The sequence below is a fragment of the Cognatiluteimonas profundi genome (genome assembly GCF_009792795.1).
GTDB classification, from domain to species: Bacteria; Pseudomonadota; Gammaproteobacteria; order Xanthomonadales; family Xanthomonadaceae; genus Cognatiluteimonas; species Cognatiluteimonas profundi.
This window is the reverse complement of the sequence record NZ_VKHQ01000005.1, coordinates 284,943-341,716: the sequence shown is the minus strand read 5'-3', so window position 1 is coordinate 341,716 and position 56,774 is coordinate 284,943. Positions and strand designations below refer to the sequence as shown.

Sequence of the window (56,774 nt, the reverse complement as noted above, 5' to 3'; positions counted from 1 at the left end):
GCTATGGCGACGCCGGATCGATGTACGAGGACTACCTGCCGGTGCAGGGCGCCGACCAGCACCCCAAGGGCTTCGGGCTGACCTTCATCGACCACCTCACGCACAACCTCTACTTCGGCAACATGCAGAAGTGGTCGGACTATTACGAGCGGCTGTTCAACTTCCGCGAGATCCGCTACTTCGACATCAAGGGCGCCAAGACCGGCCTGGTGTCCAAGGCGATGACCGCGCCCGACGGCGTCGTGCGCATTCCGCTCAACGAGAGCAACGACCCCAGGTCGCAGATCAACGAATACCTCGACGCCTACCAGGGCGAGGGCATCCAGCACATCGCCTGCTTCACCGACGACATCTACACGACGGTCGAGAAGATGCGCGAGGCGGGGGTCGAATTCCTCGACACGCCCGATGCCTACTTCGAGGTGATCGACGAGCGCGTGCCGAACCATGGCGAGGACGTCGCGCGGCTGACGCGCAACAGGATCCTGATCGACGCCGACCTGGAGACCAAGCAGCGCAAGCTGCTGCAGATCTTTACCACCAACGCGATTGGCCCGATCTTCTTCGAGATCATCCAGCGCAAGGGCAATGAAGGTTTCGGCGAAGGCAATTTCCAGGCGCTGTTCGAGAGCATCGAGCGCGACCAGATGAAGCGCGGCGTGCTGTAACGAACACCCGTCACCGGATTTCAATCACCTCACAGGCGGCGGGTTGAAACCCGCCCTACGGAACCGGAATGAAATCGAACGGATACCAGTCGGGGTTCGGCAACAGTCTCGCGACCGAAGCAGTCGCGGGCACGTTGCCGGTGGGCCGCAATTCACCGCAGCGCGTGGCGCATGGGCTGTATGCCGAGCAGTTGTCGGGCACCGCGTTCACGGCGCCACGCAGCGAGAACCGGCGGAGCTGGCTGTACCGCATCCGCCCGGCGGCGATGCACGGGACGTTCGCACCGTTCGCATCCAGTGGGGATTTCCACAGCGATTTCGGCGACGGCCCGGTGACGCCCGACCAGTTGCGCTGGAATCCGCTGCCGATGCCCGAATCCCCGGCCGACTTCATCGACGGCCTGCTGACCATGGCCGGCAACGGCTCGCCGGCCGCGCAGAGCGGTGTCGGCATCCATGTCTATGCCGCCAATCGCGACATGCAAGGACGCTTTTTCTACGATGCCGACGGCGAACTGCTGATCGTGCCGCAGCAGGGTCGCCTGCACATCGAGACGGAGCTCGGCGTGCTCGACATCGAGCCGCAGGAGATCGCCGTCATCCCGCGCGGCGTGCGTTTCCGCGTGGCCCTGCCTGAAGGCAGCGCGCGCGGTTATGTGTGCGAGAACTTCGGCGCCCTGCTGCGCCTGCCGGACCTTGGCCCGATCGGCAGCAATGGCCTGGCCAATCCCCGTGATTTCCTGTCGCCCAATGCCGCCTTCGAGGACAGCGAAGGCGACTTCGAGCTGATCGCCAAGTTCCAGGGCCACCTGTGGCGCGCCCATATCGGGCATTCGCCGCTCGACGTGGTCGCGTGGCATGGCAACTACGCACCGTACAAGTACGACCTGCGCCGCTTCAACACGATCGGCTCGATCAGCTTCGATCATCCGGATCCGTCGATCTTCCTGGTGCTGACCTCGCCGACCGATACGGTGGGCGTCGGCAACATGGATTTCGCGATCTTCCCGCCGCGCTGGCTGGTGGCGCAGGATACGTTCCGGCCGCCGTGGTTCCACCGCAACGTCGCCAGCGAGTTCATGGGGCTGATCCACGGCGTGTACGACGCCAAGGCCGAGGGCTTCGCGCCCGGCGGCGCCAGCCTGCACAACTGCATGACCGGGCACGGGCCCGATGCGGCGACCTTCGAGAAGGCCAGCAACGCCGACCTGTCCAGGCCCGACGTCATCGCCGACACCATGGCCTTCATGTTCGAGACGCGCGGCGTCATTCGCCCGACGCGACAGGCGCTCGATGCCACGCATCGGCAGCGCGACTATCAAGCGTGCTGGACCGGGCTGCAGAAGCACTTCCGCGCGCCCTGATCATTCGAGTTGCTGGCGCGTCGGCGCAGGCGCGGATGCGCGAGCGGCCGATGCTGCGGATGCCGCGGTTAAACTCCGGCAGGTCGCCCGCCCGAGCCCGACCCACATGATCGATGTCGTTCGCCGCTCCCTCCCGCTGCTGGCTGGCGGCGTTGCCGCCTGCATCCCGGGCGCAGCCCTTGCCGCCGTACCGCAGGTGAACCTCACCACGCATTGGGCCGGATACGCCGCGCTGGCGCTGTTCGCGTTGGCCTACGTCATGGTCGTGCTGGAGGAGTTCACCCACCTGCGCAAGTCGCAGCCGGTGATGCTGGCCGCGGGCGTGATCTGGGCGCTGCTGGCCGCCGTCACCGCGCGCCAGGGGATGCCGGAGCTGGCGCATGCCGCGGTGGGTGGCTACCTGCTGCAATACGCCGAGCTGTTGTTGTTCCTGCTCGCGGCGATGACCTACGTCAACGCGATGAGCGAGCGCAACGTCTTCGAGGCGCTGCGTTGCTGGCTGCTGCGACGCAACCTGGGATACCGCTCGCTGTTCTGGATCACGGGCGGAATCGCCTTCCTGCTGTCGCCGTTCCTGGACAACCTCACCACGGCGCTGGTGCTGTGCGCGGTGTTGCTGGCGGTTGGGGCGGGCAATGCGCGCTTCATTACCCTGGGCTGCATCAGCATCGTGGTCGCGGCCAATGCCGGTGGCGCCTTCAGTCCCTTCGGCGACATCACCACGCTGATGGTGTGGCAGCGCGGCGTCGTCGGTTTCTGGCAATTCTTCGCGTTGTTCCTGCCGGCGCTGGTGAACTGGCTGGTGCCGGCGCTGCTGATGCACTTCGCGGTGCCGCGCGGTGTTCCGCAGAACAGCGGCGACCACGTGCGGATGAAGCGCGGCGCTGGCGGGATCGTGGCCTTGTTCGCGGTGACCATCCTGCTGGCCGTCGCCTTCCACAGCTTCCTCGGGCTGCCGCCATTCCTTGGCATGATCACGGGACTGGCGCTGCTCAAGCTGTATGGCTGGCAGCTGGACCGCAGCAACCGGCAACTGGCGATCGTTGGCTTCGAGCCCGAAGGCACGCCGGGCGAGATCGATTCCTTCGACAGTTACGAGCAGGTCGCGCGCGCCGAATGGGACACGCTGCTGTTCTTCTTCGGCGTGATCATGTGCGTCGGCGCGCTCGGATTCTGTGGCTACCTGGCGCTGGCCTCGCAGCATTTCTACGGTGGACTGGGGCCGACCACCGCCAACATCCTCGTCGGACTGCTGTCCTCGGTGCTGGACAACATCCCGATGATGGTGGCCGTGCTGCAGATGAATCCCGACATGAGCACCGGCCAATGGCTGCTGGTCACCCTCACCGCGGGCGTCGGTGGCAGCCTGCTGTCGATCGGATCCGCCGCTGGCGTCGCGCTGATGGGACAGGCACGCGGCCAGTACACGTTCTTCGGGCACCTCAAGTGGACATGGGCCATTGCGCTGGGCTACGCGGCCAGCGTCGCCACGCACCTGTGGGTCAACGCGAGCCTGTTCCCGCCGCCAGGCTGACACGCTTGCAGGGGATCGCGGCGGGACGATTTGCCCGCGTCGCTACAATGCGGGCATGACCGACACCAGCGCCGTACCCGAGGTGGTGCGCAGGCTTCCCGACCGCGCGCTGCACGCATTGGTCGAATTCCTCCGGCTGGAGTCGTCCGGCGGCATCCTGCTGATCGCCGCCGCGATGCTGGCGCTGCTGTGCGCCAACTCGCCGCTGCAAAATTGGTACGACGGCTTCCGCTCGATGCCGGTGGCCGTGGTGATCGGCGACCTGCAGATCGCCAAGCCATTGCTGCTGTGGATCAACGACGGCCTGATGGCGGTGTTCTTCCTGCTCGTCGCGCTGGAACTCAAGCGCGAGATGTTGAGCGGGCAATTGTCCGATCGCGACCAGGTGCTGCTGCCGCTGCTGTGCGCGGCGGCCGGCGTTGCGGTGCCGGCGCTCATCTTCTGGGGCATCAACCACGGCGATGCGGCGGCGATGCGCGGATGGGCGATCCCGGCGGCCACCGACATCGCGTTCGCGCTGGGCATCCTGTCGCTGCTCGGCTCGCGGGTGCCGGTCGGGATGAAGCTGCTGCTGTCGACGATCGCCGTCGCCGACGACCTCGCGGCGATCGTCATCATCGCGTTCTTCTACAGCAGTGGGCTGTCGGGTGTCGCGCTGGCATGGGCCGGGGTCGCCATCGCGGCGATGGCCATGCTCAATCGCAGCGGCGTGCGTGCACTGACGCCCTACCTGTTGCTCGGCGTGGTGGTGTGGGTCTGCGTGCTCAAGTCCGGCGTGCACGCCACGCTGGCCGGTGTCGTCACCGGCCTGATGATCCCGCATCGATCGCGCGACGATGGCGCGGTCGATACCGCGTCGTCGCCACTGGCGACGCTCGAACATGCGCTGCATCCCTGGGTCGCCTACGCGATCCTGCCGATGTTCGCGTTCGCCAACGCCGGTCTCCAGCTCGGTGCGCTGACGCCCGACGACCTGTTGAAACCGGTGCCGCTGGGCGTCGCGCTTGGCCTGTTGCTGGGCAAGCCGATTGGCGTGATCGGCGCGGCGTTGCTGGCGCGGACAGCCGGACTGGCGCGACTCCCCGACGGCATGGATGCACGGTCCATGATCGGACTGGGCCTACTCTGCGGCATCGGTTTCACCATGAGCCTGTTCATCGGGTCGCTCGCCTTCGGCGATGCCCCCGAGCTGGCGCGCACCAGCGTGCTCGGCATCCTCTGCGCATCGTTGCTGGCAGCGGGGGGCGGGTATCTGTGGCTGCGCGTGGCCTTGCCGTCCGCGCCGGGCAGGGGCAACACCTGATGCGGCGCGCGCTGGTCTTTGGCGGCAGTGGGCAGATCGGCGCGTCGCTGCTGGCCCGCTTGCAGGCGGCGCAGTGGAGCGTGATTGGCGTATCCCGCAATTCGCAACCCGCGTCGGCCGGCGTGCAGTGGCTGCGCGGTGATCTGTCGAGCGTCGACGACCTGCCGGCTTGCGTCGACGCGATCTTCAGTTGCGGGCCACTGGATCACTTCGGCCGCTGGTATGCGGAATCGACACTGGACGCCGCGCGCGTGGTGGCATTCGGCTCGACCAGCGTCGACGTCAAGGCGTCGTCCGTTGATCCGGCCGAACGCGACCTGGCGCTGCGACTGGCCGAAGGCGAGCGCGCGGTGTTCGCCGCGGCGGCGATCCGCGGTGCAGGGGCGACCCTGTTGCGGCCGACCCTGGTGTATGGCGCTGGCCGCGACCAGACGCTGACGCGCATCGCGAACATCGCGCGTCGCTGGGGCCGGATGCTGTTGCCGCGCGATGCCTGCGGCCTGCGCCAGCCGGTGCATGTCGATGACCTGTCCGCCGCCGCGCTCGCGGCCTGCGATGCGGTCGCTACCCACGGCCAGGCCTACGCGCTTGCTGGCGGGGAGACGCTGCAATACCGCGAGATGGTCGCGCGCGTGCTGGCGGTGCTGCAGCCGCCCGCTGCATTGATCGAGATCCCGGCGCCGCTGTTCCATGCGGCAGCATGGTCGGCACGGATGCTGGGACGCACCGGGATGGGGGACGCGGTCGTTGCACGCCTGCGCAGCGACCTGGTGTTCGACGTCGCGCCTGCATCGCGCGCCTTCGGCTACGCACCGCGCGCCTTCCGGCCGACCGCGGACATGTTCAAGTCACCCTGAGCCGCGGAGCCGGGATCACAGCTCCTCCGCCAGCGGCATCGGCCGCGTGCGCGCCATCGCCCGCAGCGCGATCAGCAGCACGCCGCCCAGCACCATCGCGCCGCCGATCCACAATTGCGGGCCAGGCCGGTCACCCCACACGACGATGCCCAGCACGATCGCCAGCACAGGGGACAGCAACAGCCATGGCGTGACTTCGGCGACGGGATGCTTCTGCACCAGCACGTAATACAGGCCGTGTCCCAGCAGCGAAGCAAACAGCGCCGAATACGCGGCACCACCCCAGCCGATCCAGCTTGCCGCGCGCAGTGCCGCGAAACCGCCGGGCTCGAACACCGCGCTCAGCGCCAGCAGTGGCAGGATGGCGATGAGCGCGGTCCAGCCCTGCTGGCTGAGCATGCCCAGGCCTTTCAGCGGGCGCATGAGCACGGTGCCGATCGCCAGGAACAATGCCGCTACCAGCATCAGCAGCAACGATTGCGGGTGTTGCAGCACGAGCGGATCGAAGCCCAGCACGAGCACGCCGGCGAAACTCACCGCGATCGCCACCCCCGTGCGCCAGCCGAAGCGTTCGCCCAGCCACCACCAGGCCAGCAGCGCCGCCATCGGCACGTAGCTCTGCATGACGATCGCCGGCGACGACAGGTTGCCGGCCAGGTGCAGCGCCCAGAAGCTCAGGCCGAAATGCAGCACGCCATTGCACAGCGCCACCGCCAGCAGTCGCGGCCATTGTCCGCGCGGCGGCGGGCGGACGAAGGCGACCAGCGCCAGCCCCAGGATCGCCAGGCGCACGGCAGTGAACAGGAATGGCGGGATTTCGCGCAGCGCGAAAGCCGATGTCAGGAAGTTGCCGGCCCACACCACGCAGACGACCAGCACCAGGAACAGGTCGCGCCCGCGCAGGCCGGCGCGATCGCGCATCAGTACGACCAGCCGAACTTGCGATAGAGCTTCGCCAGCACCCACGCCGGGCCGATCAGCAGGTAGGTCAGGTCGGTGAGGAAACTCGGCTTGCGGCCTTCGATGTGGTGGCCGATGAACTGCGCGATCCAGGCGACGACGAAGACGATGGCGGCGGCGATCGCCAGTTGCTGGCTGCCGATCGCGGCCTGCAGTGCACGCATGGCCCACGCCAGCGCCACGAACACCAGCAGCATCCCGTAGCCGAGCTTGCGCGATGCGCGGTTGTAGAACATCCAGGCGGCGAACATCGCCAGTGCGCCCCACAGCCCCGGCCGGAACCAGGTGCCGACAACCGGGATGCACCACAGCAACGCGACCACGCTGGCGAGGATCGCCGGCACGGCGATGACATGGATGCGCTGGTTCACCGCATCCTGGTGGTCGCCGGAATACCTGGCGAACCAGCGATCGATCGGACGTTCCATGCAGTGGTCTCCTGTCGGGTCGGCGGCGGCCGGTTCTACGGCGTCAGTCGATGGAAATGCCGGCCAGCCGCTGCAATGCCTCGGCGTACTTGGCGCGCGTGCGCTCGATCACCTCAGAGGGCAGGTGCGGGCCGGGCGCGGTCTTGTCCCAGTCGAGCGTCTCCAGGTAGTCGCGCACGAACTGCTTGTCGAAGCTCGGCGGGCTGCTGCCGACCTGGTATTCGTCCGCCGGCCAGTAGCGCGAGGAGTCGGGCGTCAGCATTTCGTCCATGACGTACAACCGGCCGTCCGCATCGGTGCCGAACTCGAATTTGGTGTCGGCCAGCAGGATGCCGCGCTGCGCGGCGAAGTCGCTGGCGAATCGATACAGCCGCAATGTCGCATCGCGGACCTGCTCGGCGAGATCGGCGCCGACCGTGCGCACCATGGTGTCGAAATCGATGTTCTCGTCATGGTCGCCCACCGAGGCCTTGGTCGACGGGGTAAAGATCGGCTGCGGCAACTGCTCGGCCTGGCGCAGGCCGTCGGGCAGGGTGATGCCACTGACGCGGCCGGTGCGCTGGTAATCCTTCCAGCCGCTGCCGATGAGGTAGCCGCGTGCGATGGCTTCCACCGGCACCGGCTTGAGCTTGCGCGTGACCACCGCGCGGCGTGCATACGGCGCGGGATCGATTCCCGGCGGCAGGACGCTGGCGACGTCGATCCCGGTCAGGTGGTTGGGCACCAGGTGCGCGGTCTGCGCGAACCAGAAATTGCTGACCTGGCACAGCATCTCGCCCTTGCCCGGGATCGGGTCCGGCAGGACCACGTCGAATGCGCTGAGCCGGTCGGTGGCGACGATCAGCAGCAGTGGGCCGAATGCGTGCGCCGCGGCCGTGCTCGCCGGCAGGTCGAAGACGTCACGGACCTTGCCGCGGTGGCGCAGCACCAGGCCGGGGAGATCGGATTCAAGCAGGAAGGGTCGCAGGGAAGGGTTGGCCACGCGCGGTCCGGCAGTCGGTGCGAAAGGCCCGCTAGTGTAACGGCGCTTGCCCCGGGGCCTGTAAACTGATGCGGTGAACCGCGATGGCGTCCCGCAGCGCTGGTACGGAAAAGTGATCGGCCTGGTGGCGGGATTCCTGCTGCTGCGCGTCGATCCCTTGCTGGGTGCGCTGATCGGGTTGCTGCTGGGCCATGCAGTGGATGCGGGCTGGTTTGCCGGGCGCGGACATGCCAATCCGGAGCATGCCTACCGGGTGCTGGGCCTCACCGCCGATGCCAGCGACAGCGACATCGACCTGGCCCGGCGCCGGCTGATCGCGCAACACCATCCGGACAGGGCGGCCGACGAAGCGTCCCGCAAGGCGGCCGAGCGCAGGACGCGCGAGATCAACGCAGCCTATGCGCGGATCCGCAAGCTGCGCCGGTAAGCGGCATGTCTCCACCCGATCGTGCGTGACCGCTGCATCCGTCCCTCCCGCGACTTCCACCCACACACGAGCCGACCATGCAGCCGACCGTCATTGCGCCTTCGATCCTGTCCGCCGATTTCGCGCGCCTTGGCGACGAAGTCGACACCGTGCTGGCGTCGGGCGCCGACTGGGTGCACTTCGACGTGATGGACAACCATTACGTGCCCAACCTCACCATCGGCCCGCTGGTGTGCGAGGCGCTGCGCAAGCATGGCGTCACCGCACCGATCGACGTGCACCTGATGGTCGAGCCGGTGGACCGGCTCATCCCGGACTTCGCCAAGGCCGGTGCCACCGACATCAGCTTCCATCCCGAAGCCAGCCGGCACGTGCATCGCACGATCCAGTTGATCAAGGCGCAGGGCTGTCGCGCCGGGCTGGTGCTCAACCCGGCGACGTCGACCGACGTGCTCGAATGGGTCCTCGCCGACCTCGACATGGTGCTGGTGATGTCGGTCAACCCGGGCTTTGGCGGGCAATCGTTCATTCCCTCCGCGCTGGACAAGCTCAGGCGCGTGCGCGCGATGATCGATCGCTGCAATGCCGACCACGGCAAGTGCATCCGGCTGGAGATCGACGGCGGGGTCAAGCCGGACAACATCGCCGACATCGCGTCGGCAGGCGCCGACACGTTCGTCGCCGGCTCGGCGATCTTCGGGCATGCGGACTACCGCGCGGTCATCGCCGCGATGAAGGCAGCCGTGGCGTCCGTGCGCGCCTGAAAAAAAAGACCGGTGCCGGTTTCCCGGCCCCGGTCTGGGGTTGGAGGCGTCCCTGCCTCCGCGTTTCGTCCCTGCAATGGACCCTGATTATCCGGACACCGGGTGACAGCGACGTGACCCCGCCGTGGCCTTTTTCGTGCAGCAATGCGCAGTCCAGGTGAACTGGATAGAGTTGGTCCCGATGCGGCCCGCGCGCCTCGAGCCACGCTCTTCAACAAGCAAGGAACCGTGCGTGACCACTGCCGACGCCCAGCAATCGTTCCAGGCCTTCGCCGCCGCAGGCCACACCCGCATCCCGGTGGTGCGCGAGGTGCTGTCGGACCTGGACACGCCGCTGTCGGTGTACCTCAAGCTGGCGGACGGGCCGCATACCTACCTGTTCGAATCGGTGGAAGGCGGCGAACGGTTCGGCCGTTACTCGATCATCGGGCTGCCGGCGCGGCGCGTGTATGCGTTTGCCGGCCACACGCTGTACGTGACCGAGCATGGCGAACTGGTGGAGGCACGCGAGGTCGCCGATCCGTTCGCCGAGGTCGAGCGCCTGCGTGCCGAGCACTCGGTGCCACGGCTGGAGGGACTTCCCGGTTTCACCGGCGGACTGGTGGGCTGGTTCGGATTCGAATGCATCGGCTACATCGAGCCGCGCCTGGCGACGACCGCCAAGCCCGATGAGCTGGGCACGCCCGACATCCTGCTCATGCTCAGCGAGGAGCTGGCCGTCTTCGACAACCTGAAGGGCCGGCTGTACCTGATCGTGCATGCCGATCCGCGCGAACCGCAGGCGTGGGCGAAGGCGAATCGCCGCCTCGACGAACTGACGCATCGCCTGCGTCATGGCGGCGCCGGTTATCCGGAAACACTGGTGCCCGCGGCGCTGGACGAAAGTGATTTCGTCTCCGGCTTCACCCGCGATGGTTTCATCGCGGCGGTGCAGGCCTGCAAGGAATACATCGCCGCCGGCGACATCTTCCAGGTCGTGCTGTCGCAGCGGCTGAGCGTGCCCTTCCATGCGCGCCCGGTCGACGTGTATCGTGCATTGCGCGCGCTCAATCCCTCGCCCTACATGTACTTCCTCGATGTCGGCGACATGCAGGTGGTCGGTTCGTCGCCGGAGATCCTGGTGCGCCTGCAGGATGGCGTGGTCACCGTGCGGCCACTCGCCGGCACGCGTCCGCGTGGCGCCACGCCGGAGCAGGACGCAGCGCTGGAGGCCGAGCTGCTGGCCGATCCCAAGGAGCGCGCCGAGCACCTGATGCTGATCGACCTTGGCCGCAACGATGTCGGCAGGGTCAGCCAGCCGGGTACGGTCGCCGTCGGCGAGCAGTTCGCGATCGAGCGTTACAGCCACGTCATGCACATCGTCAGCGAGGTGACCGGGACCTTGCGCGAGGGGTTGAGCTATGCCGACGTGCTTCGCGCCACGTTCCCTGCCGGGACGGTCAGCGGCGCGCCCAAGATCCGCGCACTGGAAGTGATCGCCGAACTCGAACCCATCAAGCGCAACGTCTACGCCGGCAGCATCGGCTACATCGGCTGGCACGGCGATGCGGACACCGCGATCGCGATCCGCACGGCCGTCATCCAGGACGGCAGGCTGCACGTGCAGGCTGGCGCCGGCATCGTCCACGACTCCGACCCGGCCACCGAGTGGGAAGAGACGATGAACAAGGGCCGCGCGCTGTTCCGCGCGGTGGCCGAGGCCGCACGCGGGCTGTAGCGGCAAAGGCGAATTCCGCCTTGTCCATGGTCTTGCGATCGTCACTGTCGAGCTTGGCCACGCCGTGAGCAAGGCGCAGTGCGTGCAGGGGCGGGCATTACGAAGATTTCATGTGCCTGCCATCAGGCGGCATGCCGCGCCGGCGCATGGTGATCCCGGGTTGGGCGAGCCCCGCCCTTTTTAATTTCCCCTCGACCAAAGGACACATTCATGAAGATCACCTCGATCGCATTGGCGCTGGGCCTGGCTCTTGGCGCAAGCGCGGCCATGGCTGCCCCGCAGGCCACGCCTGCGACGCCGGCCACATCGGCGACTCCAGCTGCCGCGCCGGCCAAGGCAAAAACCGCCTCCACGCACCATAAGCGCCACCATCGCAAGCACAGGATCGCCAAGGCCAAGACCACGAAGAAGAACGACCACGACGCCGACGACATGAAGAAGCCGGCCACGGGCACCACCAAGAAGAGCTGAGCGACACAACACGTCCGCCTGTCGTTCCCCGGCAGGCAGTGCCCCGTCGGCGGCATGCCGGCGGGGTATTCTTTTTCAGGGCCCGTGGAAACCGGCATGCGCATCCTCCTGGTCGAAGACGACAACCACACCGCCAGCTTCGTCGCCAAGGGTCTGCGCGAGGACGGCCATGGCGTGGACTGCGCCGACAATGGCAAGGACGGCCTGTTCCTGGCGACCACCGAGTCGTATGACGCGATCGTGCTGGACCGGATGCTGCCGCAGCTGGACGGCATGACCGTGCTCAGGACCCTGCGGGGCGCCGGCAACCACACGCCCGTGCTGCTGCTGACGGCGCTGGGCGACATCGACCATCGCGTCGAAGGCCTGCGCGCGGGCGCCGACGACTACCTGGTCAAGCCTTTCGCGTACGCGGAACTGAGCGCGCGCCTGGACAGCCTCGTGCGTCGCGGCAGCAGTGGTGGCGCCGAACCCACGCGCCTGCGCGTCGATGACCTCGAGCTGGACCTGCTCAAGCGCGAAGCCATGCGTGGCGGCAAGACCATCGAGTTGCAGCCACGCGAGTTCCGCCTGCTCGAATACCTGATGCGCCAGGCCGGCCGCGTGGTGACGCGGACGATGCTGCTCGAAGGCGTCTGGGACTATCACTTCGACCCGCAGACCAACGTCATCGACGTGCACATCAGCCGCTTGCGGCAGAAGATCGACCAGGGCTTCCCGGTGCCCTTGCTGCACACCGTGCGCGGCGCCGGCTACCGCATGGGCTCATGAGCCGGCCGGCATTCGCGTGGGCGCGATCGAGCAGCGCGCGCCTTGCCGTGGCGGTCACGGCGTCGTTCCTGCTGGCGTTCGTGCTGCTGGGCGCGGGCGTCTACTTCGCCGTCTCCACCTTGCTGACCAACGATGCGCGCGAGGTCATCCGCGCCGATGCCGGCGGCTTGCTGCAGCTCTACCACGAGGGTGGGCGCAAGGATTTGCTGGATGAGGTGCGCGACCGCGCCGAGGCGCCCGACGATCCCGACGCCGAATACGCCATCGTCGCGCGCAACGGGCACATCGAGGCCGGCACGTTTTCGCGACTGCCGCGCGCGATCGCGCGCGAGCCGCGCTGGATCGAATTGCGCGACCGCAATCCGGACGACGGCAGTACCTCCCGCGTGGTGGCCTACCTGCAGCCACTGCGCGACGGTGAGGTGCTGGTCACCGGATTGCAGACCCGCAGCCAGGATCGCTTCCTCGCGCTGATGCTGCGGACGGCGCTGGTGGGCTTGTTCGTGGCGACCACGCTCGGCGGCCTGATCGGCTGGCTGACCGCGCGCTGGGTCGCCGGGCGCCTGCGCAGCCTCGATGAAACCGCCGCGCAGGTCGGCGCGGGCGAGCTGCGCCTGCGCGCGCGCCTGGACGGCAGCGATGACGCCTTCGACCGGCTGGCGCGCCGCTTCAACGGCATGCTCGATCGGATCGGCGAATTGCTCGATGGCGTGCGCCACGCCACCGACCACATCGCGCACGACCTGCGTACGCCGCTCACGCGGCTTCGCAACCGGCTGGACCGCATGCGACGGGAATGGACGCTGGCCGATCCGGCACAAGGCCGCATGCTGGATGCGGCGATCAACGAGACCGACCAGATCCTGCAATCCTTCGGCGCCTTGTTGCGGCTGGCGCGGATCGAGGCGCAGCCGCCACCCGACGCCTGCGAGGGCGTCGACCTGCGCCAGCTGGTCGGCGACGCCATCGAGCTCTACGCGCCGATCGCGGCGGAGCGACGGATCACCTTCGACTGCACGACGCCAGCCGCGCAGGTTCGCGGCGATGCCGACCAGTTGTTCCAGCTGCTGGTGAACCTGCTCGACAACGCGGTGAAGTTCGCGCCGGCGGGCAGCGTGGTCGAGGTCTGCGTGCGTCCGATCCCGCAGGCGGTCGAGCTCGACGTGGCCGATCGCGGCAGCGGCATCGACGAGTGCGACCGCGAACGCGTGTTCGACCGCTTCGCACGGCTCGAAGCCCATCGTGCGTCACCGGGAACGGGGCTCGGGCTGAGCCTTGCGCGTGCGATCGTCCTGCGCCACGAAGGCCGCATCGCGCTGCTGGACAATGGCCCCGGGCTTCGCGTGCGGGTGACGCTGCACGCGGCGTAACGGCCGGTTTGCCAGCAGGGTCGTGCGTCGATAGATTGGCGGTCCCCCATCGCGCCAGTTGCGCCGCGGAGCGGTTTTGCTCCTGATGATCGACAACTACGACAGCTTCACCTGGAACCTCGTGCAGTACCTGCAGACGCTGGGGGCGGAGGTCGAGGTGGTGCGCAATGATGCGCTGTCGGTGGCCCAGATCGAGGCGCTGGCTCCGGAGCGCATCGTCATTTCGCCGGGTCCGTGCACGCCCAACGAGGCAGGGGTATCGGTCGACGTGATCCGCCAACTGGGCGCGCGCGTGCCGATCCTGGGTGTCTGCCTGGGGCACCAGAGCCTGGGCCAGGCCTATGGCGGCGACGTGGTCCGCGCCAGGACGATCATGCATGGCAAGACCTCGCGCATCCGCCATGCCGGCAAGGGCGTCTTCGCCGGCCTTCCGGATGGCTACGAGGCGACCCGTTACCATTCGCTGGTGGTGTCGCAGGAGACGCTGCCCGCCTGCCTGGAAATGACGGCCTGGACCGAGGACGCCGACGGCGGGGTCGACGAAATCATGGGGCTGCGGCATCGCGAACACCCGGTGCAGGGCGTGCAGTTCCATCCGGAGTCCATCCTCACCGAGCACGGGCATGCCCTGCTGAAGAACTTCCTGGACGTGTAGCGCGGGCACCGGGTCGCCGCACGCGCGCAGCCAATCGACGGCGGGCCAGGGCCCGCCCTACGGAAACAACGAGACGATGCCGATCACGCCGCAACAAGCGCTTCAACGCACCATCGAGCACCGCGAGATCTTCCATGACGAGATGGTCGAGCTGATGCGGATGATCATGCGTGGCGAGGTGTCGCCGGTCATGACGGCGGCGCTGCTCACGGGCCTTCGCGTCAAGAAGGAGACCGTTGGCGAGATCGCCGGCGCCGCCACCGTGCTGCGCGAGTTCTCCATCCCGGTCGACGTGGCCGATCGCACGCACCTGGTCGATATCGTCGGCACCGGCGGCGATGGCGCCAATACGTTCAACGTCTCCACGGCGACGACGTTCGTGGTGGCCGCGGCGGGGGCGAAGGTCGCCAAGCACGGCAACCGTGGCGTGTCGTCGACCTCGGGCAGCGCCGACGTGCTCGAGGCGCTGGGCGCGGACATCACGCTGCAGCCCGAACAGGTCTCGCAGTGCATCCAGGCCACGGGCATCGGATTCATGTACGCGCCGCTGCACCACCCGGCGATGAAGGTCGTGGCGCCGGTGCGTGCGGAAATGGGCGTGCGCACGCTGTTCAACATCCTCGGTCCGCTGACCAACCCGGCGCGGGCACCGAACATCCTGATGGGCGTGTTCCATCCTGACCTGGTCGGCATCCAGGTGCGCGTGCTGCAGGAACTCGGCGCCACGCGGGCGCTGGTCGTCTGGGGCCGCGATGGCGTCGACGAGATTTCGCTGGGAGCCTCCACCCTGGTCGGCGAATTGCGCAACGGCGTGGTGAGCGAATACGAGATCCATCCGGAGGACTACGGGATCGCGATGGCGGCCAGCCGCAACCTGCGCGTCAACAACGTCGCTGAATCCAAGGCCATGTTGCTGTCCGCGCTGGACAACACGCCGGGCCTGCCGCGCGACATCGTCGTGCTGAATGCCGGCGCGGCGCTGTACGCGGCCGGGGTCGTCGAGTCGATCGATCGCGGGCTGGTGCGCGCGCGCGAAGCCATCTCGTCGGGCGCGGCCCTGGCCAAGCTGGAGGAATTCGTCGGCGTCAGCCGCATGCTCGGCGGACAGGTGGCGACGATATGAGCGCGAGCCTGAGTGGCGGCATGCCTTGAACGACATCCTGCGCACCATTCTCGCGCGCAAGGCCGTGGAAGTCGCCACGCGCAGCGCGCAACTGCCCTTGGCCGACGTCGCGGCCCGCGCTGTCGACATGGACGCGCCGCGGGGATTCGCGCGCGCGCTGCAACTGCGGCTCGATGCCGGCCAGCCCGCGGTGATCGCGGAAATCAAGCGCGCCAGTCCGTCGAAGGGACTGTTGCGCGCGGAGTTCGACCCGGCGGCAATCGCCCGCAGCTATGCCGATGCCGGCGCCGCCTGCCTGTCGGTGCTGACCGACGTGGATTTTTTCCAGGGTGCCGACGCCGACCTGCAGCAGGCGCGGGCAGCCTGTGCGCTGCCGGCCCTGCGCAAGGATTTCGTCATCGACGTCTACCAGGTCCATGAGGCCAGGATGCTGGGCGCCGACTGCGTCCTGCTTATCGTCGCGGCGCTCGACGACATGCAGCTGGCGCGACTGACGCAACTGGCGATGGACCTGGGCATGGATGTGCTGGTCGAGGTGCACGACATCGACGAGCTCGAGCGGGCATTGCAGGTTCCGGCGCCGCTGCTGGGCATCAACAATCGCAACCTGTCCACCTTCGAGGTGTCGCTGGACACGACGCTCGCATTGCGCAGCGCCGTCCCGGCCGATCGCATCCTGGTGACCGAAAGCGGCATCGCCACGCGCGCCGACGTCGGCAGGCTGCGGGAAGCGGGCGTCGGTGCATTCCTCGTCGGCGAGGCATTCATGCGCCGGGACGATCCGGGCGCGGCGTTGAAGGAGCTGTTTTTTTCATGATGAGCGGACAAGGACAGGACGCTGCGGCGGTACCACTCGTGGTCTTCGATTTCGACCACACGCTGTATGCAGGCGATTCGGGCGGCGACCTGGTGCAGTGGCTGATCCGCCGCAGCTGGCTGCGCATGCTGGCGACGATTCCGGCGTCGTTCGTCCTGCTGCCGATGCTGGCTGTCGTCCCCACGCGGCGGCGGGGGATCTCGGGCTACCTGTGGCTGGGGACTTTCGGCCTGCGCGACTACCGCGACATGAATGCGCTGATCCGCCGATATGTTTCCGCGCGCACCGACGACCTGCGCGCCGCGCTGCTGCCGCTTGCGATCAAGGTCCTCGAGCAACACCTGGCGGCTGGCGACCGCGTGGTCATCGCCACCGGCGCGCCGCCGGAACTGGCGCACGCGATCCTGGAATTCGTCGCCCACAGCGCGGTGCCCGTGGTGGGCAGCCACGAAGCACCCTTCCTCGGTGGCCTGATCACCGTCGAGCATTGCCATAACGAGAACAAGCTGCGCTGCCTGCAACGAAAGGGATACGGTGGGCCGATCGCCGTCGCCTATTCCGACAGCAGCGCCGACCTGCCGTTGCTCAAGGCTGCGCGGCGACCCGTCGTGGTGAATCCCAAGCGGTCGAGTGTCGCGATGTTCAGGCGTGAACTGCCGCCCGGGACACCCATGCTCAACTGGGGATGCGCCAATCGTGCGGGCGATCCGCCTGCACCGTCGAGCAGTCCTGCCCCCGTGCAATCGACGCCAACGCCTGAGTGATCGCGGTGGCCCGGCCGCGGGCAGCAGGGGCGGCGTCAGTCTCCCAGCCGCTTGAAGAAATGCAGCGAACCGTCGGCATAGCCGCAACGGTGGTAGAAGGCGTGCGCCTCGGTGCGGCCAGCGTTGCTGGTCACTTCGATCCGCGCTGCGCCGGCGCGGCGGGCAATGCCTTCGACTTCCCGCAGCAGGCGTCGTCCGATGCCCAGGCGGTTGCTCCCCGGCATGACCACCAGCGCGGTAATCCGCGCCTGGTCTTCGCCGCGGGTCAGGGAGTAACGCAGGTCCAGCGCCACGAGCCCGCAGGCGTGGCCGGACAGCTCGGCGATCAACAGGTGCTGGCGCGGGTCGCCGAGGACGTAGGCGATGCGATCGGCCGCTTCGTCGCGGCTGCAGGGATATCCGAGGGCCTCGAGCAGCGTCGCGACGTCGGATGCGTCACCGGTGGCGGCGGCGCGGATGGTGGCAACCTCGGCGGGCGCCTGGCCGCGACCCACTACCGTGTGCCGTAGAGCACGACCGTCTTGCCGCGGGCGTGCAGCACGCCGTCGATCTGCAGCTTCTTGAGCACGCGCCCGGCCATTTCCCGCGAGCAGCCGACCAGCCGGGCCAACTCCTGCCGGGAGACGCGCAACTGCGTCCCCTGCGGATGGCTCATCGCCTCCGGCTCGCGGGTGAGGTCGTGCAGGGTGCGGATGATGCGGTCGGTGACATCCAGGAAGGCAAGGCGACCGGCCTTGCGGCTGGTATCCAGGAGCCGCCGGGACAGCTGCGCACCGATCGCGTAGACGATCTTGGTGGCGTCGCCGGAGAGCGGGCCGTCGAACAGCTGGTACAGGCGCTCGTAACTGATCTCGCCCAGCTCGCACTGGGTCCGCGTCCGCAGGATGACTTCACGCCGGTCCGACTCGATGAACAGGCCCATTTCGCCGACAAACTCGCCGACGCCGAAATAGCCCAGCACCAGCTCCCGGTCGTCGTCCTCCTCGGTGATGATGCTGACCGAGCCGTTCACCACGTAATAAAGGGTGCCGGCTGGGTCCCCCGGGCGGAAGACATCCGTGCGCGGCGGGTAGCGGCGACGGTGGCAATAGCTCAGGAAGCGCTCCAGGGCGGCAGCATCCGGCGCCAGGGGGCTGGCGGGCCGGCGATGCACGTGGACCACCGCGGGGGCGAAATTCCTGGAAGCATTGACTGACATTTGGCAGGAAGAGTAGGCCGTTGTGGCGGCCCGGGCAATCCCGTTTTGGGATCGGGGTCACTGACCGCCGGCCATGGCGCCCCCCTGGCCTCGAATGCCGCATAATCCCGCGCTTCGCCTGCCGCTGGGATCCACCGCCTTGGTCAAGCCGTTGCCGCGCCTGAAACTGCAGGGATTCAACAACCTGACGAAAGCGCTTTCGTTCAACATCTACGACGTCTGCTACGCCGTCTCCGAAGAGCAGCGCCAGCGCTACATCGAATACATCGATGAGGCCTACAACGCCGACCGCCTGACGCAGATCCTCAGCGACGTGGCCGAGATCATCGGCGCGAACATCCTCAACATCGCGCGCCAGGACTACGAGCCGCAGGGCGCGTCGGTGACCATCCTGATCTCCGAACAACCGGTGATCGACAAGGCCGACGCGCGCGGCGTGATCCCGGAAGCCGTGGTCGCGCACATGGACAAGTCGCACATCACCGTCCACACCTATCCGGAAACGCACCCGCAGCACGGCATCGCCACGTTCCGCGCGGACATCGACGTCGCCACCTGCGGCGTCATTTCGCCGTTGAAGGCCTTGAACTACCTGATCGAGAGCCTCGAGTCCGACATCGTGGTGATGGATTACCGCGTGCGCGGCTTCACCCGCGACATCAAGGGCAAGAAGCACTACATCGACCACCGGATCAATTCGATCCAGGAATTCCTGGCCAAGAACATCCGCTCGCGCTACGAGATGTTCGACGTGAACGTCTACCAGGAAAACATCTTCCATACGAAGGCGCACCTGAAGGACTTCGATCTCGACAATTATCTGTTCGAGGAAAAGGCCAAGAACCTGTCGTTCAAGGACCGGATGAAGATCGAGGCGCTGCTCAAGCGCGAGATCGAAGAGCTCTTCCACGGGCGCAACCTGGTCGAGTGAGGCGCGATTACCCGTAGGGCGGGTTTCAACCCGCCGCCGTTATCCCGAATGCCGATGGCGGGTTAAAACCCGCCCTATATCCGGTAGGCGACCAGCTTCATCAGCTTCGAGGCGGCCGCCATCAGCGACGGCACCGGGAACGGCAGGTCGCGCGCCCCCTGCGCCAGCGCCTGCTCGGCATGCCGGGCCTCGTCGGCCTTCATCGTGGACACGATGGCGCGGCTGCGCGCGTCCGCCAGCGGCAGCGTCTGCAGGTGTTCATCCAGATGCGCTTCGACCTGGCGTTCGGTCTCCACGACGAAGCCCAGGTTCCAGCCGTCGCCACGCAGGCCGGCAATGGCGCCGATGGCGTAGCTGCCCGCGTACCACAGCGGATTGAGCAGGCTCGGGCGGCTGTCCAGTTCCCGCAGGCGCTGGCCGCACCACGCCAGGTGGTCGGTTTCCTCCTGGGCGGCCGCGAGCAGCTGGGCCCGCGTGCCGGGATCGCGGGCGACCGCGGCCTGGCCGACGTACAGGGCCTGGGCGCAGACTTCGCCGACATGGTTGATGCGCATCAGGCCGGCGGCATGCCGGCGCTCGTCGGGCTCGAGCACGATGTCGGCCTGGTCGAGGCCGGGATTCGCCCGCCGGGCGCGGGGCGCACCGAACAGGGTTCCGAGTGCGTTCTGGGCATCGATCAGCACGCGGTCGAGGGCGTTGAAGTGGCGGCTGCCTGGGCGGGGAATGGGGTTCATCGGCTGATTCTGGCACCTGTCATGTGGAAAGACGTCGAAGGCAGGGCCTCGCCGCCATGGCCCGGTCTCGTCTTCCCGACCTGCGTCGACTTGCGGCACCGCGGCCGGACCGCTATCATTCCGCCTCTTTTGTTCCGCCTGCTGTCTGGCGGCACGCACAACGCGCGGCGACATTCCGTCGATATCCGACGGTATTAGCCCGACAAGGTCCCGTAGATCCGCCATGAAGACTTTCACTGCCAAGAACGAAACCGTCCAGCGCGACTGGTACGTGGTCGATGCCGAGGGCAAGACCCTGGGTCGGCTCGCATCCGAGCTCGCCCGCCGCCTGCGCGGCAAGCACAAGCCGGTGTATACCCCGCACGTCGATACCGGCGACTACCTGGTGGTGGTCAACGCCGAGAAGATCGCGGTGACCGGCAACAAGCTGCAGGACAAGATGTATTACCGGTTCACCGGTTACGTCGGCAACCTGAAGTCCGAGAACCTGGCCCAGGCATTGCAGCGTCATCCCGAGCGCGTCATCGAGATCGCCGTCAAGGGCATGCTGCCGAAGAATCCGCTGGGCCGCGCGATGTATCGCAAGCTCAAGGTCTACGCCGGTCCGACTCACCCGCACGCTTCCCAGCAGCCTCAGCTGCTCGAGATCTAAGACATGGCAATCACGCAGAATTACGGCACTGGCCGCCGCAAGTCCTCCACCGCCCGCGTGTTCCTGCGCAAGGGCGACGGCAAGATCACCATCAATGATCGCTCGATCGAGGATTTCTTCGGCCGCGAAACCGCGCGCATGATCGTGCGCCAGCCGCTCGAGCTCACCAAGTCGACCGACAAGTTCGACGTCCTGGTCACGGTCGAGGGCGGTGGCAACACCGGCCAGGCCGGCGCCATCCGCCTGGGCATCTCGCGCGCGCTGGTCGAGTACGACGAGTCGCTGAAGGGTGAACTGCGCAAGGCTGGTTTCATGACGCGCGACGCACGTGAAGTCGAGCGCAAGAAGGTCGGCCTGCACAAGGCACGCCGCGCCACCCAGTTCTCGAAGCGCTAAGCCATTCGACCTAGAATTTCGATCCATAGCCCCGTAGCCAAGCGGTAAGGCACCTGACTCTGACTCAGGCATCGGTGGTTCGAATCCATCCGGGGCTGCCATACCAAAGCCACCGCAATATCGTGAAACCCGCACTCGTGCGGGTTTTTGCGTTCCGCGGACCGCTCCTGAAGAGGAAGCCATGGTCGCCAGCTTCACCGCCCCGCTGACGCCGCTGGATGCATTGCTGCCACGGATGCAGTCGCGCGGATATGCCGTGTTGTCGCCGGCCAGCGTCGCGACCCTGGTTGGTTGCGACCTGGCACAGCTGGATGCACTGCGACCGAGCTGGGATGGGCTGGCCCCTGATCTCTACCTGCGCGACGGCGGCCGCTACCGCAAACGCCGGCATTCCTGCTTCGTGCTCACCGACGATGGTCTTGTCCAGGCGCCGCATCGCGCGCATTGGCAATCCCAGGAATACAACGCCCTGCACGGCGGCATGCGTCGCTGGTTTGAGCCGATCACGCCCGACGTCATCGCCGAGCCGATCTGGCCGCGTCTGCTGGAGACGCTGGGACGCCTGTTCTGGCAGTTGCGCCCGACCCCGGCCTGGTATGTCGAGGCGCACCAGTTCCGTATCGACACCACCGACGGCATCGGTCGCCCGACGCCTGAGGGCGCGCATCGCGACGGGGTCGATTTCGTCGCCGTTTTCCTCGTCGACCGCACCGGCATCACCGGCGGCGAAACGCGCGTGTTCGAGGCAGGCGGACCCGACGGCCAGCGCTTCACCCTGGCCGAGCCATGGTCGCTGTTGCTGCTGGACGACGCGCGCGTCATCCATGAATCCACCCCGATCCAGCCGCTGCGCGATGGTGCGCATCGCGACACGCTGGTGCTGACCTACCGCGCGGGCGGTTTCCAGGGCGACTGACCCGGTCCAGCTCCACCATCGCGACGATGCGCGTGCGCGGGAACCGGAGGCGATGCGCGAATGCCGCGCGTTACAATCTGCGGCCGCATCCAAGGTCCTGGCGCATGAAACTCGGTTCCCTGAAGCAGGGCGGCCGCGATGGCACCCTCATCGTGGTCTCGCGCGATCTCCAGCATGCAGTGCAGGCGACCGGCATCGCGCCCACGCTGCAGCGCGCGCTGGATGACTGGTCGACCCTGGCACCGCGCCTCAACGCATTGTCCGAAGCCCTGAACGACGGTAGTGCCGACGGCGCCTTCGCGCTCGACATCGCCCAGCTGGCCGCGCCACTGCCGCGCGCCTACGAGTTCGTCGACGGCAGCGCCTACCTTCCGCACGTCGCGCGCGTCCGCCGTGCCCGCGGCGCCGAGGTGCCCGAGAGCTTCTACACCGACCCGCTCATGTACCAGGCAACGAGTGCGGGGTTCCTGGGACCTCGCGACCCGGTGCGCGTCACCGATGAAAGCTACGGGATCGACCTGGAAGCGGAAATCGTCGTCATCACCGACGACGTCCCCATGGCGGTGACTCCCGAACAGGCGGCGAGCCACATCCAGCTGATCGGCCTGGTCAACGACGTCTCGCTGCGCAACCTGATTCCGGGGGAACTGGCCAAGGGATTCGGGTTCCTGCAGTCCAAGCCGCGCTCGGCGCTGTCACCGGTGTTCGTCACGCCCGACGAACTGGGCGAGCTGTGGCGCGAAAACAAGCTCCATCGGCCGCTGGTGACGCACATCAACGGCGAGTGGTTCGGCGCGCCCGAGGCTGGGGTCGACATGCAATTCGATTTCGCCCAGCTGGTGGCGCATGCAGCGCGAACCCGGCCGCTGGCAGCCGGCACCATTGTCGGTTCGGGCACGATCGCCAACGAGGACACCAGCCTCGGTGCATCGTGCTTCGCGGAAAAGCGCGTCGTCGAGGCGTTGCAGCATGGCAAGCCGCAGACGCCCTTCATGCAGTTCGGCGACGTCGTGCGGATCGAGATGACGGACGCGTCCGGCAACAGCATTTTCGGTGCGATCGAACAGCGGATTGAGCGACAAGCGCCCGCGTGACGCCCGGCGTGCCGGTCTGCGCGACCGGCGGTATTCCCGGTCACCGCGCGCCGGGCTAAGGTGCACACGGGGCTGAATGCGTGGCACCGCCATGGGGAGCGGGGCAATGGAGGAATGTTGACCGATCGGCTTTGCCTGTTTTCATACTGGCGCTCCAGCGCGGCGTATCGCGTGCGGATCGGCTTGAACCTGAAGGGGCTCGCCTACGAAATCGCACCCGTGCACCTGCTGCGCGATGGCGGGGAACAGCACAGCGATGATTTCCGCGCGGCGAATCCGCAGCAACTGGTTCCGGTATTGCAGCATGGCTACCGCACGCTGCGGCAATCGCTGGCGATCCTGGAATACCTCGATGAAATGTGGCCCGAGCCCCCGTTGCTGCCGACGAGTGCGCGCGACCGCCAGCGCGTGCGTGCGCTGGCGCAGCTGGTTGCATGCGACATCCATCCGCTCAACAACCTGCGGGTGCTTCAGTATTTCGAGCGCGACTGGGGGGTTCCGCAGACCGAGCGCGACGTCTGGGTCAAGCACTGGATCAACGAAGGCTTCACCGCGTTCGAAGCCTTGTTGCAGGATCACCCCTCGACCGGCGCCTTCTGCGAAGGTGACATCCCCACCATCGCCGACTGCTGCCTGATCCCGCAGGTCTACAACGCGCGCCGCTTCTCCATCGACCTGACGCCCTATCCCAACATCGTCCGCATCGAAGCGGCATGTCTTGCGCTGCCGGCATTCGATGCGGCGCGGCCGGAGCGCCAACCCGACACCCCATAGCGGCGGCGTCGAGCCCCCGTCCGTCGCCGCTCGACCAGGGCCGCTCGGCTCAGCTCTGGCCCAGCGCGGTGTCGTACACGTCGGCGTAGGGATCGTGCTCGCCGGAAGATCCTTCGGACAGGCGGAATTTCAGCGCCAGTCCATCGCGTGAATCGGCCGCCCGCAGGGCCTCCTCGCGCTCGACCTTGCCATCCTTGTAGAGCCGGAACAGGCACTGGTCGAAGCTCTCCATTCCCGATTCCAGCGACTCTTCCATTGCCTGCTTGAGTTCATGCACCTGGCCGCGACGCAGCAGGTCGCGGATCGTCGGGGTATTGATCAGGACCTCGGCTGCCGGCATGCGCCGGCCATCGACGCCAACCACCAGGCGCTGGGAGATGACGGCCTTGAGGTTCAGCGCGAGGTTCATCAGCACGTTCTTGTGCGCGCCTTCCGGAAAGAAATTCAGGATGCGCTCGATGGTCTGGTCGGCATTGTTGGAATGCAGCGTGGCCAGGCAGATATGACCGGTCTCGGCGAAGGCGATCGCGGCCTCCATCGTCGTCGCGTCCAGGATCTCGCCGATCAGGATCACGTCCGGCGCTTCGCGCATCGCGTTCTTCAGCGCACTGTGGAAGGCGTGGGTATCGATGCCGACTTCGCGCTGGTTGACGATGGACTGCTTGTGCTTGTGCAGGTATTCGATCGGATCCTCGATGGTGAGGATATGCCCGGACACGTTGCTGTTGCGGTAGTCGATCATCGAGGCCAGCGTGGTCGACTTGCCTGAACCGGTCGAGCCGACGATCAGCACCAGCCCGCGCGGCGCCATGATGATTTCCTTCAGCACCTGCGGCAGCTGAAGCTCCTCGATGGACGGCACCACGCTGCGGATCGAGCGGATGACCATGCCGACTTCGCCGCGCTGCTTGAACACATTGATGCGGAAGCGGCCCGCATCCTGCAGCGCCAGCGCCATGTTGAGCTCGAGGTCGCGCTCGAAGATCGGCACCTGGCCCTCGTCCATCAGCGAGTAGGCGATTTTCTTGACCATGCCTGGCGGCAGGCCGGTGCTACCCAGCGGGTACAGCTTGCCTTCGACCTTGATGTTCACCGGCGCCCCGGTGGTCAGGAACATGTCGGAGGCATTCTTCTCCGTCATCAGCTTCAGGAAATAGCCGATATCCATTCACGCTCCCTCTGATCGCGCCATCATTGCGGACGGCGCATAAGCTGATGAAAATGGCCGCGCGTCGCCCCTTCGCCACACGGCACCCCTATGAATCCAAGCTTCGCACAATTCCCCAGCGCCCGGCAGCAACGCCCATGGCATTCCGTGCGCCTGCTCACGTCCTGCGTATTCATGCTGGCCGGCTGCGCGACATTGCCGCCACCGACGGGCGAGCTCTCCGCTGCGCAACAGGCGGTCACGCGTGCCGGCAATGCCGATGCCGACCAATACGCGGGCGCGGTCATCGCGCAGGCGCGCGACGAACTCGCCCAGGCGCAGGCTGCAATGGGAAGAGGACGCGATGATGACGCCCGGACCCTCGCGGTCGCTGCGGCGGCCGACGCGGACCTGGCGTACGCCAGCAGCACCGCGGCCACCACCCGCGCCGACTTCGTGCAGCACCGCCAGGAAATCGGCGCGCTGCAGCAGCGGTTGCAGATGCCCGCCGACATCGAGCCGCAGAGTCCGCTGGATGACCAGCCCCAATCCGCGGTTGCGGCGGCCGCGCCGCCCGACGCTGCCCAGGTCCTGGCCGGTCGGATGCTGGCCCTGGAGTCGGATCCGCGACTCAATGCCTTCGCCGCGTACGAGCGCCTGATCGCCCATCAAGCCCTGGATTCGCTGGCCGCTGCCCGCAGCCGCTCACGCGACAATGCCGCGCGCATCGCCGAGCGCCGCGTATCCATCGCCGAACTGGCCGCCCGCACCCAGGCCACCCGCCGCGCGATCGACGGCATGGAGCGGCAGCGTAGCGAGCTGCTCGTCGAAGCCAGCCGCCAGGATGCCGAGCGCGCGCGGCAGGAGGCCGAGCAGTTGCGCGTCCAGGCGCAGGTGCAGGCCGAGGAAGCCCAGCGGCTGCGCGAGCAGGCTGATGCCGAAGCCGCCGCGCGCCAGCAGGCCGAAGAGGTCATCGTGGACGTCGGTGCGAGTGAAACGGCCAAGTTGAAGGCCGCGCGCGACAAGGAGTCGGCGCTGGCGCGACAGGAGGCTGAACTGATGGCGGCAGGGGAGAAGTCCGCGCCTGAAGCCAAGTCCAGGAAGTCCGCACCAGTCGTCCGGAAGCCTGCGGCGAAGAAAAAGAAGGGCAAGTAAATCAATCGGTTGCGGACGCGCTCGGTGATTGCGGGGTCTGTCCGTCGACCGTCTGGCGCCTGTTCAAATCGGCCCGCAAGCGCTTGCCGGTGCGGGCGCGGAAGAGTAGGGTCGAAATCACAGGCAGGGCCGCTTTTGACGCCGCCTGGTCACCGAGCCATGCCCAAATGATCAGAGCATCCGATTCCCCTCCGACGCCGCCAGCCACCCTGGTGACGTCGCATGCGGGAGTCGAATCCTGGGTGGCCGGTCTGTTGCAGTCGTTCCTGCAGGGCCTCGCGCCGACTCGCTGAGCCGCGCCCAGGCCCTTGGTTTCACGTGAGAGGAGGATTCCAATGTTCGAAGGGCAATCGCAGACAGAAGTTGACGCATTGATCCAGGGCAACTCCGAATTCAAGCTGCTCTACCAGCGCCACAAGCAACTGGACAAGCAGGTCCTTGACGCCGAGTTGGGAGTACTCCCGGTCGACGACGTGACCTTGAACCAGATGAAGCGCGAGAAACTCGCGGCCAAGGATCGCCTGACCCGTCTCTACGACGTGCTCCACCACTGATCCCGTCCCGACGCCGCGCAGCCCGCTGGTGGTTGCACGGCCAATGTTCCGTCGCGGGCGGCGGCGGCCTCCTCGTCGGCCGCCGCCGCCCGCGGTCTGTCCACCCGCCGCGCGTGTCGGTGACGATTACCGCGATCCGGACGATAATTCCCGCGATCCGCCCGCCTGCGGCGCCTGACCGGACCCATCCATGCCGATCCACCCCTCAGTCCTTGCCCTCGTCGGCGAGACGCCGATCGTCCGCGCGCAGCATCTGGATGCCGGTCCCTGCACGATCTACCTGAAGCTGGAAAGCCAGAATCCGGGTGGCTCGATCAAGGACCGCATCGGCCTGTCGATGATCGATGCCGCCGAGAAGCGCGGCGATATCGCGCCCGGCGACACCCTGGTCGAAGGCACGGCTGGCAACACCGGCATCGGCCTGGCGCTGGTCGCGCAGCAGAAGGGATACAAGCTCATCCTCGTCGTCCCGGACAAGATGAGCCGCGAGAAGATCTTCAACCTCAAGGCAATGGGCGCACAGGTGGTGTTGACGCGCTCGGACGTCGCCAAGGGGCATCCGGACTACTACCAGGACCTCGCCGCGCGCATCGCCAGCGAAACCCCCGGCGCGTATTTCATCAACCAGTTCGGCAATCCCGACAATCCCGCCGCGCACGAATTCGGCACCGGTCCGGAAATCCTGCGGCAGATGGACGGCGACCTGGACGCGGTCGTCTTCGGCTGCGGCAGCTCCGGCACGATGACGGGTTTGTCGCGCTGCTTTGCCACGCAATCGCCCAAGACCGAATTGATCCTCGCCGACCCGGTTGGTTCGATCCTGGCCGAATACATCAACGAAGGCACCCTGAGCGAGAAGTCCGCCAGCTGGATGGTCGAAGGCATCGGCGAGGATTTCCTGCCGCCGATCTCCGACTTTTCCCGGGTGACGAAAGCCTATGCCATCACCGACAAGGAAAGCTTCCTGACCGCGCGCGAGCTGCTGGAGAAGGAAGGCATCCTCGGTGGTTCATCGACAGGCACGCTGCTGGCCGCCGCGCTGAAGTACTGCCGCGAACAGACGCAACCCAAGCGCGTGCTGGTGTTCGTCTGCGACACGGGCAACAAGTACCTGTCGAAGATGTACAACGACTACTGGATGCTCGACAACGGCTTCCTGGAGCGCGATCAGTTCGGCGACCTGCGCGACCTGATCCTGCGCCCGTTCTCGCAGCGCGACACGGTGGTGGTCGCCCCCAACGACCTGCTGGTCACCGCCTACCAGCGCATGAAGCTGTACGACGTCTCGCAATTGCCGGTCATGGACGGCGATGAGCTGGTCGGCATCGTCGACGAATCCGACGTGCTGCTGCATGTGTATGGGGACGAAGCGCGGTTTCGCGACCCGGTGTCCACCGCGATGGTCAGCAAGCTGGACCGGCTGGACGTGGCGTCACCGATCGAGGCATTGCTGCCGGTGTTCGATCGCGGCCATGTCGCCATCGTCACCGACGGCCCACGCTTCCTCGGCCTGATCACCCGCATCGACCTGCTCAATTACCTGCGGCGCCGGGTGCAGTAAGCGGGAAGGGTGGTCAGGACCCGAATGGTAGAATCGTCGGCTGCCGCTTCCAGGGTGATTGACATGAATGACAACAACATTGGCGCCTCCGGCCGGGCGCGTCCGCAGCCCGGTACGCTCGCCATCCATGGCGGCCAGTCGCCCGATCCCAGTACCGGCGCGGTGATGGTTCCGATCTACGCCACCAGCACCTATGCCCAGTCGAGTCCGGGCGTGCACCAGGGTTTCGAGTATTCGCGCACCCACAACCCGACGCGCTTCGCCTACGAGCGCTGTGTCGCCGAACTGGAACACGGCACCCGCGGCTTCGCATTCGCGTCCGGGCTGGCGGCGACCTCGACGCTGCTGGAATTGCTGGACAGCGGCGACCATGTCGTGGCGATGGACGACGTCTACGGTGGCAGCTACCGCTTGTTCGAGCGCGTGCGCCGACGCAGCGCTGGGCTTGATTTCAGCTTCGTCGACCTCACCGACCCGGTGGCCTTCGAAGCATCGATCAAGCCGAACACCAGGCTCGTGTGGATCGAGACCCCGACCAATCCGACGCTGAAGATCGTCGACATCGCCGCCATCGCGGCGATCGCGCACAAGCGCGGCCTGCTGGTCGTCGTCGACAACACCTTCGCCTCGCCGATCCTCCAGCGCCCGCTGGAACAAGGCGCCGACCTGGTCGTGCATTCGGCCACCAAGTACCTCAATGGCCACTCGGACATGGTCGGCGGCATGGTCGTTGTCGGCGACAACGCCGAGCTGGCCGAACAGATGGCCTTCCTGCAGAACTCGATCGGCGCGATCCAGGGCCCGTTCGACAGCTTCCTCGCCCTGCGCGGACTCAAGACCCTGCACCTGCGCATGCGCGCGCATTGCGACAACGCGCACGCGCTGGCCGAAGTCCTCGTCGCGCATCCGGCGATCGAGAAGGTGACCTATCCCGGTTTGCCCTCCCATCCGCAGCACGCGCTTGCCGCGCGGCAGATGGATGGTTTCGGCGGCATCGTGTCGATCTGGATCAAGGGCGGTTTCGATGCGGCCCGGCGGTTCTGCGAACGTACGGAACTGTTCACGCTCGCCGAGTCGCTGGGCGGCGTGGAAAGCCTGGTCAACCATCCCGCGGTGATGACGCACGCGTCGATCCCCGTGGAGCGGCGCAAGGCCCTGGGCATCGATGACAACCTGGTGCGGTTGAGCGTGGGTGTCGAGGCGTTGCAGGATTTGCTCGATGATGTCCAGGGCGCATTGCGGACAGGACAGTAGCGCCAAGGCAAGGATGCCAATGCCAGTCATGAAAGTCGTCCGCCCCATTTTCATTGTTGGTGCGCCCAGGTCGGGCACATCGATCACGACGTGGGCGCTGGGCCAGCATCCCAATATCCAGCCCATGCCGGAAACGGCCTGGATCTCGAGTCTTGGTGTGGGCGCGTACCTGTCCTACCTGAAAGGATCCGAGCGCGGGCAGCTGTCGCACCTGTCCAACGTCGAGTTCCCGCTGGCGTCATTCATGACGCGCATCGGCAGTGCGGTCGATGCCATCGTGCATGACGTATTCGCCGAGCGGCGCCTGCGCCTGCATGGGCCATCCATCGCCGATCCGAACTGGGCGCCGGCCGGGAAAGTCGCGGAGAGTCCGATGCAGATCCAGCGCAGGGCGAGCGATCCCAAGCGCCGCTGGGTCGACGGCACGCCGCTCAACACGTTTTTCATCTGGGCGCTGGCCGAGATGTTTCCGGATGCGCAGTTCATCCACAACCTGCGACGACCGGACGAAGTGGCGACATCGCTGGAGTCGTTCGACACGGTGGGGGCGGAGCCACAGGCGCTGGACCAGGGCTTGGAAACCTGGATCGCGCATACGGAAAACGCGTGGTATGCCGAGCGCGGTCTCGGGAGCGGCCGTGTGTTCCGGCTCGCTTTTGGCCGGATTGCCCAGCAGCCCGAAGCGTTGTTCATGGACTTGTGCTCGTTCCTCGGCGAGCCGTATTCGCCCGACTGCCTGTTGCCGCTTTGCCGGAAACTGAACTCCTCGCGGGTCGATGACAAGCGGGAGCAAAACCTGGAGTTGTTGCGCGAATCGCCGACGTTCCTGCGAGCCCAGGCTGTCCATGACCTTGTCGATCGACAACCAGCTGGCGAGCAGCCGGACGCCGAGGCATGGCAGGTCGTCCACGAGCGGTTCCTCGATTACTGCCGGGACCGTTCGATCATCTGAAATTTGTCGCGGCACCGCGCGTTGGAGTGGAATTGGACCGCAAGGCAATACTGATCCTGGGCATGCACCGCGCCGGCACCTCGGCGCTGGCGCGCGTGTGCTCCCTGCGCGGGGCCACGCTGCCCGAGCACGTGCTGCCTCCAAACCAGGGTAATGCGAGCGGCTACTGGGAACCCCAGGCTGTTGTCGCGCTCAACACGCGCATCCTGGCGTCCTTCGATCTGACCTGGGACGATCCGTGGGCAGGGAGGGGACTGCCCGGTCTCAAGGAATTTCCGATGGAGTTCCTCGACCAGGCGCGGGAACTGATCGTTCGGGAATATGGCGACTCGCCGTTATTCGTCATGAAGGATCCCCGCTGCACGTTGCTGCGGGACTTCTGGTTCGACGTCATCCAGTCGCTCGGGATCACCGCCTGCCCGGTGGTGGTGATGCGGCCCTGGGATGAGGTAGTCGCATCGCTCGTTCGTCGCGATGGCACAAGTCCTGAAAGCGCAGCGCTGCTGTACGTCGCCCATGGTCTCGCCGCCTCGTGCGCGACCCGCTACAAGGCCTCGTTCGCGACATACGGGCAACTAACCGCGGATTGGCGCGCGACCACCGACCGCATTGCCGTCGAGCAGGGATTCACCTGGCCCGCGGGAATCGAGGCGGGGCCGGAAGTCGAGGCCTATCTTCGCCCGTCATGTTCTGAAGGTAGCCCGGCGTCACTGCCCGCGCCGCTCGCCGCTTGGGCCGATGCGGTCTGGCGCTGGTCGTCGACCGTGGCCGACGGAGGTGCAGAGGAAAGTTCGACGCTTGATGCGGTTCGCGGCGAATTCGAACGATATGGCGATCTGCTCGCGCCGCTCCTGAGGGATCGTGCGCGCCTGCAGCGCAAGACTGAAGCCCAACGCGATGAAGCCATGGTCGAGCGTGATTCGGCCCTGCGCGTGTATCGGGACACCGACGCGCGATTGCATTCGACGCAGGCCGAGTTCGAGAAGCTGCAATCCGAGATGGATGCCAGGCTGAGCCAGACACAATCGGATTATGTCGAACGCGACCAGGAGGCCACCTCGCTCCGCGTCGCGCTTGATGCCGCGCAGGACCAGGCGCGACAACTGCAGCACGAGGCGCGACAACTGCAGCACGAGCTGTCCATCACGCTCGGCAGCCGCAGCTGGAAATTGACCAGGCCACTGCGCTTTGCGGTGCGCCAGTTGCGACGGCTTTCGCCCGGGAACGCAGGTGAAGCCCACGCCAGTCGGTCGGTCCAGTCCCCGTCGATTGGCGACGCGCCGCGGCGCACAGGTTCGCTGCATCATTCGCACCCGCGGTTGCGCGAATTCCTCGTGTCGGAGTTCGGCCAGTCCACGGCGGCCGATGTCATTCGCCGCATCGACCGCTACCGGCTGCCGATCCCGCGCCACGAAGCGCAGGCGACAACGCGCGTGGACTGCAGCGAAGCCGAGGCGCTCGAATGGGCTCGCGCGATCGCTCTGCGCGCGGCCGGCCGCGACGCACGGCAGGCTCCGCCCGATGTCTCGATCGTGGTTCCGGTCTACAACCAACTGCCGTTCACCCTGGCCTGCATCGACGCGCTGCTGAACCACGACAGCCGATACAGCTTCGAAGTCCTGGTCGGCGATGACGGTTCGACGGATGCCACGGCGGAAGCCTTGTCGGTTGCCATTCCCGGCGTCCGCCACATCCGGCATGCCAGCAACCTGGGCTTCGTCCGCAACTGCAACGAAACCGCGCGGCAGGCATCCGGGCGATATGTTCTGTTCCTCAACAACGATACGCAGGTCCTTCCGCACTGGCTGGATGAGCTGATCGACGTACTCGAGGCCGACCCGGGTATCGGCTTGGCCGGATCCAAGCTCATCTACGCCGATGGGCTGCTGCAGGAGTGTGGCGCGATCGTGTGGCGCGATGGTTCGGCCTGGAACCACGGGCGCCTGGCCGATCCGCGCCGCCCGGAGTTCTGCTACCTGCGCGACGCGGACTATGTGTCCGGTGCATCGATCGCCCTGCGGCGCTCGCTGTGGGAAGAGCTGGGCGGATTCGACGAGCTGTTCGTACCCGCCTACGCGGAAGACGCCGACCTTGCATTCCGCGTTCGCGATCGTGGGCTGCGGACCGTCGTGCAACCGCTGTCCCAGGTCATCCACTTCGAGGGGATCACGTCGGGAACCGATCTCGGCACCGGTGCCAAGGCCTATCAGGTGGACAACCTGAAGAAGCTCAAGGTGCGATGGGCCCACGTGCTTGCCACGCATCGCGACAATGCCGACCAGCCGGAGCTGGAAAAGGAACGTGCGGTCGGCAAGCGTGCCTTGTTCATCGACCACTGCACGCCAACGCCCAACGAGGACGCGGGGTCGGTGGTCGCGACCGAAGTCATGCGGATCTTCGCCGACTGCGGCTACAAGGTCACCTTCATTCCCGAGGACAACTTCGCGCACGTCGGCGCCCCCACGGCAGACCTGCAGCGTCGCGGAATCGAGGCCATCTACCATCCGGCGTATTCGCGGATGGCGACCTTCCTGGCCCAGCGCAAAGACCGTTTCGACGTGATCTTCCTGCACCGGTTCGGCGTGGGGAAGGCCCATCTCGAAGCGCTGCGCCGCAACTATCCCGATGCAAAGATCATCTTCCTCAACGCGGACATGCACCATGTGCGCGAAATGCGCGAGGCTGAACTCAGCGGCGACGGCGAGGCGAAGGCCGGTGCGCTGCGCACGCGCGAGCTGGAGTTGAAGGTCGCCGCGCAGGCCGACGTGACGCTGGTGCACTCGGATTACGAGCGCGACCTGCTGCAACGCGAACTGCCTGGCGCCAACGTGGTGCTGTTCCCGCTGGTCCATGATCCGCTTGACGAGGTTCCGCCGTTATCGGCGCGCGATGGCGTGTGCTTCGTGGGTGGATTCCGCCATCCGCCCAATGCCGACGGCATCCGCTGGTTCGTGGAGACAGCCTGGCCTTTGGTGCTGGCGCAAGTACCGGATGCGCAGCTGTACATCGTCGGGAGCCACATGCCGCCGGAAGTGCGCGCGCTCGGTGAAGTGGCTGGGGTGCGCTCGATCGGATTCGTCGAGGATCTCGATCCGTTCATGGCCCGTCGCCGGATCACCGTGGCGCCGCTGCGCTATGGCGCCGGGGCAAAGGGCAAGGTCGCCGGCAGCCTGGCGCAGGGTGTGCCGGTCGTCTGTACGCCGATCGCGGCCGAGGGCATGCAACTGGAGCCGGGGGCGAACGTCCTGGTCGGAACGACGCCTGAGGAACTGGCCCGCCACGTGGTCGAGCTGCTTGCCAGTGACGACGAGTGGCGGCGCCTGTCCGTCGCCGGGGTTGGTTACGCGCGCGACGTCACGTCCCGGGTCATGGCCCGTCGCCGGCTGCAAGCGATCCTTCAGGAGTTGTGAGCGGCTTCAGCCGGCGCTGCGGTAGTCGGCTTCCAGCGGAATGCTGTGCCGGCTGACCGGCTCATCGCGGGTCGGGTCGGAAATCTCGAAGGCCATGCCGGGGCGCACCCAATCCGCCAGCGGCCATGCGCCGCATCGCTGCATGGTGGCGCGCAGGACGTGTCGTGCGGACTCGCTCGGACGCACGCAGAGTTGCAGGCCATCGGTTTCGCCAGACAGATGCCACAACAGGTGTGGCGTCGGCATTTCCGCCGTGGCCGGGGCCAGCCACAAGCCGCGTCCCGACCGCACCTGGGCGAGGACATTGGGTTCAAGCCCGAAGGTCGAAACGGCGGCCTCGTATTCGTCGATGACATCCAGCCCACCCGCCATGCGAACGGCGCCATGTTCCAGCCAGATGGCCTTGTTGGCGATCCGGCGCAGCAGGGTGGCGCTATGCGAGGCGACGACAATGATCGTCGATGCATGCAGGAAGTCGTTCATGCGCGCGATGATCTTTTCCTGGAACCCTGCGTCCCCGGCGCCGATCCATTCGTCCATCACGAGGATGTCATTGGTGAACGCGGTGGTGGCGGCGAATGCCAGCCGCATCGCCATGCCTTGCGAATACGTATGCAAGGGCATGTCAAGGTAAGGGCCAAGGCCGGTGAATTCGGCGATCTCGGGAAGGGCCGCGTCGATCTGCGCCAGCGTCCGACCCGACATCAGCCCCTTCAGCACCAGGTTGCGGTAGCCGGTTGCCTCCTGGCGGAAGCCGAGGGACATGTTGAAGATGCCCGAGACGCTGCCGCTGGTGCGGACATGACCCGTAGTGGGATGGTAGATGCCGGCGAGCACGCGCAGCAGCGTCGACTTGCCCGAGCCGTTGTGTCCGACCATGGCCAGGCGGTCGCCCGGGCCAAGGTCGAACGAGACGCCTTCGAGTGCCCGCACGTAAGTCCGGCGGCCCTGCGAATGGATCCGGCCACCCAAGGGCTGCGCCCCAGGCACGGATGCCTGGCCATGGCCGCGCACCGACAGCGGGAAATCGACCATCACGTCCCGGACGTTGAGGTACATGCTCAGACCCAGTGGGGGATGCGGCGGCGGGTGAGGTGATAGACCGCGACGCCAGCGATGATGCCGACCGCATTGATCGCCAGGACGATCAGCCAGCTGTCGACCGGCACACGGTTGTACATCAATGGATCACGGACGATCGCCAGGAAATGCGACAGCGGATTCAGGTGGGCGATCATGGCCAGCTTGCCGCTGCTCGCCGGCATCCAGAGGATCGGCGTCACGAAGAACATCAGGCGCATGCCCGTCTGCACCGCGTGGTAGAAGTCGCGATAACGCGCGCACAGCGGCGCGAGGATTGCCGCGAGCCACAGCGATGCCACCAGGTAGATTCCAAGAGCCGGCAACGCCCAGAGCATCGTCGGTGCCCAGGGTGTCGGCTTCCAGTAGAGCGCGGCCAACATCACCAGCAGGACGAGCGAGAAGATCATCCAGTTGCGCAGCACGGCCTGCAGCAGGAACACCGGATACGGCGTCGAGGTCCCCAGGATCCACGGGCGCGAATGCATGTAGGCCGTGCAGGCGTCCACGATCATCGCGTTGATGTAGGTCCACAGGCCGAAACCGAGCGTCACGAACAGGCCGAACTCAGCGGCCGGCGCGGCCGTGAGCTGCCCGAACACCATGACTTTCACGCCAACGAACAGCGCGAATGAGAAGACGATCCAGGTCAGGCCGAAGAACGTCCGCCGATAGCGGTCGCGGAGATCCTCGAGGGCCAGGTTGTACCAGAGGGTGGAGAGGCGAAACGACCTCGACCAATCGTGCAGCGAGGCATTGAGCGAGCCCATCAGATCACGGGCCAAGGGTAGGGGGTCAATTTGGCCACTGGTTCGAAATCGCCGGGAAAGACGCTGTTGGCAGGTAGTCTAGCATCGGTCCCCACAGCGCCTGCGGCTGCGCGGTTCCACGTCAGCGACCATCGAATGAGCTTGAGCACGGATGTGCCCTGCCGCCAATGATGTATCGGTGCCAGCCCATCCCGGCGATTGCCTGGAAGCCATGCTTTCCCGGACAATGAAGTGCCCGGGCATTCCGGCCACTTGGAGTGAACGCATGATGAAGGTCGCCGCGGGCTTGTTGGTTGGTTTGACCGTCATCGTTGCGGGTTGCAGTGACCGCAGCCAGACCGAATCGCCCAAAACGGAGGCGTCGACCAAGGCGCTCGTGGCCCAACCTGAGCGGTTCGAGCAAGGCCATGTCGTGACAGCGAAGGATTTCGCGGGTGACGGCGTCACGTTGAAAATCCATCCCAATCCATTCCGCAGCTGTGACTTTCCGAAAGGCGGCGCGGTGGTAACGATCGAGTACGACGCCAGGCCGGCGGGCATCAAGCACACCCAGGCATGGTTCGAACAGGCCAATGGCAAACAGGTGCTATGGGGCCAGGCGCCCGCATACATGCCACCAAACCAGACGGGCAACTGGGTGCATGAGGGCATGAAGTTGCTGCTGGTCGACGTCGACACGCGACAGCTCATCGCGGTCCGCACCGTCCATGCTGCGGCGTGCCAGTAGGTTCCTCGGGGAATCGAAACCCCCTGAGCCCCCAACGGGTCCGTACGACGGAATAGCCTTGACCGGGACGATGGATCGACGCGCCACGATCGCGGCAAGCGTCGGCTGGCTGCTGTTTTTCGCGATCGTTGCGAACGTGCTCCTTTTCACCGCCAAAAGCGCCAATCCGCTCGTCATCAGTGACGCCTGGCACTACCTGGCAAGCTTCGTCGAGAAGGCGTCGCGGGGAATGCTCGGGCCAAGTGATTTCTTTGCCAAGCGCACGGCGATCGATCATTCGCTGCCGCTCCACAAGTTGCTGCTCCTGATCAATTATCGGTACTTCCACCTCGATTTCCGGCTTGACGCCTTCGTGGGCCTCGGTTTTGCAATCGCGACGCTGTTGCTGCTTCGCGGTGTGTTGCGACAGTCGGTAGGGGAGGCGTTCTACACCGCCCCGGCACAAGTCGGCTTCATCGCGCTCAGCGCCGTCTATCTGTCGCTCAATGCCAGTGTCATTTACGAGTGGCCCCTGCTTACGATGGGTTTTTCGACGCTGTTCTTCAGTTTCCTGCTGTTCGCGTGTTCCTGGCAGGCGTGTTCGCGCGGGCGCTATGGCGCCCTGCTTCTTGCCTCTGCGGCCTGCCTGATCGTCGCCGACGATGGCGGGATCATTGCGATCATCGCGGCGAGCGGGGCATTGGTGCTGCTGGCGGCGATGGGATGCAATCGCCGGAGCGCGCTGGTGGCCATCGTCGTTCTTGCGGTTTCGATAGTGGGCTACAAGGTCGCATACCAGTTGTTGGCGCCACCGTACCAACCCGTGCCGCTGGCTCCGAATCTGGAGGCGATTCTCTCCAGCCCTGCGCTGATGTCGCGACTGACGGATTGGATCCGGATTCCGCTTTCGATGTCGGTGCTGCAGGCGTCGCAGTCCCAAGCCATTTTCGGCGGACAGGGTCACCGCGTCGAGATCGCCCTCGCGGCGTCCATTGCCATTGCCCATCTGTTGTTCTGGTGGCAGTTGTTGCGCAAGCCGCCATCGATGGCGGGCCACGTCGCCGCCTGCGCAATGTTTCTTTTCTACGGGCTGTGTTGTGGGGTACTCATCGCCCGCGTCCCCGCACTTGGTGACATCGCTTTCCGCCAGCCGCGGTACGTCATCTTCTACCAGCTCAACATCGTTGCCCTGATGATGCTGGCAGTGCAGTCGTTCGCCGGCGCGCGTCAGCATCGCCAGGCCAGGGTGATGGCGATTGGCCTGCTCGCGGCAAGTCTGGTACTGGTGCTGATCCAGGTGCCATTGATCAGGAACGGCTGGAAGCGGCAGCCATTCGCGCACCATTACGTCGTCCAGTTGGCTGCGCAAATGGATGCGCTGGCCAATGATCCCGGCGCCGTCCCGGCGCACTGCCTGCCGCAGTTGACGATCTGCGGCATGCCTGAAGCGAAGCGAGCCGAGTTGATGGCCTTACTGCGGAACGAGCACCTGAACCTGTTTTCGCCCGACTTTCGTGCCACGCACGGGCTGCCCGCCACTCGTTGACTGCAGCGTCAATCCAGGGCTGCGGTCGCCATGTCCTGGATGAAGTCCATGTGCTCTTCCATTCCAAGCCACATCGGAAGGCGGACCAGCCGGTCGCTGAGGTCGCAGGTCACCGGCAAAGTGCCTGCCGCCCTGCCGTATTTCCTTCCGGCTGGAGAGGAATGCAGGGGAATGTAATGAAAAACCGCACCAACCTCGTGCTGCTTGAGGCGTTCGATGAAGCGCGTACGCACCTCGATCGACGGCAGCAGCAGGTAATACATGTGGGCGTTGTGCTCGCATGTCGCCGGTACGATGGGACGCCGCAAACGGCCGTCTTGCTCGAGCGGCTTCGCCCATGCGTGATAGCGGTCCCACAGCGCGAGCCGCCTACGGGTGATCGATTCCGCCTCCTCGAGTTGCGCGGCCAGGAACGCGGAGACGATTTCGCCTGGAAGGTAGGAAGATCCCACGTCGACCCAGGTGTACTTGTCGACCTGCCCGCGAAAGAATCGACTGCGATTGGTGCCTTTTTCGCGAATGATCTCCGCGCGTTCCGACAGTGCCGCGTCGTTGACAAGCAGCGCCCCGCCCTCGCCGGAGATCACGTTCTTCGTTTCGTGGAAGCTCAGGGCACCGAGCAGCCCCATGCTTCCCAGCGGCCGGCCCTTGTACCTGGACATCAAACCCTGTGCGGCATCCTCGATCACGTCCAAGCCATGCCTGTTCGCAATGTCGAGGATGGCATCCATCTCGCAGGACACGCCTGCGTAATGAACCACGCAGATCGCCTTGGTGCGCGACGTGATCGCCGCTTCGATCACGGCCTCATCGATGTTGAGCGTGTCTTGGCGGATGTCGACGAACACCGGGACCGCACCACGCAGCACGAATGCATTCGCGGTGGAAACGAAGGTGAACGACGGCATGATCACTTCGTCACCTGGCTGCAGGTCAAGCAGCAGCGCCGCAATCTCCAATGCGGCCGTGCAGGACTGCGTCAGCAGCGCCTTGCTCGCGCCGGTGTTCCGTTCCAACCACTGATGGCAGCGCATCGTGAAGGGGCCATCGCCCGAGAGATGCGAATTGGCATGGGCCTGCGAGATATACGTCAGCTCGCGTCCGGTCATGAAAGGTCTGTTGAAGGGAACTCTCACGTCGTCTTCTCCGCGCAAACCAGGCGAGTGCCGCCAAAGGGAAATCGCACGCCCAGCCGGATGAGGAGTCGTTCCACCTGCATGACGCCATACAGGCAGGCATTGGCGATGGCCGGCAACTTCAATTCGCCCGCCGGATCGCCGCCATTGTCGCGCGTCCGACTGCTCAACCGTGACATCGCGAGCAAGGGCAGCAAGATGGTCACGAAAGACGAGCTGAAGACCACGCGCATTCCGGCTTGCTCAAGCAGCCGTTCCATTTGTCCGCGTTCGTATCGCCGAACGTGGCAGGCGTAGTCATCGGAACGACTCCACAGCCAGGGGTGCTGGGGTACGGTGATGATCACCCCGCCGCCGGGAACCAGCGCCGCATGGATCGCCTTCAGGACGGCCACGTGGTCCTCGATATGCTCGATGACGTCGAATGCACCGATGAGGTCGAACTCCTCGCGGTAGGGGATCTGCCTGGCGTCCATTTGCATGAGCTCGGCATTGGGTACACGCCGGGCGGCGTAGGTGAGACCTTCGACGAACAGCTCGCTGCCTGACAGGGTCATGCCAGGGAACGCCTGACCGACACCCATCAGGACGTAACCCGTGCCACAGCCGATTTCGAGGAAATTGCGGCAGCGTGGAAAGTACCTGCCGATCGCGTCGATCACGAGCTGGCTGCGGGCGCGGAACCAGAAGTTCCGCGACTCCAGCCGCGCAAGTTCATCGAAGTATTCGGGGCGGAAGCCTTCGCCACTACTCGCCATCGTCGGCGCATGGTGGGCAATTCCGTCGCGCACGCTCGGCCCATGGCCGCAGGCCGGGCAGGCCGCGACAGTGGTCGGAAAAGTCGTTCCGCAGTGCAGGCAGGCCTTCAACCTTGGCTGCCGACATAGATGCCGGCGACGATCAGCGCCAGCCCCGCTAGTTTGAGCGGCGTGACCGGCTCATGGAACGCAGCTGCGCTGCCGATCACCACCAGCACAAACGTGAATGCCGTGATGGGGTAGGCGTGGCTGAGCGGCAGCTTCGTCATTGCCAGCATCCAGGTGAGCGACGCCAGGAAAGCCGCGGCGAATGCGGACAGGATCCACGGATTGAGCAGCAGCCGCAGCAGGAAGCCCAGCTTGGCCTCATTGGCTGCGGGCAGCGCGCCCGCCCGGAGCACCTGCCACTTGACGATGAATTGCCCGCAGACTGTCAGCAGGACGGTCGCGAACACCATGCAATAAGCAATCCAGTTCCGCATCGTGGTGCCTGAAGAAAGGGTCATGATTCCTGGACCGCAACGCCAATTCCACTGCGTCCGTATCCATTTCCGTTGTAAAGCATATATCGCCGGCCGCGGTGGTCGAATACGAATGGGTAACAGACCATTTCGCTGTCCCATCCCTCCGCCGACACGTCCACCCCTGCTTGGTCATCCAGTCGCCGCCATGCAAGGCCATCGGGCGATTCCGCGTATCCGATGCGATACGTCGTCACCTCATCGCAGCCGCGGTACGAGTACCACATCCGGTAACAGTCGGGATCCCGCAGCACGAATGGTTTGGACAGCGCGTATTCGTTTCGATGCGACAAGCCGACGACCACCCTTCCATCCCTGCGCCAGCGCAGCCCGTCCCGCGATTCTGCGTACTTGATGACGTGCTGCATGCTCTCCGGTTCGCTTCCCCATCGCAGATTGGAGCCGTACCACATGCGCCACCGGCCACCCTCGTGCAGCAGGCTGGGGTACGAGATGGAGAAAGGGTCCTGGCGGCTGCGATCGAGCAATGGCGCCGGGGAATAACGCTCGAAGCGCCCGGTTTTCGGGTCTTCGATCGCAAGGCCGATCGTGTTAAGCCATGGAACCGTCACCTTGAGGTTCCAGCCGAGGTAGTACAACCGCAGTCGTCCAGCCACTCGTACTACATGCCCCACGGCGCAACCGCTGTCGTCGAATGCGCCGGGCGGGCCTGGGGCAAGCACAGGCTCGTTGCTCAGCCCGCCCAGCGCGAAATCACGCTCCAGGTCCGCGTCGATACTCGCCACGTGCGAGCGTTGTGCTGCGTCACGGCAAGTGAAATAGATGCGCAGAACACCCGGCTCCAGCCATACCCCGAACGGATTGGCCGCATGCGACTTCATCCAGGGGATGCCGCCATCCGGTGCAAACAGCCAGCCGAGCTTCTTCCATCGCATCGGCTACTTGTCCGGGCCCGGCTTCGGCTTGTCGGAAGCAGTGGTCGCGTTGCCGACGTAAACCGTGCCTGGTTCTGTCGAGCCAAGGATCAGCGAGCCCGCGCCGATGAGGCAGCGATCGCCAATGCGCACGTGGTCGCGCACCGTCGTGTTGACGCCGATGAAGCAGTTTCTGCCAACTTCAACGCCGCCGGAGATCACCACGTGTGACGTAATGAAGCAGTTGTCGCCAATCGTGCTGTGGTGGCCGATGTGGTTTCCACTCCAGAGGGTGACATTGTCACCGATAGTGACGAATGGCTGGATGGTGTTGTCCTCGAGCAGGAAGCAATTCCTGCCGACAGGAGTGCCCTCGAAGATCGTCAGGCGCGTACTGATGTAGCTTGCCAAGGCATATCCCTTGGCGTCGGCCTCAGTGCATTTCGCTTCACGGACGGTATTGCGCTTGGCGTAGCTCAGCGCCACGAACATGTCGTACTGATCGGGCGGAAATCGATGCTCGACCTCGTCAAAGGGAACCAGCGGCAAGCCCTGGAATGTTTCTGACTTCGCATAGTCGCGGTCGACGGTGAATGCGGCGACTTCGCGATCGCTGTCATGCGTGAAGTAGAACCACGCCAGCTGGGCGATGTCGCCAGCACCAAAAATGACTATTTTTCTGTCACTCGCCATGTTGCTCCTTGCGAACGAGGATCGTGAACTCATACAGCCCATACCCATGAAGCAAGGTAACGTGGCGCGATAACCGCATGCAATGGTCGAACAAGATCCGCGGGTCGGCGTAATACAGGTAGTCGCGTTTCCTGTCGGCGTCGGAATATGACGTCAGGCAGTTGAATGCAAATCCCCTGCCGCTCGCGTCCGACATGGCCTCGACGCAACCGAATATGTACTCGAGCCATTCCCGGTCGGGGATTTGCTGCCGGACATTGAAGATCCCACTGGCGACGACATAGTCGGACGACACCGGGCGGTTGCTGCAATCAAAGCGGCAGTGCTCAACCCCGGCGTGCTGATTCCGTGCGTGCTCAATCATGTCAGCCGAGATGTCAACGCCTCTATATTCGAATCGCGGGTGCTGGCCGGCGAGAAAATCGTAATAGCTGCCGTAACCGCAACCGAAGTCGCAAATACTGAATTGCTGCCCCGGAAGCAGCGACGAAAGCTGCATGAAGCGAAGGTGTTGCGATTCAATCGAATTCCAATCGACACCCTTGGGAGTTGGTCCATGGACCCGGACCTTTTCCGAGTAATAGGCGTCGACGCCGGCCAGAATGCGATCGCCCCTGGTGCTATCGATCATTGCCTCGTCCCTCGTAGATTTCGCGGACGGTCGCGTACGGACGTTGCTTAACCTCGATGAAGATCTTCGAGAGGTAGATTCCAATGACGCCAAGGAAGAAAATGATCAGGCCGCCAAGCAACCAGATCGAGGCGATCAGCGAAGCCCATCCGCTGGGAGCTGTCCCCCTGACCAGGCCGACGTAGATCAGATAGAGCGTGTAGGCGCCAGCGCCGAGCGACAAGATAGTGCCGATGGTGAAGATCATTGCCAGTGGCTTGCTGCTGAAGGCGACGATCGAATTGACCAGGAGCGAGAGTTTCCGCGCGAAATGATAGGTCGTCTCGCCTTTGTATCCCTTGATGAATTCAAAGGGAACCTGCTTGTAACCGGTATCCTGCCAGAGCCCGGCCATGAAGACTTCACGCTCGCCATATTTGCCAAGGCTGTCCACGTATCGACGCGTCATCAGGCGGACGGTTGAAATGTTGCGCGGGACGGCGATGCCCCCCAGTCCATGCAGCAGGCTGTAAAAGGCCCAGCCACTGAATCGCTCCCAGACTCCACCCTTGCGGGCCTTCATCCGGCCATAGACGACGTCCGCATCAGGGTTTACGGCAAGCGTCGACAGGAAGTCGGCCAGCAGCTCCGGCGGCTCCTCGAGGTCGAGGTCGATCAGGAAAACCAGCGCGCCGCTGGAATGCTGCAGGCCGATCATCATTGCCCGGTGGTGACCGAAGTTGCGCGAAAGATCGACGACGCGCACCTGTGGGTGCAGGTCCGCCAGCGACTTCGCCATTGCCAGCGACAGATCTGGCGAGCCATCGTTGACCAGCACGATTTCGAATTCCAGGCCGGTTGCGCTGGCGGCTGCAATCGCGCGCGCGACGAACTCCTCCAGGTACGACTGCGCGTGGAACATGGTGCCAACAATCGACAGCATGCGAGTTACTCGAACGTCTTCATGAAGTTGGCGGCACCGGGGCCTGCGCTGAACAGCAGGTCGAGCGCGCTCACCGCGTGCTCGAAAGGTGGATGTGGCTGTGCGTATTCTGGATAGCCCGTGTAGTCGGCAAAGGCAACCTGCACACCAGCACTCTCGAAAAGATGTACATCCATGTAGTCCTTCGCCGCAGGTCCCGACAGGTAGCGGTCCGCCCCGGCGGCTTGGCAGATGGACAGCAGGCGTTCCGTCTTTCCTTGCTGTTGCTGGTAGTCCATTGACCAGGTCAGGGTGGTGCGGATCTCCAGCATCCTGCACATCACACGGATCAATTCGTAGTTGATGCGGCTGAGCGAGGTCTCCCGAGCACACCTCGCGTAGGCATCCTCGATCTCCGCTCGGTAGTCGGCGAAGAACGGCGTCTTGCCATAGGCGTGCTGCAGGGTGCGCCAGTGAGTCTCCACCCAATCATGCCCAACGACCTGCGCATCACAGATGCGCTGGTCGAACTTTCCCTTCACCTCCACCGGAATGCTGAGCCAGAGCAGGCCGTTCGGTGTCTTGATCCTGTTGCGGCTCCGCCAGTCGCGTTTGGTGTATTGCATGTCGTCGTAGAGGATGAATTCATCCACCGACCGAATCAGGTCAAAATAGCCTTTCCACGGGATATACGACGATTGAACGATTGCTACGCGCTTCGGCATGGTATCTGGGCTGCAGGTGGCGGCTGTGTGTACTTCACGGGCGCCCGGGAAAGTGCCCAATTGGATTGGCTGACCATAGCTAAATAATCGTAGCATGGCGCGGTTGGGTCCCCCGACAAGCCCTTGAGTCACCGCGCTGATTTGCCGGGAGTTTCGATGCATAGTCAAGCCAAGGTAGCGGCCAAAGGATCGACCGGATCATGCGTCGCATGTGAGGCGTCCGATTGGCAATCCCTGCCGGTGATCCGCCGGCCCGCGATGCGCAGCGATGGGGCGATGCTCGACGCCGACCTTGCAAAGATCGAATGTGCGTCCTGCGGCTTGGTCATGCATGCCGCGCCCAGGCCCCTTCAGAGCCTTGCCCGGGAATTCGGTGCCGGATATGCGCTATACGCCCATCCGCCTGGCGCGTCTTACGAGGGCTTGAGACAAGCCACTTATGCCGACTGGATCGTAGGGCAATTGGATGGCTGGCGGCCGGCCAGCGTTTTTGAAATTGGCTGTGGCAATGGATCCCTGCTGATGGCATTGGGCGAGCGCCTGCCCGGCGCCAGGCTCTGCGGAATGGATCCATCCCCCGATGCTGTTGGTTTCGCTCGCGCCGCGCAGGTCGATGCATCTGTCGGCTATCTTGATTCGGCATATCGTGGCGGCGAACGCTTCGACCTGGTCGTCTCCGTCAATGTCATCGAGCACACGTCGGATCCTCGGGAATTCATCGCCGCAGCTAGCCGCCTGTTGGCCCCAGACGGGCGGATATTGTTCGTTTGCCCCGACGGCAATCGCCCGTCCAGTGAGCTGCTGGTTTATGACCACTTGTTCACTTTTACCCGCAATGCGCTCTCCGCGTTGTTCTCGTCCGCGGCTCTCACTACCCTGGACCAACAGCTTGCACCCTCCAGTCTGGGCGACTTCCAGTCGATCCTCGCTACAGTCGGTGTCAGCGTGCGCGCGCTCGATGTCCCGGTAGCGAACCCCGCACTCCATTCGCAGCGGACGGCGTATCTGCAGTCATGGGCGAGCCTCGACCATGCGCTGTCGGACCGATGCAGGCAAGACAGTGCGCTGCTGTGTTTCGGGGTTGGTGAAGCTGTTCGCATGCTCCTGACGTACGCCCCGCTCGTGACGCAGAAAATATCGGCTTTTGTCGTGGATGAGGCCGCATGTGAAACGTTCGCCGGTCGGCCGGTACTTCGCTATGAAAGCCTGCCGAGACACACGCAGCGAACATTGCTGTTGGGCGTTCGCACCGCTGTTCAACCGGTTCTGGCGGAACGGTTCCAAGCAGATGGATTTGCGACCGTTCGATGGGACGACCTGATTGCCGAAACGCCCCAGCATGCTTGGCTGCAGCGGCTTGATCACGCCCCCCTGTCGTTGTCCAAGGACGCTTCGTGAACAATCAAAGTTATGGCATTGCTGAGACGGCCACCAACGGTGGCTCCGTTGGGCTGCACATGGAGGACATTCGCCTCAACGGCTTCACGGTAGTCGCCGGGGGTGAGGAACTGCAGCCACTATCCCGGTGGCGCGAGTTGATCGACCTTGCGGTGGAGCAGCAGGGGCGGCTCGCTGGCGGAGAAGAGGAGCTTCGCCGACTTGGTGAGGGCAATACGGCACGAGCACCACTGCATGGCGAGTCCAGATTCCTCGCGCTGGCGACCGATCCCACCATCTTGGCGATCTGCGCCGGGCTTCTGGATGGCTACTTCATCCTCAATCAGCAGAATGCAGTGGTAAATCCACCAAACGGACAGAAGTACCACCAGGCGGCTTATCACCGCGATCTGCCCTACCAGCACTTTGTTTCCTCCCGCCCCATTGCCGTGAGCGCTCTGTATTGCGCGGATGACTTCACCGTGGAAAACGGCGCAACCATGGTTTTGCAGGGAACGCACAAGCAAGAAGTATTTCCCAGTGACGCCTTGGTGCGGCGGTGCGAGCATCCGGTCGTTGCCCCGGCCGGCTCCTATCTGGTCTTTGATTCAATGCTGTTCCACCGCGGTGGCGTCAATCATTCCAGCAGTTCCCGACGGGCCGTCAACCACGTTTATTCGCGACCGTTCGTGAAACAGCAGATCGTGCTTCCGAGTTTGCTTGGTGACGGGTACTCCTCCGAACCTGCGATTCGAAGGCTGCTCGGCTTCGACTGCGATCCACCTGGCAGCGTGGATGCATGGTTTGCATCCAGGCGTGCCCGACTACCCGCTGATTGAATGCTTTGCCGGGTGGGATCGGAGACGGTGGGTGATCGAAGCTGGGCAATCATCGGTCAACATCCCTGTCTCCACTGCGCGCTCGGCTTTTCATTAAAGAAAGGAACACTCAGGTATGCCTAACATGATTGGTGGTGTTACCAAACTCCATCCGGACGCCCAGGGCGCGATGGATGGATTGCTTGCCGACAACCAGACCCTCGCCGTCGGCGGCTTTGGACTTTGCGGTATTCCCGAGGCATTGATCACCGCCCTGCGGGACAGCGGGGTCAAGGGCTTGACCGTGATCTCCAACAATGCGGGCGTGGACGGTTTCGGCCTTGGGCTGCTTCTGGAGACACGGCAGATCCGCAAGATGATTTCGTCCTACGTCGGCGAGAACAAGGAATTCGAGCGCCAGTTCCTGTCAGGCGAGCTCGAACTCGAGTTCAACCCACAGGGCACGCTTGCCGAGCGCCTGCGCGCGGGCGGTGCCGGCATTCCTGCTTTTTTCACCCGCACGGGTTACGGCACGATCGTCGCCGAAGGCAAGGAAACGCGTGAGTTCGACGGCCATCATTACGTCATGGAAACCGCGCTCAAGGCCGATGTGTCGCTGGTGAAGGCCTGGAAGGCGGACACGGCCGGCAACCTGGTGTTCCGCAAGACGGCGCGCAACTTCAATCCGGCGGTCGCGATGGCCGGGCAGGTGTGCATCGCGGAAGTCGAGGAGATCGTGGAGATCGGCGCAATCGATCCCGACCACGTGCACCTGCCGGGCATCTACGTCGACCGTATCGTGCTCAACCCGACGCCGGAAAAGCGCATCGAACAGCGCACCGTGCGCGCAGGAGACAAGTGATGGCCTGGACCCGCGAACAGATGGCGCAGCGCGCCTCGCTCGAACTGTCCGATGGCGCCTACGTCAACCTGGGCATCGGTCTTCCAACTTTGGTCGCCAACTACATCCCCGAGGGGATGGATGTCTGGCTGCAATCAGAAAACGGCCTGCTCGGGATCGGCCCATTCCCGACCGAGGACGAGATCGATGCGGACCTGATCAATGCCGGCAAGCAGACGGTGACGGCCCGGCCGGGCGCGAGTTATTTCGGCAGCCATGATTCCTTCGCGATGATCCGCGGTGGGCATATCGACCTGGCGATCCTGGGCGCGATGCAGGTCACCGACCGCGGCGACCTGGCCAACTGGATGGTGCCCGGCAAGATGGTCAAGGGCATGGGGGGGGCGATGGACCTGGTGGCCGGTGTGAAGCGGGTGGTGGTGTTGATGGAGCACACCGCGAAGAGCGGCGAGCACAAGATCCTGCCCGAATGCACCCTGCCGCTCACCGGGGTTGGCGTCGTCAACCGCATCATCACCGACCTGGCGGTCATGGACATCACGCCGGATGGGCTGAAAGTGGTGGAAATGGCGCCGGGGGTGGGAGTCGACGAGCTGCGGAGCAAGACCGGCGTCCACTTTTCCTGAGCATAAATGCGACCAGTTGCCGCCTTTCGGAACGTCGCGGGCGCCCTTGCAGGCTGCATTCACCCATTTGGTGACCTGCAAAGCCATCATGGCTCCAAAGGGCGCGCCCGCCCGAGCAGGGACTGGAAATCCATGAATCGATTCTTTCGGCTGGCCTGCGTCGGGACCTTCCTCCTCGTGGTTGTCGGGTGCGGCAAGGGGCCGCAGTTGGCCTCCAATGGCGCGCCGGCGGCCAAGGCCATGCCCGTGCAGCCGGTCGTCGCCGACGCCGGTCCGGTTCGACAAGGCTTCGCAGCGCGTCCCGACCGGGGTGAACTGATGGCGTATCCACGCCAAGCGGCCGTGCACGATGGCGCATACACCTGGCACCGCACCGATCTGAGCGAGGCACACGCGCTCAACGCGATCGCCGATGGCAACCTGCGGGTGACGACTCCGTCCGGGGAGACGCTGGTCGTTCGCTACGACCACCACATCGAGCACGCTTCGGGCGACTGGACGTGGGTTGGCCACATTCCGGGCCAGGACGGAGCGCAGACCATCCTGACGTTTGGCGCCCATGCCGCGTTCGGATCCATTGCGCAGCCTGGCAAGCCGCCACTGCGCCTGACCGTGCGCAACGGGGTGAGCTGGCTGGTCGAAACCGACCCCAGCAAGGTGGCCGGAATCATCAATGCGGCGACGCGCCCGCAACGACCCGACTACCGCATCCCGCCGAAGACCGGCGTGCCGGATTCCACCGTGCCCTCCACGCCGGCACCGTCGATGGCATCCGCACCCGTGATGGCAGCCGCCACGACGACTACCGCGACGACGGTCGATCTCGTGCTGGGCTACACGCCCGCGTTCGCCAGCGACTATGGCGGCCAGTCCGGCGCGATCACGCGCCTGAACTTCCTGGTGGACGTGACCAATACCTCGTACACGAACAGCAATATCAATGCGCGCGTCCGCCTCGTCGCAACCGTGCCCGTGTCCTATCCGGACAATACGTCCAACGACACCACCCTCGACCAGCTCACCGGCTACGACTCCAGCAGCAACACCACGACCTCACCCAGTTCGGCGTTCAGCGCGCTACGGGCGGCGCGGGAGCAATACGGCGCCGACCTGGTGTCGATGGTGCGCAGCTTCCGCGACCCCGAAAACGGCGGATGCGGGGTCGGCTGGCTGATCGGCGGTGGGCAGCAAGGCATTTCCACCAGCGATTCGTATTACGGCTACTCGGTGGTGAGCGACGGAAGCGACGCAGGCACCGATGGCCACACCTATTTCTGCCTGGATGAGACCTTGGCGCACGAACTGGGCCACAACATGGGGGCCCAGCATGACGTCGACACCGCCAAGGGCACCGACGGCGTGCTCAATAGCGGCGACTATGGTGCGTACGCCTATTCGTTCGGCTACAAGAACGCCACCAACGCCTTCTACACGATCATGGCCTATGGAGACAGCGGCCAGCACATCTACCGGATTTTTTCCGATCCGCGCAGCACATTCTGCGGCGGCGCTGCTTGCGGTTCGGCGCAGGCGGACAATGCGATGACGTTGACGAAGACGATTCCGGTGGTCGCCGGCTTCAGGGCAACAACTGTCAGCGAATCTCCGGCACCCATCCTCCTGAAGGAGCTCGACGCGAACGGCAACGGAACGTCGGACTTGCTGTTCCGAAGTCATTCCGCCGGGCGATTCGTCATCTGGTTCATGTCCGGGACCACGCGCATCGCATACGCGACGACGTTCTTGGCGAATGGTTATTCACTGGTCGGCACCGGCGACTTCAATGGCGACCACCGCACAGACCTGCTTTGGAGCAGCGGACATGATCTGCTCATCTCGATGAGTTCTGGAGCCGGATACTCGAACATCACCACGCCCTATACATTCGCCCAGGGGACGCAGGTCTTGGGCGCCGCGGATATCAACAATGATGGCAAGGCCGACATCCTGCTCAGGAATGAAGCAGCCGGAGTCCTTGCGGTCTGGTACATGGATGGTGCCAACCGCGTCGCATACCAACAGCAAGCCATACCGCCCCAATACCGGTTTATTGGCGCTGCGGACATGAACAAGGACGGCAGGCAGGATCTTGTCTGGACCACGGCGTCCCAACAGCTTCTGGTGAGTTTCAATACGGGTAACAGCTTTACTTCCACTCTACTGGCACTCACCTACAGCCCGGATTACACCCTCGCCGGCGTTACCGATGTCAATGGCGATCACGCTGGAGACCTGCTTTTCAGAAGCGAGCCGCTTGGAAAGCTGGTGACCTGGTTCATGAGCGGGACCAGCAGGATTGCGTTCTCAAGTCAATCCATATCTGGCGCATACCATCTGGTCGGGAAGGGCAACTTCAATGGCGATCGGTTGGGTGACCTGGTGTGGAAAAACGGGAATGGCAATGTGCTTGTTTCCTTGAGCACAGGCTCAAGTTTCTCGAGCGCCTTGTTGCCCTATACCTACTCGCTGGATTACCCACTAATGGATGTGCAGTGACCATTCGATTGTTCCAATAAACGCCAAGTGCCGGACTGCATTGACGCTATTGCTTGTAGCAAGCATCGGGCCCTACGAACGCCACTCGCATCCGGGTTGCCCGCCCGGAGAACATCGGTACCGCTCCGAGCACCCCGGCCTGCGGCTTCCACTCGATGTGCGGCGATCCGATGTGCGGCGATGCGAGCCGGTCAAAAACCCGACCGGGCTCACCGTGCATGTTTCGAACAACAACCCCAGTGGGGTCCATCTCCATCACGGCATGCTTCTGACCAGGCTGCCAAGGTCGAGGTGGCAGCGTTTGCATGTCGCCGTGAAGACCCTCACTACGTTTGCCATGGAATCGGAGGCGTACTTGCTCTGGACCGCCGCAGACCACCCCGCCCGGCGGGAATCGATCAGGCCAACCGGCGGGTCGGCATCGACTGAACATGCCGAGAGCGCCATTCACTGCCGGCTTGGCTAGAATTGACCTCTTGCCATTTGACGGCGCTGCTGCTGATCCCCATGAAAATCCTCGTCGGTTACAAGCGGGTTGTCGATTACAACGTCCGGATCCAGGTCCGGCCGGACGGTTCGGGCGTGGTGACGGAGGGCGTCAAGCTGTCCCCCAATCCCTTCGATGAGATCGCACTGGAGGAGGCGTTGCGGCTGCGCGACAAGGGCATCGCCACCGAGGTGATCGTCGCCACCATTGCACCCGCTGACGCCCAGGCGCACCTGCGCAACGGTTTGGCGATGGGCGCCAACCGCGCAATCCATGTGGTCTGCGACCAGCCCATCCACTCGCTGACGGCTGCGCGGACCTTCCTGAAACTGGTGGAAAGGGAACAGCCGGACCTGGTCATCCTCGGCAAGCAGGCGATCGACGACGACGCCAGCCAGACCGGGCAGATGCTGGCCACGTTGTGGGGCAGGCCACAGGCGACGTTCGCCTCGAGGCTGGATGTTGCAGGGCAGACGGCGACCGTGACCCGCGAAGTGGACGCCGGGCTGGAAACGCTCGAAGTGGACCTTCCCGCCGTGGTCACCACCGACTTGCGGCTCAACGAGCCGCGTTTCATCAAGCTGCCGGACATCATGAAGGCCAAGAGCAAGCCGCTGGAGACCATCGCCTTCGGCGACCTCGGCGTTGATGCCGACGATTCATTGCGCATGACGCACTACGCGCCGCCATCCAGGCGAAGCAAGGGTGTGATGGTGAAGGATGCAGTCGAACTCGTCGCTGCATTGAAGCAGAAGGGGCTGATCTGATGAGCAAGGTTCTGGTCGTGGCCGAGCACCTCGCCGGCAAGCTCAACGCATCCACTGCGAAATGCGTTTCTGCCGCGCAGGCGTTGCAGCCCGAGTCGATCGACATCGTCGTCCTGTCGGACGATCCCGCCGGTATCGCCGCGCAGGCAGCGCAGATCTCCGGCGTCGCGAGGGTTCTCGCAGTGGCGCATCCCTCCAGCGCAAATGCCGTTGCGCAATTGCAGGCGCGCCAGGTCGCATCGATCGCCAGTGGGTATTCGCACGTGTTTGGCCCCAGCACGACCTTCGGCAAGGACCTGATGCCGTGCGTGGCGGCACTGCTCGGGGTGCCGCAGGTGTCCGACGTCATGACGGTGGAAGCCAGCCACACATTCACGCGTCCCATGTACGCCGGCAATGCCATCGTTACCGTTGAAGCAGCGCCTGATCGCATTGTCGTCGCGACGGTGCGTTCGGCATCATGGCCGGAAGCGGCGAATGGCGGCCAGGCCACCATCGCCACCGTGCCAGTGGACGTGCCGCTACCCACGCACACCCGCTACGTCGGCTTGGCTGCGGGCAAGTCGGATCGTCCGGACCTGCAAAGCGCAAGGCGCGTGGTCTCGGGCGGTCGCGGCGTCGGCTCGGCGGAAAACTTCAAGATCATCTACGACCTCGCGGACAAGCTCGGTGCTGCGGTCGGCGCTTCCAGGGCCGCCGTGGACGCCGGCTACGTGCCCAACGAGTTGCAGGTGGGTCAGACGGGCAAGATCATCTCTCCGGAGCTCTACGTCGCGGTCGGCATCAGCGGCGCGATCCAGCATCTCACCGGCATCAAGGACGCCGGCACCATCGTCGCCATCAACAAGGACGCCGATGCGCCGATCTTCGAGGTGGCGGACATTGGCCTGGTCGGGGACCTGTTCAAATTGTTGCCTGAGCTCCAATCTGCGTTGGAGTAGGATTTTTTATTGGGAAGGCGCCAGCAGGAATTCGCGCGAAATTGACGACGAGCCGTGGTATTGCTCCTCGTTCTCCTGATGCTGCGGAACGACGGGCTAGAATGTCCAATTCAACGATTTCCTTGCCAATGGCTGAGATTTCCCCGCTGTCACACCTGGATCGCCTCGAGGCCGAGAGCATCCATATCCTGCGTGAAGTCGCGGCCGGATTCCGCAATCCGGTGATGATGTATTCGGTCGGCAAGGACAGTTCGGTGCTGCTGCACCTGCTGCTGAAGGCCTTCCACCCGGCCCGTCCGCCCATCCCGTTGTTGCACGTCGACACCGGCTGGAAGTTCCGCGAGATGATCCGGTTCCGCGACCAGCGCGCGGAGGAAACCGGCGTGGAGCTGCGCGTCCATACCAACCAGGAAGGGCGGGCGCAGGGCATCGGCCCGATCAGCCATGGCGCCACCGTCCATACCGACGTGATGAAGACCCAGGCGCTGAAGCAGGCGCTGGACCAGTGGCAGTTCGATGCCGCCATCGGCGGCGCGCGCCGCGACGAGGAGAAGTCGCGCGCGAAGGAGCGGATTTTCTCCTTCCGCAACGCGCAGCACCGCTGGGATCCCAAGAACCAGCGTCCGGAGTTGTGGGACCTCTACAACACGCGGATCCACAAGGGTGAGTCGGTACGCGTGTTTCCGATCTCCAACTGGACCGAGCTCGATGTGTGGCTGTACATCTACCGTGAACGCATCCCGGTTCCGTCGCTGTATCTCGCGGCCGAACGGCCGGTCGTCGCGCGCGATGGTGCCTGGATCATGGTCGATGATGAACGCCTGCCGATGGCCGACGGCGAGTCTCCGGTCATGAAGAAGGTGCGGTTCCGCACGCTGGGCTGTTATCCGTTGACCGGCGCGATCGAGTCCGACGCCGACACGCTGGAAAAGATCATCGCCGAGATGCTGGTGGCGACGACATCGGAGCGCGAGGGACGGGTCATCGACCATGATCCCGGCGCATCGATGGAGAAGAAGAAGCAGGAAGGATATTTCTGATGCGCCATTCGAATATTGCCTTCGCACCAGCGCCTGCCACTGGCCGGTGCGCCGCCCGGATCGCGCGATGAACGACACCAACCGTTCCGCCGTGCAGGTCGCGGCCTACCTGCAGCAGCATGAAACCAAGGGGTTGTTGCGCTTCATCACCTGCGGCAGCGTCGACGACGGCAAGAGCACGCTGATCGGACGGCTGCTGCACGACACCAAGTTGCTGTTCGACGACCAGTTGGCCGCGCTGGCATCGGACAGCAAGCGCCATGGCACGCAAGGCGACGACATCGACTTCGCCCTGCTGGTGGATGGGCTGGCGGCCGAGCGCGAGCAGGGCATCACCATCGATGTCGCCTACCGGTTCTTCAGCACCGAAAAGCGCAAGTTCATCGTGGCCGACTGCCCGGGACACGAGCAGTACACGCGCAACATGGCGACCGGCGCATCGACGGCGGATCTGGCCGTGGTCCTGGTCGACGCGCGCAAGGGACTGCTCACGCAGACGCGCCGGCACAGCTACATCGTGTCGCTGTTCGGCATCCGGCACGTGCTGCTGGCAGTCAACAAGATGGACATGGTCGGCTACGACCAGGCCACCTTCGAGGCCACCGTCGCCGATTACAGGTCGCTGGCCGGGCAGCTTGGCATCGCCGACGTGCAGGCGATCCCGCTGTCGGCGTTGAAGGGCGACAACGTCCTGGCGCCATCGGCATCCATGCCGTGGTACCAGGGCCCGAGCTTGTTGCAGGCGCTGGAATCCACCGAGGTTTCGCACGCCAGCGCCGACGTCGGCTTCCGCATGCCGGTGCAATGGGTGTGTCGCCCGGACCAGCACTTTCGGGGCTTCGCCGGCACCGTGGTCACCGGGTCGGTGCAGCCTGGCGACGCCGTCATCGCCTTGCCATCGGGGCGACGCTCGCAGGTTGCGCGCGTCATCACCGCGGATGGAGACCTGGAGCGCGCCCAGGCGGGACAGGCGGTCACGTTGACGCTCGCCGACGAGCTCGACATCAGTCGCGGCGATGTCATTGCCTCAGCCGACCATCCACCGCAGGTTTCCGACCAGTTCGCGGTGCACCTGCTGTGGCTCGGTGAGCAGCCATTGCTGCCCGGCCGTCCCTATTGGCTGAAGATCGGCGCCTGCACGCTGAGCGCCAGCGTGACCGAGATCAAGCACAAGATCGACGTCAACACGCAGGAAGAACTCGCAGCCAAGCACCTGGAACTCAACGAAGTCGCGTACTGCAACCTGCACCTGGATCGCCCGATCCCGTTCGAGGCCTATGCCGACAGCCGCGAGCTGGGCGCCTTCATCCTGATCGACCGGCAAAGCAATGCAACGGTTGCAGCGGGAACCATCGATTTCGCCTTGCGCCGCGCAAGCAACATCCACTGGCAGCACGTCGACGTCGACAAGCAGGCGAGGGCGCGCATCAAGGCGCAGGAACCCCGCTGCCTGTGGTTCACCGGCTTGTCGGGATCCGGCAAGTCCACGATCGCAAACCTGGTCGAGAAGCGCCTGCTGGCGATGGGTCATCACACCTACCTGCTCGACGGCGACAACGTGCGCCATGGCCTCAACAAGGACCTCGGCTTCACCGACGAGGACCGCGTCGAGAACATCCGTCGCGTGGCCGAAGTGGCCAAGCTGATGGTCGACGCCGGCCTGATCGTGCTGGTGAGTTTCATCTCCCCGTTCCGCGCCGAGCGCCGCATGGCGCGAAGTCTCTTCCAGCCGGGCGAGTTCATCGAGGTCTTCGTCGATACGCCGCTGGAGGTTGCCGAGCAGCGCGACGTCAAGGGGCTGTACGCGAAAGCCAGGGCTGGTTTGATCACCAATTTCACCGGGATCGATTCTCCATACGAGAAGCCCGAGAACGCGGAATTGGTGGTCAATACCGTGGAGTGCTCGACCGCGTCGCTGGCTGACCAAATCGTCGATTGCTGCTTGCGGTCGCCCGACTGACTTGCCTCGCGCGCGTTGGGCTTTGGAAGCGCATGTGTCCGACTCCATCCGTATGGATTGATCGAGGCGCCGAAGTGGACTTCTCATGTGGCGCTCTGGAGTGTTTAAGAGCCTGAACCGACTTGACAAGGTGTTTCACCTGCATTCACAGACCCATGATGTTCGTTGCTCTATTCAGGTCATCCCGATCTAGATCCAAGGATGGCTTCAATGCGTACCGCTCTTGTATCCGCGGTTGTGACCGCCCTTTTGGGCGTGGGTGCAGCCGTAAGCCTGCCTGCACCACGGGCGACCGATGCAACTCATTCAGGCGCCGGAAGTACAGCCGCCGCACAGGCCCCCGGACCCCTGCACCCCGGGCCCTTGTCGATTGCCGCATACCCGGACCGCGGGAATTTCGCTGCGTATGGCACCCGCCCCGCGGTCGTGCGGAGCGCTGGGACATGGCATGAAGTTCGTTTGAGCGAAGATCACGCGCTCAACGCCATCGGTCAAGGCGGGATGGTGATCGAAGCCCCCAATGGCCGGCCGATCCGATTGCTGTTCGAGCGTCAGATCGAGCACGCGGACGGCAACTGGACGTGGGTGGGCCGCCCGGTCGGCGCGAAACCGGGCGTCGAGGCTCTCATCACTTTTGGTGAACGGGCGGTGTTCGGATCGATTCCAAACGGGAGTGAGCCGGCACTGCAGCTGACGACGGAGGGGGGCCGGACCTGGATGGTTGAAACCGACGCCAGGAAGCTGTCGTCCGCGGCCGAACAGAGCGATGCCGACGCGGTCGGAGCGCCCCTGAGCTCCATCCAGGCGGCAGCTCCCAACCCGACGATGGCGGGGGCGCCAGTACAGTCCGCAGCCCGTGCAAGCTCCACTCAGGCCGCGACGTTCGCCCCTTCGGCCAAACTGGCCACCATCGATCTAGTGCTTGGATACACAACGGGATTCGCGACCAGGTTGGGTGGCCAGTCGCAGGCGAACACGCGCCTGACGTATATGGTCGACGTGGCCAACCAAGCCTATTACAACAGCAACATCGGGGGACAACTTCGCCTGGTCCATACCGTCCAGGTCGATTACCCCGATGCCACCCAGAACCGGCAGGCGCTGTTTGAGTTGTCCGGTGTTACATGCACCAACGCCATCGCGTCTGGCCAGCTATATCTGCCGGACACCGGCGTGAACTGCACCCGGGTAGCCACACCGGCAGCGCTGCAACCCCTGTTGGCGGCTAGGCAGCAATACGGAGCGGACTTGGCTTCACTTGTCCGCACATACCAGGTCCCCGAGAACCAGAGCTGCGGCGTGGCATGGTTACTCGGAGGCGGTCAGACAGCTTTGGATGCCAGCAGCGCGGAGTT

At 64.9% G+C, this 56,774-nt stretch carries 56 protein-coding genes and 1 tRNA gene (2 of these 57 cut by a window edge); 40 read left to right on the top strand and 17 right to left on the bottom strand.

Features of this window, described 5'->3' with window-relative positions; genetic code table 11:
- The 5 genes from hppD to GST15_RS11430 form a co-directional block, all read left to right on the top strand.
- A protein-coding gene (gene hppD / locus GST15_RS11450) for a 4-hydroxyphenylpyruvate dioxygenase (protein WP_159017542.1) crosses the window boundary here: on the top strand, positions 1-668 show its 3' portion. 400 nt of this gene lie to the left of the window's left edge; 668 of the gene's 1,068 nt are visible here — the last part of the coding sequence; its start codon lies beyond the left edge, outside the window; it ends in the stop codon at positions 666-668.
- Between the two features lie 68 nt (positions 669-736).
- A complete protein-coding gene (hmgA, locus tag GST15_RS11445; RefSeq protein ID WP_159017410.1) occupies positions 737-2,032 on the top strand; it encodes a homogentisate 1,2-dioxygenase in 1,296 nt (431 codons plus the stop codon).
- Between the two features lie 106 nt (positions 2,033-2,138).
- Entirely contained in the window at positions 2,139-3,566 is a 1,428-nt protein-coding gene (gene nhaD / locus GST15_RS11440; RefSeq protein ID WP_159017409.1) for a sodium:proton antiporter NhaD, read from the top strand.
- Between the two features lie 55 nt (positions 3,567-3,621).
- Positions 3,622-4,869: a Na+/H+ antiporter NhaA gene (nhaA, locus tag GST15_RS11435; protein WP_159017408.1), complete on the top strand. Its 1,248-nt coding sequence runs from the start codon at positions 3,622-3,624 to the stop codon at positions 4,867-4,869.
- On the top strand, positions 4,869-5,726 hold the full coding sequence (locus GST15_RS11430; RefSeq protein ID WP_159017407.1) for an NAD-dependent epimerase/dehydratase family protein: 858 nt from the start codon (positions 4,869-4,871) through the stop codon (positions 5,724-5,726). Before nhaA ends, GST15_RS11430 begins: the two co-directional genes overlap by 1 nt.
- Positions 5,727-5,741: 15 nt before the next feature.
- Here GST15_RS11430 and GST15_RS11425 read toward each other — a convergent pair whose 3' ends face one another.
- The 3 genes from GST15_RS11425 to GST15_RS11415 are packed head-to-tail and all read right to left on the bottom strand — an operon-like array spanning position 5,742 to position 8,081.
- Positions 5,742-6,647 carry a DMT family transporter gene (locus tag GST15_RS11425; protein ID WP_159017406.1) on the bottom strand — a complete coding sequence of 302 codons (906 nt, stop codon included), beginning with the start codon at positions 6,645-6,647 and terminating at the stop codon, positions 5,742-5,744.
- On the bottom strand, positions 6,647-7,114 hold the full coding sequence (locus tag GST15_RS11420; RefSeq protein ID WP_159017405.1) for an Mpo1 family 2-hydroxy fatty acid dioxygenase: 468 nt from the start codon (positions 7,112-7,114) through the stop codon (positions 6,647-6,649). The genes GST15_RS11425 and GST15_RS11420 overlap by 1 nt, the downstream gene beginning before the upstream one ends.
- 43 nt (positions 7,115-7,157) lie before the next feature.
- A complete protein-coding gene (locus GST15_RS11415; protein WP_159017541.1) occupies positions 7,158-8,081 on the bottom strand; it encodes a phosphoribosylaminoimidazolesuccinocarboxamide synthase in 924 nt (307 codons plus the stop codon).
- An 88-nt stretch (positions 8,082-8,169) separates the two neighbouring features.
- Here GST15_RS11415 and GST15_RS11410 point away from each other — a divergent pair, with 88 nt between their 5' ends.
- The 10 genes from GST15_RS11410 (at position 8,170) to GST15_RS11365 (ending at position 16,975) form a co-directional block, all read left to right on the top strand.
- Positions 8,170-8,523: a J domain-containing protein gene (locus GST15_RS11410; protein ID WP_159017404.1), complete on the top strand. Its 354-nt coding sequence runs from the start codon at positions 8,170-8,172 to the stop codon at positions 8,521-8,523.
- Between the two features lie 77 nt (positions 8,524-8,600).
- On the top strand, positions 8,601-9,287 hold the full coding sequence (gene rpe / locus GST15_RS11405; RefSeq protein WP_159017403.1) for a ribulose-phosphate 3-epimerase: 687 nt from the start codon (positions 8,601-8,603) through the stop codon (positions 9,285-9,287).
- 232 nt (positions 9,288-9,519) lie between these two features.
- Positions 9,520-11,004 carry an anthranilate synthase component I gene (gene trpE / locus GST15_RS11400; RefSeq protein WP_233263167.1) on the top strand — a complete coding sequence of 495 codons (1,485 nt, stop codon included), beginning with the start codon at positions 9,520-9,522 and terminating at the stop codon, positions 11,002-11,004.
- Positions 11,005-11,214: 210 nt separating this feature from the next.
- Complete coding sequence (locus tag GST15_RS11395; protein ID WP_159017401.1) at positions 11,215-11,475, top strand: acid-shock protein; 261 nt, start codon at positions 11,215-11,217, stop codon at positions 11,473-11,475.
- 96 nt (positions 11,476-11,571) lie between these two features.
- The gene (locus GST15_RS11390; protein ID WP_159017400.1) at positions 11,572-12,246 is read left to right on the top strand and encodes a winged helix-turn-helix domain-containing protein; all 675 of its coding nucleotides are present in this window, start codon (positions 11,572-11,574) and stop codon (positions 12,244-12,246) included.
- Entirely contained in the window at positions 12,243-13,616 is a 1,374-nt protein-coding gene (locus GST15_RS11385; protein WP_159017399.1) for a sensor histidine kinase, read from the top strand. The genes GST15_RS11390 and GST15_RS11385 overlap by 4 nt, the downstream gene beginning before the upstream one ends.
- Before the next feature lie 76 nt (positions 13,617-13,692).
- Positions 13,693-14,271 carry an anthranilate synthase component II gene (locus tag GST15_RS11380; RefSeq protein ID WP_159017398.1) on the top strand — a complete coding sequence of 193 codons (579 nt, stop codon included), beginning with the start codon at positions 13,693-13,695 and terminating at the stop codon, positions 14,269-14,271.
- Positions 14,272-14,347: 76 nt separating this feature from the next.
- The gene (gene trpD, locus GST15_RS11375) at positions 14,348-15,394 is read left to right on the top strand and encodes an anthranilate phosphoribosyltransferase (RefSeq protein WP_159017397.1); all 1,047 of its coding nucleotides are present in this window, start codon (positions 14,348-14,350) and stop codon (positions 15,392-15,394) included.
- A gap of 25 nt (positions 15,395-15,419) precedes the next feature.
- The gene (trpC, locus tag GST15_RS11370; RefSeq protein WP_159017396.1) at positions 15,420-16,211 is read left to right on the top strand and encodes an indole-3-glycerol phosphate synthase TrpC; all 792 of its coding nucleotides are present in this window, start codon (positions 15,420-15,422) and stop codon (positions 16,209-16,211) included.
- Positions 16,208-16,975 (top strand): haloacid dehalogenase-like hydrolase, encoded by a 768-nt coding sequence (locus GST15_RS11365; RefSeq protein WP_159017395.1) that lies wholly within the window; start codon positions 16,208-16,210, stop codon positions 16,973-16,975. The genes trpC and GST15_RS11365 overlap by 4 nt, the downstream gene beginning before the upstream one ends.
- A gap of 35 nt (positions 16,976-17,010) precedes the next feature.
- Here the strand turns inward: GST15_RS11365 and GST15_RS11360 are convergent, their stop codons facing one another.
- Together GST15_RS11360 and crp are read right to left on the bottom strand one after the other, a co-directional pair.
- On the bottom strand, positions 17,011-17,469 hold the full coding sequence (locus GST15_RS11360; protein WP_159017394.1) for a GNAT family N-acetyltransferase: 459 nt from the start codon (positions 17,467-17,469) through the stop codon (positions 17,011-17,013).
- Positions 17,469-18,173 carry a cAMP-activated global transcriptional regulator CRP gene (gene crp / locus GST15_RS11355; RefSeq protein ID WP_159017393.1) on the bottom strand — a complete coding sequence of 235 codons (705 nt, stop codon included), beginning with the start codon at positions 18,171-18,173 and terminating at the stop codon, positions 17,469-17,471. Before crp ends, GST15_RS11360 begins: the two co-directional genes overlap by 1 nt.
- A gap of 139 nt (positions 18,174-18,312) precedes the next feature.
- Between crp and speD the strand changes: the two genes are divergently transcribed.
- A complete protein-coding gene (speD, locus tag GST15_RS11350) occupies positions 18,313-19,104 on the top strand; it encodes an adenosylmethionine decarboxylase (RefSeq protein ID WP_159017540.1) in 792 nt (263 codons plus the stop codon).
- Positions 19,105-19,178: 74 nt separating this feature from the next.
- Here the strand turns inward: speD and coq7 are convergent, their stop codons facing one another.
- On the bottom strand, positions 19,179-19,838 hold the full coding sequence (gene coq7, locus GST15_RS11345) for a 2-polyprenyl-3-methyl-6-methoxy-1,4-benzoquinone monooxygenase (protein WP_159017392.1): 660 nt from the start codon (positions 19,836-19,838) through the stop codon (positions 19,179-19,181).
- A 223-nt stretch (positions 19,839-20,061) separates the two neighbouring features.
- On the opposite strand from coq7, the gene rplM reads away from it, so the two are divergent.
- From rplM to maiA, 6 genes are all read left to right on the top strand, one after another.
- Positions 20,062-20,490, top strand: coding sequence for a 50S ribosomal protein L13 (gene rplM, locus GST15_RS11340; protein WP_159017391.1), 429 nt, complete (start codon positions 20,062-20,064; stop codon positions 20,488-20,490).
- A gap of 3 nt (positions 20,491-20,493) precedes the next feature.
- Positions 20,494-20,886: a 30S ribosomal protein S9 gene (gene rpsI / locus GST15_RS11335; RefSeq protein ID WP_159017390.1), complete on the top strand. Its 393-nt coding sequence runs from the start codon at positions 20,494-20,496 to the stop codon at positions 20,884-20,886.
- Positions 20,887-20,913: 27 nt separating this feature from the next.
- Positions 20,914-20,987 (top strand) — tRNA-Gln (locus tag GST15_RS11330).
- Positions 20,988-21,067: 80 nt separating this feature from the next.
- Positions 21,068-21,802 carry a 2OG-Fe dioxygenase family protein gene (locus GST15_RS11325; RefSeq protein WP_199268766.1) on the top strand — a complete coding sequence of 245 codons (735 nt, stop codon included), beginning with the start codon at positions 21,068-21,070 and terminating at the stop codon, positions 21,800-21,802.
- Between the two features lie 104 nt (positions 21,803-21,906).
- Positions 21,907-22,896, top strand: a complete 990-nt coding sequence (locus tag GST15_RS11320) for a fumarylacetoacetate hydrolase family protein (RefSeq protein ID WP_159017389.1) — start codon at positions 21,907-21,909, stop codon at positions 22,894-22,896.
- Between the two features lie 114 nt (positions 22,897-23,010).
- Positions 23,011-23,670, top strand: coding sequence for a maleylacetoacetate isomerase (maiA, locus tag GST15_RS11315; protein WP_199268765.1), 660 nt, complete (start codon positions 23,011-23,013; stop codon positions 23,668-23,670).
- 49 nt (positions 23,671-23,719) lie between these two features.
- Here the strand turns inward: maiA and GST15_RS11310 are convergent, their stop codons facing one another.
- Entirely contained in the window at positions 23,720-24,838 is a 1,119-nt protein-coding gene (locus GST15_RS11310; RefSeq protein ID WP_159017387.1) for a PilT/PilU family type 4a pilus ATPase, read from the bottom strand.
- Positions 24,839-24,928: 90 nt separating this feature from the next.
- Here GST15_RS11310 and GST15_RS11305 point away from each other — a divergent pair, with 90 nt between their 5' ends.
- The 6 genes from GST15_RS11305 to GST15_RS11280 all read left to right on the top strand — a co-directional run bounded on the left by GST15_RS11305 (position 24,929) and on the right by GST15_RS11280 (position 33,703).
- Positions 24,929-25,972 (top strand): DUF4398 domain-containing protein, encoded by a 1,044-nt coding sequence (locus tag GST15_RS11305; protein ID WP_159017386.1) that lies wholly within the window; start codon positions 24,929-24,931, stop codon positions 25,970-25,972.
- 335 nt (positions 25,973-26,307) lie between these two features.
- Positions 26,308-26,526: an HP1242/YdcH family protein gene (locus GST15_RS11300; protein ID WP_159017385.1), complete on the top strand. Its 219-nt coding sequence runs from the start codon at positions 26,308-26,310 to the stop codon at positions 26,524-26,526.
- 190 nt (positions 26,527-26,716) lie between these two features.
- The gene (locus GST15_RS11295; protein WP_159017384.1) at positions 26,717-28,087 is read left to right on the top strand and encodes a pyridoxal-phosphate dependent enzyme; all 1,371 of its coding nucleotides are present in this window, start codon (positions 26,717-26,719) and stop codon (positions 28,085-28,087) included.
- A gap of 63 nt (positions 28,088-28,150) precedes the next feature.
- Positions 28,151-29,341, top strand: coding sequence for a cystathionine gamma-synthase (locus GST15_RS11290; RefSeq protein WP_159017383.1), 1,191 nt, complete (start codon positions 28,151-28,153; stop codon positions 29,339-29,341).
- A complete protein-coding gene (locus GST15_RS11285; RefSeq protein WP_325064775.1) occupies positions 29,307-30,293 on the top strand; it encodes a sulfotransferase family protein in 987 nt (328 codons plus the stop codon). Before GST15_RS11290 ends, GST15_RS11285 begins: the two co-directional genes overlap by 35 nt.
- Before the next feature lie 32 nt (positions 30,294-30,325).
- The gene (locus GST15_RS11280) at positions 30,326-33,703 is read left to right on the top strand and encodes a glycosyltransferase (protein WP_159017381.1); all 3,378 of its coding nucleotides are present in this window, start codon (positions 30,326-30,328) and stop codon (positions 33,701-33,703) included.
- Positions 33,704-33,709: 6 nt separating this feature from the next.
- Here the strand turns inward: GST15_RS11280 and GST15_RS11275 are convergent, their stop codons facing one another.
- The gene (locus GST15_RS11275) at positions 33,710-34,762 is read right to left on the bottom strand and encodes an ABC transporter ATP-binding protein (protein ID WP_159017380.1); all 1,053 of its coding nucleotides are present in this window, start codon (positions 34,760-34,762) and stop codon (positions 33,710-33,712) included.
- A 2-nt stretch (positions 34,763-34,764) separates the two neighbouring features.
- The gene (locus GST15_RS11270) at positions 34,765-35,553 is read right to left on the bottom strand and encodes an ABC transporter permease (protein ID WP_159017379.1); all 789 of its coding nucleotides are present in this window, start codon (positions 35,551-35,553) and stop codon (positions 34,765-34,767) included.
- A 265-nt stretch (positions 35,554-35,818) separates the two neighbouring features.
- Between GST15_RS11270 and GST15_RS11265 the strand changes: the two genes are divergently transcribed.
- Together GST15_RS11265 and GST15_RS11260 are read left to right on the top strand one after the other, a co-directional pair.
- A complete protein-coding gene (locus GST15_RS11265) occupies positions 35,819-36,280 on the top strand; it encodes a hypothetical protein (RefSeq protein ID WP_159017378.1) in 462 nt (153 codons plus the stop codon).
- Between the two features lie 70 nt (positions 36,281-36,350).
- A complete protein-coding gene (locus GST15_RS11260) occupies positions 36,351-37,805 on the top strand; it encodes a hypothetical protein (RefSeq protein ID WP_159017377.1) in 1,455 nt (484 codons plus the stop codon).
- 8 nt (positions 37,806-37,813) lie between these two features.
- Here GST15_RS11260 and rffA read toward each other — a convergent pair whose 3' ends face one another.
- Genes rffA through GST15_RS11220 form a run of 8 tightly spaced genes read right to left on the bottom strand, consistent with a single transcriptional unit; the run spans position 37,814 to position 44,045 of the window.
- Positions 37,814-38,941, bottom strand: coding sequence for a dTDP-4-amino-4,6-dideoxygalactose transaminase (gene rffA / locus GST15_RS11255; RefSeq protein ID WP_159017376.1), 1,128 nt, complete (start codon positions 38,939-38,941; stop codon positions 37,814-37,816).
- On the bottom strand, positions 38,938-39,810 hold the full coding sequence (locus GST15_RS11250) for a class I SAM-dependent methyltransferase (RefSeq protein WP_199268764.1): 873 nt from the start codon (positions 39,808-39,810) through the stop codon (positions 38,938-38,940). Before GST15_RS11250 ends, rffA begins: the two co-directional genes overlap by 4 nt.
- The gene (locus GST15_RS11245) at positions 39,807-40,157 is read right to left on the bottom strand and encodes a DMT family transporter (RefSeq protein WP_233263164.1); all 351 of its coding nucleotides are present in this window, start codon (positions 40,155-40,157) and stop codon (positions 39,807-39,809) included. The genes GST15_RS11250 and GST15_RS11245 overlap by 4 nt, the downstream gene beginning before the upstream one ends.
- A 44-nt stretch (positions 40,158-40,201) precedes the next feature.
- Positions 40,202-41,116 (bottom strand): glycoside hydrolase family protein, encoded by a 915-nt coding sequence (locus tag GST15_RS11240; RefSeq protein ID WP_159017375.1) that lies wholly within the window; start codon positions 41,114-41,116, stop codon positions 40,202-40,204.
- Positions 41,117-41,119: 3 nt separating this feature from the next.
- Positions 41,120-41,788, bottom strand: coding sequence for an acetyltransferase (locus GST15_RS11235; protein WP_159017374.1), 669 nt, complete (start codon positions 41,786-41,788; stop codon positions 41,120-41,122).
- Entirely contained in the window at positions 41,778-42,419 is a 642-nt protein-coding gene (locus GST15_RS11230) for a class I SAM-dependent methyltransferase (protein WP_159017373.1), read from the bottom strand. The genes GST15_RS11235 and GST15_RS11230 overlap by 11 nt, the downstream gene beginning before the upstream one ends.
- On the bottom strand, positions 42,409-43,341 hold the full coding sequence (locus tag GST15_RS11225; RefSeq protein ID WP_159017372.1) for a glycosyltransferase family 2 protein: 933 nt from the start codon (positions 43,339-43,341) through the stop codon (positions 42,409-42,411). Before GST15_RS11225 ends, GST15_RS11230 begins: the two co-directional genes overlap by 11 nt.
- Before the next feature lie 5 nt (positions 43,342-43,346).
- The gene (locus GST15_RS11220; protein WP_159017371.1) at positions 43,347-44,045 is read right to left on the bottom strand and encodes a WbqC family protein; all 699 of its coding nucleotides are present in this window, start codon (positions 44,043-44,045) and stop codon (positions 43,347-43,349) included.
- 156 nt (positions 44,046-44,201) lie between these two features.
- Between GST15_RS11220 and GST15_RS11215 the strand changes: the two genes are divergently transcribed.
- The 10 genes from GST15_RS11215 to GST15_RS11170 all read left to right on the top strand — a co-directional run.
- Positions 44,202-45,443, top strand: coding sequence for a class I SAM-dependent methyltransferase (locus tag GST15_RS11215; RefSeq protein ID WP_159017370.1), 1,242 nt, complete (start codon positions 44,202-44,204; stop codon positions 45,441-45,443).
- Positions 45,440-46,261 (top strand): phytanoyl-CoA dioxygenase family protein, encoded by an 822-nt coding sequence (locus GST15_RS11210; protein ID WP_159017369.1) that lies wholly within the window; start codon positions 45,440-45,442, stop codon positions 46,259-46,261. The genes GST15_RS11215 and GST15_RS11210 overlap by 4 nt, the downstream gene beginning before the upstream one ends.
- 115 nt (positions 46,262-46,376) lie before the next feature.
- A complete protein-coding gene (locus GST15_RS11205; protein WP_159017368.1) occupies positions 46,377-47,102 on the top strand; it encodes a CoA transferase subunit A in 726 nt (241 codons plus the stop codon).
- Complete coding sequence (locus GST15_RS11200; protein WP_159017367.1) at positions 47,102-47,728, top strand: CoA transferase subunit B; 627 nt, start codon at positions 47,102-47,104, stop codon at positions 47,726-47,728. The genes GST15_RS11205 and GST15_RS11200 overlap by 1 nt, the downstream gene beginning before the upstream one ends.
- A 132-nt stretch (positions 47,729-47,860) precedes the next feature.
- Positions 47,861-50,224: a reprolysin-like metallopeptidase gene (locus tag GST15_RS11195; protein WP_159017366.1), complete on the top strand. Its 2,364-nt coding sequence runs from the start codon at positions 47,861-47,863 to the stop codon at positions 50,222-50,224.
- Positions 50,225-50,731: 507 nt separating this feature from the next.
- Positions 50,732-51,478: an electron transfer flavoprotein subunit beta/FixA family protein gene (locus GST15_RS11190; protein WP_159017365.1), complete on the top strand. Its 747-nt coding sequence runs from the start codon at positions 50,732-50,734 to the stop codon at positions 51,476-51,478.
- The gene (locus GST15_RS11185; protein ID WP_159017364.1) at positions 51,478-52,419 is read left to right on the top strand and encodes an electron transfer flavoprotein subunit alpha/FixB family protein; all 942 of its coding nucleotides are present in this window, start codon (positions 51,478-51,480) and stop codon (positions 52,417-52,419) included. The genes GST15_RS11190 and GST15_RS11185 overlap by 1 nt, the downstream gene beginning before the upstream one ends.
- Before the next feature lie 128 nt (positions 52,420-52,547).
- Positions 52,548-53,459 (top strand): sulfate adenylyltransferase subunit CysD, encoded by a 912-nt coding sequence (gene cysD / locus GST15_RS11180; protein ID WP_159017363.1) that lies wholly within the window; start codon positions 52,548-52,550, stop codon positions 53,457-53,459.
- Between the two features lie 67 nt (positions 53,460-53,526).
- Positions 53,527-55,419, top strand: coding sequence for a sulfate adenylyltransferase subunit CysN (gene cysN / locus GST15_RS11175; protein ID WP_199268763.1), 1,893 nt, complete (start codon positions 53,527-53,529; stop codon positions 55,417-55,419).
- Positions 55,420-55,878: 459 nt separating this feature from the next.
- Positions 55,879-56,774, top strand: the start of a protein-coding gene (locus GST15_RS11170; protein ID WP_159017361.1) for a reprolysin-like metallopeptidase. The gene runs 1,291 nt beyond the window's last position; only the first 896 of its 2,187 coding nucleotides appear in the window; the start codon lies at positions 55,879-55,881; its stop codon lies beyond the right edge, outside the window.

Excerpts from the sequence above, each read along its gene's own strand:
- GST15_RS11235 (WP_159017374.1), bottom strand. The coding sequence starts at position 41,788 with ATGGCGAGTGACAGAAAAATAGTCATTTTTGGTGCTGGCGACATCGCC.
- GST15_RS11310 (WP_159017387.1), bottom strand. The coding sequence starts at position 24,838 with ATGGATATCGGCTATTTCCTGAAGCTGATGACGGAGAAGAATGCCTCC.
- GST15_RS11225 (WP_159017372.1), bottom strand. The coding sequence starts at position 43,341 with ATGCTGTCGATTGTTGGCACCATGTTCCACGCGCAGTCGTACCTGGAG.
- rpsI (WP_159017390.1), top strand. The coding sequence starts at position 20,494 with ATGGCAATCACGCAGAATTACGGCACTGGCCGCCGCAAGTCCTCCACC.
- nhaD (WP_159017409.1), top strand. The coding sequence starts at position 2,139 with ATGATCGATGTCGTTCGCCGCTCCCTCCCGCTGCTGGCTGGCGGCGTT.
- GST15_RS11260 (WP_159017377.1), top strand. The coding sequence starts at position 36,351 with ATGGATCGACGCGCCACGATCGCGGCAAGCGTCGGCTGGCTGCTGTTT.
- GST15_RS11295 (WP_159017384.1), top strand. The coding sequence starts at position 26,717 with ATGCCGATCCACCCCTCAGTCCTTGCCCTCGTCGGCGAGACGCCGATC.
- GST15_RS11185 (WP_159017364.1), top strand. The coding sequence starts at position 51,478 with ATGAGCAAGGTTCTGGTCGTGGCCGAGCACCTCGCCGGCAAGCTCAAC.
- GST15_RS11265 (WP_159017378.1), top strand. The coding sequence starts at position 35,819 with ATGATGAAGGTCGCCGCGGGCTTGTTGGTTGGTTTGACCGTCATCGTT.
- GST15_RS11240 (WP_159017375.1), bottom strand. The coding sequence starts at position 41,116 with ATGCGATGGAAGAAGCTCGGCTGGCTGTTTGCACCGGATGGCGGCATC.
- maiA (WP_199268765.1), top strand. The coding sequence starts at position 23,011 with ATGTTGACCGATCGGCTTTGCCTGTTTTCATACTGGCGCTCCAGCGCG.
- GST15_RS11390 (WP_159017400.1), top strand. The coding sequence starts at position 11,572 with ATGCGCATCCTCCTGGTCGAAGACGACAACCACACCGCCAGCTTCGTC.
- trpD (WP_159017397.1), top strand. The coding sequence starts at position 14,348 with ATGCCGATCACGCCGCAACAAGCGCTTCAACGCACCATCGAGCACCGC.
- GST15_RS11245 (WP_233263164.1), bottom strand. The coding sequence starts at position 40,157 with ATGGTGTTCGCGACCGTCCTGCTGACAGTCTGCGGGCAATTCATCGTC.
- GST15_RS11300 (WP_159017385.1), top strand. The coding sequence starts at position 26,308 with ATGTTCGAAGGGCAATCGCAGACAGAAGTTGACGCATTGATCCAGGGC.
- rplM (WP_159017391.1), top strand. The coding sequence starts at position 20,062 with ATGAAGACTTTCACTGCCAAGAACGAAACCGTCCAGCGCGACTGGTAC.
- GST15_RS11320 (WP_159017389.1), top strand. The coding sequence starts at position 21,907 with ATGAAACTCGGTTCCCTGAAGCAGGGCGGCCGCGATGGCACCCTCATC.
- coq7 (WP_159017392.1), bottom strand. The coding sequence starts at position 19,838 with ATGAACCCCATTCCCCGCCCAGGCAGCCGCCACTTCAACGCCCTCGAC.
- GST15_RS11200 (WP_159017367.1), top strand. The coding sequence starts at position 47,102 with ATGGCCTGGACCCGCGAACAGATGGCGCAGCGCGCCTCGCTCGAACTG.
- GST15_RS11365 (WP_159017395.1), top strand. The coding sequence starts at position 16,208 with ATGATGAGCGGACAAGGACAGGACGCTGCGGCGGTACCACTCGTGGTC.
- GST15_RS11325 (WP_199268766.1), top strand. The coding sequence starts at position 21,068 with ATGGTCGCCAGCTTCACCGCCCCGCTGACGCCGCTGGATGCATTGCTG.
- GST15_RS11205 (WP_159017368.1), top strand. The coding sequence starts at position 46,377 with ATGCCTAACATGATTGGTGGTGTTACCAAACTCCATCCGGACGCCCAG.
- GST15_RS11420 (WP_159017405.1), bottom strand. The coding sequence starts at position 7,114 with ATGGAACGTCCGATCGATCGCTGGTTCGCCAGGTATTCCGGCGACCAC.
- GST15_RS11215 (WP_159017370.1), top strand. The coding sequence starts at position 44,202 with ATGCATAGTCAAGCCAAGGTAGCGGCCAAAGGATCGACCGGATCATGC.
- GST15_RS11430 (WP_159017407.1), top strand. The coding sequence starts at position 4,869 with ATGCGGCGCGCGCTGGTCTTTGGCGGCAGTGGGCAGATCGGCGCGTCG.
- nhaA (WP_159017408.1), top strand. The coding sequence starts at position 3,622 with ATGACCGACACCAGCGCCGTACCCGAGGTGGTGCGCAGGCTTCCCGAC.
- GST15_RS11230 (WP_159017373.1), bottom strand. The coding sequence starts at position 42,419 with ATGATCGATAGCACCAGGGGCGATCGCATTCTGGCCGGCGTCGACGCC.
- GST15_RS11305 (WP_159017386.1), top strand. The coding sequence starts at position 24,929 with ATGAATCCAAGCTTCGCACAATTCCCCAGCGCCCGGCAGCAACGCCCA.
- GST15_RS11425 (WP_159017406.1), bottom strand. The coding sequence starts at position 6,647 with ATGCGCGATCGCGCCGGCCTGCGCGGGCGCGACCTGTTCCTGGTGCTG.
- GST15_RS11195 (WP_159017366.1), top strand. The coding sequence starts at position 47,861 with ATGAATCGATTCTTTCGGCTGGCCTGCGTCGGGACCTTCCTCCTCGTG.
- cysN (WP_199268763.1), top strand. The coding sequence starts at position 53,527 with ATGAACGACACCAACCGTTCCGCCGTGCAGGTCGCGGCCTACCTGCAG.
- cysD (WP_159017363.1), top strand. The coding sequence starts at position 52,548 with ATGGCTGAGATTTCCCCGCTGTCACACCTGGATCGCCTCGAGGCCGAG.
- GST15_RS11285 (WP_325064775.1), top strand. The coding sequence starts at position 29,307 with ATGATGTCCAGGGCGCATTGCGGACAGGACAGTAGCGCCAAGGCAAGG.
- GST15_RS11395 (WP_159017401.1), top strand. The coding sequence starts at position 11,215 with ATGAAGATCACCTCGATCGCATTGGCGCTGGGCCTGGCTCTTGGCGCA.
- GST15_RS11275 (WP_159017380.1), bottom strand. The coding sequence starts at position 34,762 with ATGTACCTCAACGTCCGGGACGTGATGGTCGATTTCCCGCTGTCGGTG.
- crp (WP_159017393.1), bottom strand. The coding sequence starts at position 18,173 with ATGTCAGTCAATGCTTCCAGGAATTTCGCCCCCGCGGTGGTCCACGTG.
- GST15_RS11385 (WP_159017399.1), top strand. The coding sequence starts at position 12,243 with ATGAGCCGGCCGGCATTCGCGTGGGCGCGATCGAGCAGCGCGCGCCTT.
- hmgA (WP_159017410.1), top strand. The coding sequence starts at position 737 with ATGAAATCGAACGGATACCAGTCGGGGTTCGGCAACAGTCTCGCGACC.
- GST15_RS11290 (WP_159017383.1), top strand. The coding sequence starts at position 28,151 with ATGAATGACAACAACATTGGCGCCTCCGGCCGGGCGCGTCCGCAGCCC.
- GST15_RS11220 (WP_159017371.1), bottom strand. The coding sequence starts at position 44,045 with ATGCCGAAGCGCGTAGCAATCGTTCAATCGTCGTATATCCCGTGGAAA.
- GST15_RS11270 (WP_159017379.1), bottom strand. The coding sequence starts at position 35,553 with ATGGGCTCGCTCAATGCCTCGCTGCACGATTGGTCGAGGTCGTTTCGC.
- GST15_RS11190 (WP_159017365.1), top strand. The coding sequence starts at position 50,732 with ATGAAAATCCTCGTCGGTTACAAGCGGGTTGTCGATTACAACGTCCGG.
- rpe (WP_159017403.1), top strand. The coding sequence starts at position 8,601 with ATGCAGCCGACCGTCATTGCGCCTTCGATCCTGTCCGCCGATTTCGCG.